62 protein-coding genes (1 of these 62 only partly in view) are annotated in these 55530 nt (G+C 52.0%); 20 read left to right on the plus strand and 42 right to left on the minus strand.

Features of this window, described 5'->3' with window-relative positions:
• Window positions 1-105 precede the first annotated feature (105 nt).
• Together BS640_RS13615 and BS640_RS22135 are read right to left on the minus strand one after the other, a co-directional pair.
• Entirely contained in the window at window positions 106-681 is a 576-nt protein-coding gene (locus BS640_RS13615) for a hypothetical protein (protein WP_084912757.1), read from the minus strand.
• A complete protein-coding gene (locus BS640_RS22135) occupies window positions 678-845 on the minus strand; it encodes a hypothetical protein (protein ID WP_169713497.1) in 168 nt (55 codons plus the stop codon). The genes BS640_RS13615 and BS640_RS22135 overlap by 4 nt, the downstream gene beginning before the upstream one ends.
• A 664-nt stretch (window positions 846-1509) precedes the next feature.
• Between BS640_RS22135 and BS640_RS13625 the strand changes: the two genes are divergently transcribed.
• Window positions 1510-2274, plus strand: a complete 765-nt coding sequence (locus tag BS640_RS13625) for a KilA-N domain-containing protein (protein WP_084912759.1) — start codon at window positions 1510-1512, stop codon at window positions 2272-2274.
• A gap of 298 nt (window positions 2275-2572) precedes the next feature.
• On the opposite strand, the gene BS640_RS13630 is transcribed toward BS640_RS13625, so the two are convergent.
• The 11 genes from BS640_RS13630 to BS640_RS13680 form a co-directional block, all read right to left on the minus strand.
• The gene (locus BS640_RS13630) at window positions 2573-2902 is read right to left on the minus strand and encodes a hypothetical protein (RefSeq protein ID WP_084912760.1); all 330 of its coding nucleotides are present in this window, start codon (window positions 2900-2902) and stop codon (window positions 2573-2575) included.
• Between the two features lie 328 nt (window positions 2903-3230).
• Window positions 3231-5999, minus strand: a complete 2769-nt coding sequence (locus BS640_RS13635; protein ID WP_084912761.1) for a TOPRIM and DUF927 domain-containing protein — start codon at window positions 5997-5999, stop codon at window positions 3231-3233.
• Window positions 5986-6300 (minus strand): DUF4222 domain-containing protein, encoded by a 315-nt coding sequence (locus tag BS640_RS13640; protein ID WP_084912762.1) that lies wholly within the window; start codon window positions 6298-6300, stop codon window positions 5986-5988. Before BS640_RS13640 ends, BS640_RS13635 begins: the two co-directional genes overlap by 14 nt.
• A 5-nt stretch (window positions 6301-6305) precedes the next feature.
• Complete coding sequence (locus tag BS640_RS13645) at window positions 6306-6506, minus strand: hypothetical protein (RefSeq protein WP_084912763.1); 201 nt, start codon at window positions 6504-6506, stop codon at window positions 6306-6308.
• A complete protein-coding gene (locus tag BS640_RS22375) occupies window positions 6499-7311 on the minus strand; it encodes a host cell division inhibitor Icd-like protein (protein WP_420916431.1) in 813 nt (270 codons plus the stop codon). Before BS640_RS22375 ends, BS640_RS13645 begins: the two co-directional genes overlap by 8 nt.
• On the minus strand, window positions 7311-7901 hold the full coding sequence (locus BS640_RS13655; protein ID WP_084912764.1) for a BRO-N domain-containing protein: 591 nt from the start codon (window positions 7899-7901) through the stop codon (window positions 7311-7313). Before BS640_RS13655 ends, BS640_RS22375 begins: the two co-directional genes overlap by 1 nt.
• A 13-nt stretch (window positions 7902-7914) precedes the next feature.
• Window positions 7915-8334 carry a hypothetical protein gene (locus tag BS640_RS13660; RefSeq protein ID WP_084912765.1) on the minus strand — a complete coding sequence of 140 codons (420 nt, stop codon included), beginning with the start codon at window positions 8332-8334 and terminating at the stop codon, window positions 7915-7917.
• Window positions 8334-8552: a helix-turn-helix transcriptional regulator gene (locus BS640_RS13665; RefSeq protein WP_084912787.1), complete on the minus strand. Its 219-nt coding sequence runs from the start codon at window positions 8550-8552 to the stop codon at window positions 8334-8336. Before BS640_RS13665 ends, BS640_RS13660 begins: the two co-directional genes overlap by 1 nt.
• 274 nt (window positions 8553-8826) lie before the next feature.
• A complete protein-coding gene (locus BS640_RS13670; RefSeq protein ID WP_084912766.1) occupies window positions 8827-9480 on the minus strand; it encodes a hypothetical protein in 654 nt (217 codons plus the stop codon).
• A 2-nt stretch (window positions 9481-9482) separates the two neighbouring features.
• Window positions 9483-10745, minus strand: a complete 1263-nt coding sequence (locus BS640_RS13675) for a tyrosine-type recombinase/integrase (RefSeq protein ID WP_084912767.1) — start codon at window positions 10743-10745, stop codon at window positions 9483-9485.
• Between the two features lie 188 nt (window positions 10746-10933).
• Window positions 10934-11797, minus strand: a complete 864-nt coding sequence (locus BS640_RS13680; protein WP_017493291.1) for a YicC/YloC family endoribonuclease — start codon at window positions 11795-11797, stop codon at window positions 10934-10936.
• A 127-nt stretch (window positions 11798-11924) separates the two neighbouring features.
• Between BS640_RS13680 and rph the strand changes: the two genes are divergently transcribed.
• Together rph and pyrE are read left to right on the plus strand one after the other, a co-directional pair.
• On the plus strand, window positions 11925-12641 hold the full coding sequence (gene rph / locus BS640_RS13685; protein WP_017493292.1) for a ribonuclease PH: 717 nt from the start codon (window positions 11925-11927) through the stop codon (window positions 12639-12641).
• Between the two features lie 90 nt (window positions 12642-12731).
• Window positions 12732-13373 carry an orotate phosphoribosyltransferase gene (gene pyrE / locus BS640_RS13690; protein WP_017493293.1) on the plus strand — a complete coding sequence of 214 codons (642 nt, stop codon included), beginning with the start codon at window positions 12732-12734 and terminating at the stop codon, window positions 13371-13373.
• 70 nt (window positions 13374-13443) lie between these two features.
• On the opposite strand, the gene slmA is transcribed toward pyrE, so the two are convergent.
• From slmA to coaBC, 3 genes are all read right to left on the minus strand, one after another.
• Window positions 13444-14040: a nucleoid occlusion factor SlmA gene (gene slmA / locus BS640_RS13695; RefSeq protein ID WP_017493294.1), complete on the minus strand. Its 597-nt coding sequence runs from the start codon at window positions 14038-14040 to the stop codon at window positions 13444-13446.
• Window positions 14041-14270: 230 nt separating this feature from the next.
• Entirely contained in the window at window positions 14271-14729 is a 459-nt protein-coding gene (gene dut / locus BS640_RS13700; protein WP_038328240.1) for a dUTP diphosphatase, read from the minus strand.
• Window positions 14707-15921: a bifunctional phosphopantothenoylcysteine decarboxylase/phosphopantothenate--cysteine ligase CoaBC gene (gene coaBC / locus BS640_RS13705; RefSeq protein ID WP_084912768.1), complete on the minus strand. Its 1215-nt coding sequence runs from the start codon at window positions 15919-15921 to the stop codon at window positions 14707-14709. The genes dut and coaBC overlap by 23 nt, the downstream gene beginning before the upstream one ends.
• Window positions 15922-16106: 185 nt before the next feature.
• Here coaBC and radC point away from each other — a divergent pair, with 185 nt between their 5' ends.
• From radC to mutM, 4 genes are all read left to right on the plus strand, one after another.
• Window positions 16107-16787 carry a RadC family protein gene (radC, locus tag BS640_RS13710; RefSeq protein WP_084912769.1) on the plus strand — a complete coding sequence of 227 codons (681 nt, stop codon included), beginning with the start codon at window positions 16107-16109 and terminating at the stop codon, window positions 16785-16787.
• Between the two features lie 301 nt (window positions 16788-17088).
• Window positions 17089-17325: a 50S ribosomal protein L28 gene (gene rpmB, locus BS640_RS13715; RefSeq protein WP_005164747.1), complete on the plus strand. Its 237-nt coding sequence runs from the start codon at window positions 17089-17091 to the stop codon at window positions 17323-17325.
• Between the two features lie 16 nt (window positions 17326-17341).
• Window positions 17342-17509 carry a 50S ribosomal protein L33 gene (gene rpmG, locus BS640_RS13720; protein ID WP_004392084.1) on the plus strand — a complete coding sequence of 56 codons (168 nt, stop codon included), beginning with the start codon at window positions 17342-17344 and terminating at the stop codon, window positions 17507-17509.
• Between the two features lie 325 nt (window positions 17510-17834).
• Window positions 17835-18644, plus strand: coding sequence for a bifunctional DNA-formamidopyrimidine glycosylase/DNA-(apurinic or apyrimidinic site) lyase (gene mutM / locus BS640_RS13725; protein ID WP_084912770.1), 810 nt, complete (start codon window positions 17835-17837; stop codon window positions 18642-18644).
• Here mutM and coaD read toward each other — a convergent pair.
• The 6 genes from coaD to rfaQ are packed head-to-tail and all read right to left on the minus strand — an operon-like array spanning window position 18641 to window position 24539.
• On the minus strand, window positions 18641-19126 hold the full coding sequence (gene coaD / locus BS640_RS13730; protein ID WP_017493298.1) for a pantetheine-phosphate adenylyltransferase: 486 nt from the start codon (window positions 19124-19126) through the stop codon (window positions 18641-18643). The genes mutM and coaD overlap by 4 nt on opposite strands.
• Window positions 19123-19905: a glycosyltransferase family 2 protein gene (locus tag BS640_RS13735; RefSeq protein ID WP_084912771.1), complete on the minus strand. Its 783-nt coding sequence runs from the start codon at window positions 19903-19905 to the stop codon at window positions 19123-19125. The genes coaD and BS640_RS13735 overlap by 4 nt, the downstream gene beginning before the upstream one ends.
• Before the next feature lie 5 nt (window positions 19906-19910).
• Window positions 19911-21188 (minus strand): lipid IV(A) 3-deoxy-D-manno-octulosonic acid transferase, encoded by a 1278-nt coding sequence (waaA, locus tag BS640_RS13740; protein ID WP_017493300.1) that lies wholly within the window; start codon window positions 21186-21188, stop codon window positions 19911-19913.
• 57 nt (window positions 21189-21245) lie between these two features.
• On the minus strand, window positions 21246-22334 hold the full coding sequence (locus BS640_RS13745; RefSeq protein ID WP_084912772.1) for a glycosyltransferase: 1089 nt from the start codon (window positions 22332-22334) through the stop codon (window positions 21246-21248).
• Between the two features lies 1 nt (window position 22335).
• A complete protein-coding gene (locus BS640_RS13750) occupies window positions 22336-23463 on the minus strand; it encodes a glycosyltransferase family 4 protein (RefSeq protein WP_084912773.1) in 1128 nt (375 codons plus the stop codon).
• The gene (gene rfaQ, locus BS640_RS13755) at window positions 23460-24539 is read right to left on the minus strand and encodes a putative lipopolysaccharide heptosyltransferase III (protein ID WP_084912774.1); all 1080 of its coding nucleotides are present in this window, start codon (window positions 24537-24539) and stop codon (window positions 23460-23462) included. Before rfaQ ends, BS640_RS13750 begins: the two co-directional genes overlap by 4 nt.
• 229 nt (window positions 24540-24768) lie before the next feature.
• Between rfaQ and BS640_RS13760 the strand changes: the two genes are divergently transcribed.
• Entirely contained in the window at window positions 24769-25725 is a 957-nt protein-coding gene (locus BS640_RS13760) for a polysaccharide deacetylase family protein (RefSeq protein WP_017493305.1), read from the plus strand.
• Window positions 25726-25729: 4 nt separating this feature from the next.
• On the plus strand, window positions 25730-26824 hold the full coding sequence (locus BS640_RS13765; RefSeq protein ID WP_084912775.1) for a glycosyltransferase family 9 protein: 1095 nt from the start codon (window positions 25730-25732) through the stop codon (window positions 26822-26824).
• Window positions 26825-26894: 70 nt separating this feature from the next.
• On the opposite strand, the gene BS640_RS13770 is transcribed toward BS640_RS13765, so the two are convergent.
• Genes BS640_RS13770 through rfaD form a run of 4 tightly spaced genes read right to left on the minus strand, consistent with a single transcriptional unit; the run spans window position 26895 to window position 30766 of the window.
• Entirely contained in the window at window positions 26895-27797 is a 903-nt protein-coding gene (locus BS640_RS13770) for a hypothetical protein (protein ID WP_017491024.1), read from the minus strand.
• Complete coding sequence (rfaC, locus tag BS640_RS13775) at window positions 27781-28767, minus strand: lipopolysaccharide heptosyltransferase RfaC (protein WP_017491025.1); 987 nt, start codon at window positions 28765-28767, stop codon at window positions 27781-27783. The genes BS640_RS13770 and rfaC overlap by 17 nt, the downstream gene beginning before the upstream one ends.
• On the minus strand, window positions 28755-29816 hold the full coding sequence (gene rfaF / locus BS640_RS13780; protein WP_084912776.1) for an ADP-heptose--LPS heptosyltransferase RfaF: 1062 nt from the start codon (window positions 29814-29816) through the stop codon (window positions 28755-28757). The genes rfaC and rfaF overlap by 13 nt, the downstream gene beginning before the upstream one ends.
• A 23-nt stretch (window positions 29817-29839) precedes the next feature.
• Window positions 29840-30766 (minus strand): ADP-glyceromanno-heptose 6-epimerase, encoded by a 927-nt coding sequence (rfaD, locus tag BS640_RS13785; RefSeq protein WP_017491027.1) that lies wholly within the window; start codon window positions 30764-30766, stop codon window positions 29840-29842.
• 241 nt (window positions 30767-31007) lie between these two features.
• Here rfaD and BS640_RS13790 point away from each other — a divergent pair, with 241 nt between their 5' ends.
• Window positions 31008-32201 carry a glycine C-acetyltransferase gene (locus tag BS640_RS13790; RefSeq protein WP_017491028.1) on the plus strand — a complete coding sequence of 398 codons (1194 nt, stop codon included), beginning with the start codon at window positions 31008-31010 and terminating at the stop codon, window positions 32199-32201.
• Window positions 32202-32274: 73 nt separating this feature from the next.
• A complete protein-coding gene (tdh, locus tag BS640_RS13795) occupies window positions 32275-33297 on the plus strand; it encodes an L-threonine 3-dehydrogenase (protein ID WP_017491029.1) in 1023 nt (340 codons plus the stop codon).
• On the opposite strand, the gene BS640_RS13800 is transcribed toward tdh, so the two are convergent.
• Together BS640_RS13800 and envC are read right to left on the minus strand one after the other, a co-directional pair.
• Window positions 33281-34234, minus strand: a complete 954-nt coding sequence (locus BS640_RS13800) for a divergent polysaccharide deacetylase family protein (RefSeq protein ID WP_084912777.1) — start codon at window positions 34232-34234, stop codon at window positions 33281-33283. The two genes, tdh and BS640_RS13800, sit on opposite strands and share 17 nt — an antisense overlap.
• 2 nt (window positions 34235-34236) lie before the next feature.
• Window positions 34237-35499 (minus strand): murein hydrolase activator EnvC, encoded by a 1263-nt coding sequence (envC, locus tag BS640_RS13805; protein ID WP_084912778.1) that lies wholly within the window; start codon window positions 35497-35499, stop codon window positions 34237-34239.
• A gap of 326 nt (window positions 35500-35825) precedes the next feature.
• Here envC and BS640_RS13810 point away from each other — a divergent pair, with 326 nt between their 5' ends.
• From BS640_RS13810 to cysE, 5 genes are all read left to right on the plus strand, one after another.
• On the plus strand, window positions 35826-36257 hold the full coding sequence (locus tag BS640_RS13810) for a rhodanese-like domain-containing protein (protein ID WP_017491032.1): 432 nt from the start codon (window positions 35826-35828) through the stop codon (window positions 36255-36257).
• A gap of 41 nt (window positions 36258-36298) precedes the next feature.
• On the plus strand, window positions 36299-36547 hold the full coding sequence (gene grxC, locus BS640_RS13815) for a glutaredoxin 3 (RefSeq protein ID WP_017491033.1): 249 nt from the start codon (window positions 36299-36301) through the stop codon (window positions 36545-36547).
• 71 nt (window positions 36548-36618) lie between these two features.
• On the plus strand, window positions 36619-37089 hold the full coding sequence (gene secB, locus BS640_RS13820) for a protein-export chaperone SecB (RefSeq protein WP_017491034.1): 471 nt from the start codon (window positions 36619-36621) through the stop codon (window positions 37087-37089).
• Window positions 37089-38108, plus strand: a complete 1020-nt coding sequence (gene gpsA, locus BS640_RS13825) for an NAD(P)H-dependent glycerol-3-phosphate dehydrogenase (RefSeq protein ID WP_084912779.1) — start codon at window positions 37089-37091, stop codon at window positions 38106-38108. The genes secB and gpsA overlap by 1 nt, the downstream gene beginning before the upstream one ends.
• An 89-nt stretch (window positions 38109-38197) precedes the next feature.
• Window positions 38198-39016 (plus strand): serine O-acetyltransferase, encoded by an 819-nt coding sequence (cysE, locus tag BS640_RS13830; RefSeq protein ID WP_017491036.1) that lies wholly within the window; start codon window positions 38198-38200, stop codon window positions 39014-39016.
• Between the two features lie 54 nt (window positions 39017-39070).
• Here cysE and trmL read toward each other — a convergent pair whose 3' ends face one another.
• The 3 genes from trmL to cpxR are packed head-to-tail and all read right to left on the minus strand — an operon-like array spanning window position 39071 to window position 41675.
• Window positions 39071-39559 carry a tRNA (uridine(34)/cytosine(34)/5-carboxymethylaminomethyluridine(34)-2'-O)-methyltransferase TrmL gene (trmL, locus tag BS640_RS13835; protein ID WP_017491037.1) on the minus strand — a complete coding sequence of 163 codons (489 nt, stop codon included), beginning with the start codon at window positions 39557-39559 and terminating at the stop codon, window positions 39071-39073.
• Window positions 39560-39606: 47 nt separating this feature from the next.
• Window positions 39607-40977 carry an envelope stress sensor histidine kinase CpxA gene (gene cpxA, locus BS640_RS13840; RefSeq protein ID WP_017491038.1) on the minus strand — a complete coding sequence of 457 codons (1371 nt, stop codon included), beginning with the start codon at window positions 40975-40977 and terminating at the stop codon, window positions 39607-39609.
• A complete protein-coding gene (gene cpxR, locus BS640_RS13845) occupies window positions 40974-41675 on the minus strand; it encodes an envelope stress response regulator transcription factor CpxR (RefSeq protein WP_017491039.1) in 702 nt (233 codons plus the stop codon). The genes cpxA and cpxR overlap by 4 nt, the downstream gene beginning before the upstream one ends.
• Before the next feature lie 150 nt (window positions 41676-41825).
• On the opposite strand from cpxR, the gene cpxP reads away from it, so the two are divergent.
• The 3 genes from cpxP (at window position 41826) to BS640_RS13860 (ending at window position 44921) form a co-directional block, all read left to right on the plus strand.
• Complete coding sequence (gene cpxP / locus BS640_RS13850) at window positions 41826-42317, plus strand: cell-envelope stress modulator CpxP (protein ID WP_026110414.1); 492 nt, start codon at window positions 41826-41828, stop codon at window positions 42315-42317.
• Window positions 42318-42786: 469 nt separating this feature from the next.
• Complete coding sequence (pfkA, locus tag BS640_RS13855) at window positions 42787-43749, plus strand: 6-phosphofructokinase (RefSeq protein ID WP_017491041.1); 963 nt, start codon at window positions 42787-42789, stop codon at window positions 43747-43749.
• Between the two features lie 182 nt (window positions 43750-43931).
• On the plus strand, window positions 43932-44921 hold the full coding sequence (locus BS640_RS13860; protein WP_017491042.1) for a sulfate ABC transporter substrate-binding protein: 990 nt from the start codon (window positions 43932-43934) through the stop codon (window positions 44919-44921).
• 84 nt (window positions 44922-45005) lie between these two features.
• Here BS640_RS13860 and tpiA read toward each other — a convergent pair whose 3' ends face one another.
• The 6 genes from tpiA to BS640_RS13890 form a co-directional block, all read right to left on the minus strand.
• A complete protein-coding gene (tpiA, locus tag BS640_RS13865) occupies window positions 45006-45770 on the minus strand; it encodes a triose-phosphate isomerase (RefSeq protein ID WP_084912780.1) in 765 nt (254 codons plus the stop codon).
• Between the two features lie 142 nt (window positions 45771-45912).
• The gene (locus BS640_RS13870) at window positions 45913-46515 is read right to left on the minus strand and encodes a DUF1454 family protein (protein WP_017491044.1); all 603 of its coding nucleotides are present in this window, start codon (window positions 46513-46515) and stop codon (window positions 45913-45915) included.
• A gap of 26 nt (window positions 46516-46541) precedes the next feature.
• Window positions 46542-47288, minus strand: a complete 747-nt coding sequence (fpr, locus tag BS640_RS13875) for a ferredoxin--NADP(+) reductase (RefSeq protein ID WP_017491045.1) — start codon at window positions 47286-47288, stop codon at window positions 46542-46544.
• 117 nt (window positions 47289-47405) lie between these two features.
• Window positions 47406-48416: a class II fructose-bisphosphatase gene (gene glpX / locus BS640_RS13880; protein ID WP_017491046.1), complete on the minus strand. Its 1011-nt coding sequence runs from the start codon at window positions 48414-48416 to the stop codon at window positions 47406-47408.
• A 136-nt stretch (window positions 48417-48552) separates the two neighbouring features.
• The gene (gene glpK / locus BS640_RS13885; protein ID WP_017491047.1) at window positions 48553-50073 is read right to left on the minus strand and encodes a glycerol kinase GlpK; all 1521 of its coding nucleotides are present in this window, start codon (window positions 50071-50073) and stop codon (window positions 48553-48555) included.
• A gap of 41 nt (window positions 50074-50114) precedes the next feature.
• Window positions 50115-50960: an MIP/aquaporin family protein gene (locus BS640_RS13890; RefSeq protein ID WP_017491048.1), complete on the minus strand. Its 846-nt coding sequence runs from the start codon at window positions 50958-50960 to the stop codon at window positions 50115-50117.
• A gap of 485 nt (window positions 50961-51445) precedes the next feature.
• Between BS640_RS13890 and zapB the strand changes: the two genes are divergently transcribed.
• Window positions 51446-51685: a cell division protein ZapB gene (zapB, locus tag BS640_RS13895; RefSeq protein WP_017491049.1), complete on the plus strand. Its 240-nt coding sequence runs from the start codon at window positions 51446-51448 to the stop codon at window positions 51683-51685.
• A 194-nt stretch (window positions 51686-51879) separates the two neighbouring features.
• On the opposite strand, the gene rraA is transcribed toward zapB, so the two are convergent.
• From rraA to cytR, 5 genes are all read right to left on the minus strand, one after another.
• Window positions 51880-52365, minus strand: a complete 486-nt coding sequence (rraA, locus tag BS640_RS13900; protein WP_026110416.1) for a ribonuclease E activity regulator RraA — start codon at window positions 52363-52365, stop codon at window positions 51880-51882.
• Between the two features lie 178 nt (window positions 52366-52543).
• Window positions 52544-53875, minus strand: a complete 1332-nt coding sequence (gene hslU / locus BS640_RS13905; protein WP_017491051.1) for an HslU--HslV peptidase ATPase subunit — start codon at window positions 53873-53875, stop codon at window positions 52544-52546.
• Window positions 53876-53894: 19 nt separating this feature from the next.
• Window positions 53895-54425, minus strand: a complete 531-nt coding sequence (hslV, locus tag BS640_RS13910) for an ATP-dependent protease subunit HslV (protein WP_026110417.1) — start codon at window positions 54423-54425, stop codon at window positions 53895-53897.
• A 115-nt stretch (window positions 54426-54540) separates the two neighbouring features.
• On the minus strand, window positions 54541-55425 hold the full coding sequence (gene ftsN / locus BS640_RS13915; protein ID WP_084912781.1) for a cell division protein FtsN: 885 nt from the start codon (window positions 55423-55425) through the stop codon (window positions 54541-54543).
• Between the two features lie 73 nt (window positions 55426-55498).
• Window positions 55499-55530 carry the end of a DNA-binding transcriptional regulator CytR gene (gene cytR, locus BS640_RS13920; protein ID WP_017491054.1) on the minus strand. It continues 997 nt past the right edge of the window, so only the last 32 of its 1029 coding nucleotides appear in the window; the start codon falls outside the window, past its right edge; the stop codon is at window positions 55499-55501.

Consider the following 55530-nt stretch of genomic DNA (forward strand, 5'->3'; position numbering starts at 1 on the left):
AGAAAGGGTAATTCTGAGAGTGAAGGTTCCGACATTACTAACTGACGGTTGTATCTAATCTCGGGGGCAGGTCAGCTAGGCTAATAAGTGCCGCAAGCATCTTTCTCACGCTTCCAGCTCCTTTAAAATATTAAAACCTTGGTTCATTGAAGGAAACATACCTAGAAGGCTGCGGATTTTATTGTACGGGATGTAGTTAAAATTCTCAGTCAGCTTAGCCAGGGCGATAATCTCCCACCAGTATCGCTTAACCAGCTCCAGTGATAAGGAATAAGCACGGCCATAGAGCGCCTGGCATTCATCCTCTATGGCGCCAGATTGTCGGTGTTCATCCAAAAGCTTTTGGATATCCACAGCATCACCCCGGCCACTCTTTTTGAGTAAAATCTTAGGATCCTCATCACTGTAGAGGTGCTCAGCCATAACGCCAGCAAAGAGGATTATCATATCTACAAGAATATAAGTTCGCGCGTTGTAGGTATCATGAAAGCAGACAGCGCGGCAATCATCTGAAATTTTACCGCTGCTGCCTTTTGCAATACGAAACTCATCAGCCAGTGAGATTTCAATATTAATAGCGCCATTTAGCCAGGCCGCAACCGCATGTCCCGCCTCATGAACAGCCATGCTACGCTTCCATAAGGGTTTTCTGCTGAACTCAATAATCACGGCCTCACTCATCGTTTCATGCCCTCCAGAGCCTTGTCCATCAGCTGGCGGGCTATGACGTGAATTGATGGCGCCACACCGAGCTGTGAATGGGCGCGTTCCTGCTCCTGAATCTGCCGGATGGCGTCGATCTGGTGCTTACTGAGTAATACTGGTTTTACTGTCGATTGCCGCATTTCGTTACCCTCATGTTTTTATATACAGCAGTCATTGTAATTGCAAATATCGCAACAATGATGATCATTATTGCAAAAAAAGGGATAAATGATTTTATGGTGAGGATCGAATTTACTGATTGTCAGTTAAGGATGTTGCGTCTGCTAGTAGAGATCTCACTGCGTGCAATGATTATGCCCGTTAGGCAGAACATACGACTCCTGCCTATAGATAGCATATGGGCATTTTGAAGATGAATTTAGAACGTGAGGCCAGCCAGGATTAAATGCTGAATCCAGCTCATCTAATGGCACCGTCACGCATCTCCAGGGAACACCAGCCTAAATAATTTACATAACAGCCTCATGTCCCTGAATGTTTCTCATGTGCTCATAGAGCTTTAGATAAAACACTGAGAATTTATCAGGATGGCTGATGTAACTTAGCCAGGTTAGGATGATTCTCATGTGAATGGCTGTGTTGCGGCCACAATGCGTTTAAAAAATTAGAACCAACCCAGGATGGGATGTCTTCCAAGGATGCGCAACTGATAGAACATATTTTTTTGGTGAGGAATGAAGAGACGTTTGACTGGCGTTCATATGCAATCAGTCTGTTTAGTTTTTTAAAGTAATGAGTTAGTTGCCAGCAGATTAAGATAATTTCACAGCAGAAGGATCGGACATGACACAGTTTCAACTTGCTTTGATCGCTAGAGAGATTGATGGCGAGGTAATTCATCTTCGCACCAAAGATGGGTATATAAACGCGACAGCTATGTGCAAATCTGCTAACAAACTTTTAGCAGATTACACAAGACTTAAAAGTACCCAAGATTTTTTTGATGAATTATCAAGCGATATGGGAATTCCCATATCGGAACTAATTCAATCATTTAAAGGAGGCAGAGCGGAGAATCAGGGTACTTGGGTACACCCTGATATTGCAATTAATCTTGCCCAATGGCTATCTCCTAAATTTGCAGTTCAGGTTTCTCGCTGGGTTCGAGAGTGGATGACAGGAGAAAAAACTCCTGCTGAACTGCCTATCCATTTGAAAAGGTATATGGTGAATAGAGGTCGGGTACCTCACACACATTTCTCCATGCTCAATGAGTTAACTTTCAATCTCGTTGCCCCATTAGAGCAGGCTGGATACACTCTTCCCGAAAAGATGGTTCCCGATATTTCTCAGGGTCGAGTATTTTCTAAGTGGTTAAGAGATAACAGAAATGTGGAACCAAAAAACTTCCCAACTTATGATCACGAATACCCCGATGGTAGAACATTTCCGGTTAGGCTCTACCCAAATGAATATTTAGCTGATTTCAAAGCCCATTTCAATGAAGTTTGGCTTCCTGAATATGCGCCAAAATATTTTGCCGAACGTGATAAGAAAGCATTGAGTTTAATCGAAAGAATTATGCTTCCTAATCTCGATACTGATTGAGTCAACCACTAATCCTTATAACGACATATTCTCGACAGACATTGCCGGTGACTACACCGGCTTTTTTCCAGAAACTTACTGAGCTAACTCACCATTCCCCAACTAGAACAACAGTCATCTTTGAATGTTGATTAAAATTAGCAATCTGTTGGTTCAGTTTTGAAAATAAAATACATATAAATCAATAAACCTTTATCACTGAACCAACACTTAAACTACGTGCGTATAAAATATACCTTAATCTGGCTGGCCATCCTCAGGTAGAAAGTTCAACACGTACATGCGGATCTGTCTGCCCTCAATGACTCTTAAGCAACATTTTTACTACCTGAACAATAGAGTAAATCATCAATAACTCTGTCGATACAAGCGCGTAAATGATATAGCCCCACTTAGCCCATTTGGATTCAAAGTACACATTTGCATAACTGTGAATACGGGATATAACAAAAACAATCACAGCGAGCATCGAGGGAGTAACAAAGAGCGTGAGACCCAACAACCCCACCGTGGGGCCGCTTTGAACAATGTATGCTAGTGGAATGGCAAACAGAAAGGTTAAAGCGGCGTTGCCTAATAGCATGTCTTTAATTGAGTTTTCTATGAGCTTTTGTGCATCTTCTATCATTGAGTTCAGATCCATCGGTTAGAAATTTGCTTATATATAAGAAAAAGTAGGTCGGTTCGGTCGGGTCAGTCGGTTCAATTTTTTAATACTTTGATATTAATAGGTATTGATTGTCATTTTGAACCGACTTAGGGGTCGGTTCATCACTATGTTAAGTCGGTTCACTCCACCAGCTAGGAAAGGGATTTTTAAACAACGTTGGTTCAATCGGATTAAAGTCGGTTCAGGGTCGGTTCAATCTTAATAAATAAACACATACAAATCATGGAACTAAAAAATTGAACCGACTGACCCGACCGAACCGACCTACTTTTTCTCACATGAGAAATTAATCCTCACCGTCCTCGGGTAACATCAATACCACAAAGCGCGGCTGCTTCCCGTCTATGCGCAATGTTTTTCGTGTCACACCTTTGGCCGGCTTATCTAGCATCCCGGCATCAGCCAACACTTGCGCGAAAGCTGCCGCATTGGCACCTGTGGCAATTTCGTCGTTAAAGACTGCAGGGAAGGTGTGGAAGACCAACGTTTCACCGTCAGGTTTTTTTACCCGGTATCCGGCCAGGTCTTTTATAGGGAGATCACGCGGGTCGGCATTAGGGTGTGGCAAATAACGGCTGTACCCAAAACGCTGCAGGAATGATTCTGTCTGCTCTACCCACGCTTTCGACTCCCTGTTCCCCATGCCGAACTCATTTACCCATGCGTTAAAACTATGCTGGAGTGCGTCACGGCATTCCTGAGCATCCCAACCGGTAAGCTGCAGGGAAAGAATTAGCGCCCCTTCCAGCACGGCAAACCTCGAAGCGACGCGGCGCACTTGTTCGCTGGCCTCCTCGGGCAGCAGTCCCAGCCAGCGCCGTTCGGCAACCCGTACCGCTTCGGCTGAGGCCTCTTTCTGGCTGGCGAGTTGTTTAATCCATTCACGCCCCACGGCGCCATAATTCGATTTACTGGCATCCCGCATGGCATCTGCGTGAGATTTACCGTCTGGCAATCCGTGGAACACCATCGCTTTGCTGATCGGGACATTCAGCAATCGCACCAGTTGACCGGCATTCACTTTGCCCCCATCTGCCCGGATATAGCTTTCCATATCAATTTCACCGGTGCTGAATGCCATAGCCCGCCAGCGCTTTACATCACGGTTGCCGCCTTCTTTGGCTCCCTGGATCTTACCCACGCCATTGAACAGGGCATAGGCAGCATCTGCGACCGCGCGGCGATTGCTTCCCTGTCCTATTTCATCCAGAGGCATAAAACCATCATTGTGCGCCGCTGCCTCGTTCACTAACCCTAGCGCGGTTGAGTACCAGGTAAGTTTCAGTGCGTCAGGCTCACCGTAAACGGTACTGGCGGCATTACCGGTAGTCGTTTTACCTGCGGATGAACCACCAAACAAATGAACGCCGAAACCCTCAGCACCTGCAATACCGATCAACGGGGCGGCAAGCGCACAGGCAATGCCCAGCATCATTGATGGGTTGCCCTGCGCCAGCCTGGCAACGCTCTCACGCCAGCTATCAGCGGTTCCCTTCACGGTGTACCCTTTAGCCGCAGCGGAACGCCCATTGAAAAGGACGGGTGTAAGCGGCTCTCCGATAACCTCACCGTCAGACATGATATAAGCCCCGCACTGCCAGCCTGTTGCGCCAGCAATGGCCCACATCTCACGATTACCGCTAAGTTGCAGGTGATCGGCCAGAATCGCCCTTAGGCTGCTTTTTGCCGTGATAGACAGACCACCGGCACGAAGTTTTGCCCAGCCTTCACGCTCGCCTATATCGCGCATGGGTACCGCCTCAATACGGTTACGCTGATTGCCCTCCGGTTTCCAGCTCAGGACCAAATAACGCTCGCTGTCGTCTTCACCAATACCGACCACCGCCAGCGGAGAACTGAGCCAGCTTTCGTTATTGATGACATCGCCGGTTTCTTTATCAACCTTAGGTGATACCCAAAACACGCCGTCCTTACGGCTTTCCACTCGGGGCTTGAGGAGGTCATCTTTTTGCCCAGGCTTTTTACCGCCGTCGATGGCCTGTAGCTGTGGTTTCACGTTTGTACCCTGTGGTTGATATATCGAATCATGGAATGCCCGTGCCGCGGCTTGTACGCCGTTGTGCTGCCGGTAATCGTCCCAATCGGCTTTATGCTCTGTCGGTGGCAGCGATACGCCGCCAGCCACGGATAAAGCCGCTTTCTCAGCTTGAATGCGGCCGGTGTTAACTTTTGGCTTCCCGCGCTTATCCAACTCTCCTGGATAATGCCAATCATTGTCTGCCGCGATGATGATCCCCACATCGGGATGGCGGCGACGCATCAGCTCGGCCACGGGTAACTGATTACCGGCATCAATGGCGGCCACGGTGAGCGCATCGGGACGCATCAGGCTCAAGGTGAGGGCCGTTGCCAGCCCTTCGGTGATAATGATGCCCTGCGGGTGCTCAGGCGCGTTTACGGCGTGGTATGCCCCGTGCTTGGCTGAACCGAATACCAGATTTTTCACACCATTGGCGGTGATGGTCTGCGCGGCGGCAATGGTGCCGGACTCATTGACCAACGTCAGCAGCAGAGCACCGTCATCCATAATGGGGAACGGGAAGCCCGTCAGCCCTTTAGCGGTGAGGTATGCGCTTTCACCTGGCTGAGCCTGCACGGCCAATGCCTGATACTTGTGCTGAAAAGTTTGCCGGCGGCGTGCATCATCGGCTACGGATTGCTGGTGGCGCTCCTGCTCCCGCTGCTGGCGTTCGGTCACCAATTGCTCTCGCCGTTGGCTGGCTGCTTCGGGATTAATTTCAATTGCCCGGTAATCAATACCCATCACGCCCGCCAGTATCTGCGCCGCTTCGGTGGTATCGCAGTGATTCACCTTTTTCACCAGGTCAAGGCCGTCACCGGCACCACATTGGTTGCAGAAGTGGCTACCGCGTCCGTTGTCGTCGAATCGAAAGCGGTCATTGCCGCCGCATGCCGGGCAGGCCGCATGCTGCCGCGCAGACTTGGGCACGGTAATGCCCGCCAGTGACAGCACGTCAGGCCAGCGCCCGGCGGCGGCAACGGTAACTTCGCGGATGAGGTCAATATTTCGCACTTTTGTTACCCTCTTGCTTCGCCTGGATGAGTGCCTTTAATTTCTTCACTTTCTCCAATGGATTATTTTCCTGACACCAGGCCGTCATAGCGCCCGGTTTAACTGGAAAATAGGCACGATAGAAATTCTCCACCGGCGAAATGCAGGGATGTTCATAACCCTCACGGGTATAAGTCACCCGCCCGGGTGTCACACTGGAAATAATGATTTTCACGCCTGCGCTGGTTTGCCAAATATCGCCGGGGCGGATCTCAGGTCGAGCAGATCCCCCAGATATCAGCCTGGTATTTAATGGTTTCATTATTTTTATTCCTTGCAGTTGGCTTCTACACGATATCCGGCACGCTGGAGTAACTGCGTGAAAAGCTCGACGGAACCCACCATTTCATCTTCAAGCACAGGCTTGTTTGCAACTACATGGCCACCTTCTAAGTAAAGCAAAATCCGTCCGGAAAAATCAGATGAAAGGGGTAAATCAACGTTAATCATCGGGATCGAGTTATTCATGTGCACTCCCACTAACAGGCAAACGTGCGGCAAGAGACAAGATAAAGTGAGCGCACAAAATCAGGCGGGCTTCATGCTCGGTACTGGCCTCTACTGTGAGGCGGCAGGGAGTTGCCCGGCGATTAGCTCGATCCAGTGCTAAAAAGCGGTACTGAAATTTGGGGCGAGTTTGGGTATGCTGTGAGTCAGCCATAACTGTTACCTCATATAACGGTTTGGTAAGAGGCCCGGTTAGTGTTGACGCACTGCCGGGCTTCGCTATTTTGTGGATTACCTGTTCTTTACCTGTGGACAAGGTGAACACCACCAATGTATAACATGGTGAACACCACCTCAAGGCTTTTACGAATAATTTTCCTGTGTATACTGAACACCACCTAAAGACAGGAGCATCAGTAATGGCAACAGGTAGGAAAAACAATCGTTCACTACAAGTTTCAGTCAGACTTCCTTTGACTGACTTAGAAGAGATCGAAAAATTAAAAGACGAAGGCGAAAGCACGGCAGGTTTTTTGATAGCGGCTGCTAAAAGTGAAATCAAGCGCCGCCAGCGGCGTACAGCAAAAATAGAAGTAAATACAGACTGACTTGTATCTTCACCTCTGCTTGGAGCCGTGCCAGATACACGGCCCTGTTTTATGGCCTGGAAAAATTTACCGCCTCGCGTTGTAATGTCAGAAAAACCTTCCAGTCCTCGCACCCAGGCACCAAAATTAAATTCCATGTCAGATTTTGACCGGTTCTGAATGTTAAGTATTGTTAAGTTTCCAGCCAACAAAAAGGCTGCTTTCTGGGCGGCATTCATTAGTGAACCTCCAGCAATCTTGGCTGATACTTGCGCCAGAGTTCGGCCTCTTCTGCTGTAAGTCGGGCTTTTTCGGTCTTACAAGATTGAAGATCTGAACCGCGCTTACTGGCCTTGTGGATATAGGCTGCTTTGCGTTTGCTATGGTCATTCAGAAAGGCGAACGGCACGCCATATGCGCCAGTCTTACGAATAGATGGGATCACGTCGCGGAATACCCAGTTAGTGAACCGGTGAGCGAATGTGCCGGGCGTTGTGGCTTTACGGCTGCGTGCAATGAGTTTGTAAAATCCTGACTCTGCTACAACACCGTGATTTGGGTTGCCACGATTACCGTAGGTTAAAGCTACGGTATTCTTTTCGTCACCATCGAGGGATTTTAAGGCGTCGCGTGAGTTGGTAATTCCCAATGCCTCGCAAATGTCTTTAGCAACGAACCACGGCTCACCGTAAACATTCACGATGCGGACAGATTGACCTTCGAATTTAATCACCGAAATATCACCTTCATCAGCGTTGAAAATACCGTTCGGGCTGGTGGATGGCTGAGGGGTGGCCTCAGAAGTTAATCTGCTTTTTTCGATTTTCATTTGTTAGGCTCCGTTAGGCGGCGGTAAAGGCGTCTGGGTAGAGTGAGAGGATGTCGCTGATTTCAGCTTGTGATAGCCCACGATAGCCACCAGTAGCAGCGTTGCGGCTGACCAATTGGATTACTAGCATCACATCAGCACTGCAGGAGAAGCGATAGCGAAGATGTGAGCCGATGCCGTCTGTGTTCTTCTCGTCAATACGCTCAAGCTGAATATCAAGGCGGCGTTCCAGCTCGGTAGCGTAGTTACGCCCAGACGATAAGCGGCAATAGCGGAGAATGTCGTTTTCAGTCCAGCCCTCAACTCCAGTGCGCATCATGAAGCAGCGTGCGCGGTGCTTCTTTGGCGCTGGCTTGGTAATGGGAATTGCGGCATTAGCTTTGGTGCTAACCTGTTCGATAATGCCTGCCTCGCTGTGAGTATTTTTAGGCATTACAAAGTCTCTCCGCGACACTCCACCAGCCAGTGATTAATCTCTATCGCATCAAACGCCGAAACACGTTCTGATAACTTGATTGGCCGCGGGAGTGTGCCATTTTTAACCTTGCGCCATATAGTCGATTCGCTGATACCTAACAGCAAGGCCAAATTTTTTGGCCGGATCATGCCTGTGGTTGGGAGGGCAGATAGTGAGTGATTTTGTGCTTTCATAGATTGTTTTGCCATGTCGTAAAGTGTTATGGCAATACTAAACTCTTGATATTCATAATTTCTATTAAGAAAAGAATCTATTAAAAGAAATTGATTTTCTATTAAAATAAGCTATTTCCATTGAAAAAATGTAGCTTCCATTCCCATGCTATTTATTGTAATTCATTGTATTTAATGATTTATTTTTTAAGTGATGTACTTATTCGATACTTATTAAGTATCGAATAGATATCAATAAAATCCTTTAGTTACGAAAACCGTCTTCATCAAAAACTCAGTCATCGTTTGAACTTACAGAACTCAGTGCAAATTTAATTTTATTGTAGAATGTTGATTTCTTTATACCTTTATCTGAGATGTTCCAAGTGTTAGCCATCGATTCAAGGTCTGAATAAATTTCACTTATTTTTGGTTTTTTCGGTGACCCGTATTTCTTACTAGGATGTTTTTCAGTCAAAAGCATGATCAACAATGCCAGTGTTTTATCTGTACTTTTTTGCTCGTCGTTAACTCTGTGAGCACCTCTACCGGACTTCCTCGATTTTGACATCTCTTCGACGAGAGACCGGCCACCGAAAGCCAGCATTTTATTTTCCCAGCCATTTGAATTTAGGAGTGCAAGTATTGCTTCATCCACTCGCGCTATAACTTCATCTGGTGTAATGCCCTTACTGAGAAATTGATATGAAGCACCAAAAACATAATCAGCGTCTAACTCTTCTGAAATAGAAATTTTTCTTTCAGACAGGGTGCTGATATTTCTTAAAATTGCCTTCCTTATATCTTGGGCCTCCTCAGAAATTTCAGGCGGTAATTGCTTGGTTTTTGTATTTGGATTAATTCCATAAAGAGCGTTAACAACCTCAGTAATGGTAACGAGCCTTTGAGATGTCAGGCGTTCAAACATGTTTTTTCCAAGCAATTTCATTATTAAACCTGTTTAATTTTTAAAGGAGTAACGTTGTAATCATCACCGCTTTCCAATGCCACCAACAATTCTGCCCATTGTGCAAGAGCCGTTTTGCGCTCATCAAAATACTGGTGACGGTTATAAATCCCCTCAACCCCTCGAATGCGATGGTTTAGGCAACGTTCAGCCACAACCGGATCAATGCCTATAGCTGCTAGGTGCGTGCGAGCAGTGCGCCGAAAATCGTGAATGGTAAAATTTGGCACATCCGGTAGCTCGGCTCGAACTTTAGCCAGGGCCACTGGTAAAGTGCTTTCCTGAATGTGTGGGATCATTCTGTTTTGCATCTTCCTGGCTGGTAGTACCCATTTGCTGTTGCAAGAGAATGTGTGTAGCTCTCTCAGCCATCCAACTGCTGGTGGGGGTAAGGGAATGTCTATTGCGTCACCGTTTTTGCTGCGTTCCTCGGGTAAGTGCCATATTGCACTGTCCAAGTCGAATTCTTCCCAGCGCGCGGCGCACAATTCCATTTTGCGTACGCAAAGCGTCAGTAGTAATTTAAACGTGATTTCATTCTGCCGGCTAAACCCTTTTGCGGTCTGCATGCCGGCAAACAGGCGGATTAGCTCATCGCGAGTTAACCACCGGTCACGGCTCACCTCTTTGCCACCAGCATCGGACACCTCAAACGCCGAGCACGGATTAATTTCTAACGCATGCCGTTTGATACCGTAATCGAATATGCGTCGCGTCCAGCGGAGAACGTCAGTTGCTATGGTAGGCGCTCCGCGGTCAACGATAGCTTTGAGCATGTCGTCAATATGGCGCGGCTTCACGTCCTCAACTTTCATATTACCGACATGCGGGTTTATGTCTTTGTCGATGCGACGGCGCAATATATCCGGGTGTTTCCAGCGTGGCAGGATCTGGCGCTCAAAGTATTCAGAGGCCAGCTCTGAAACACGCATGGCATTTTTCTCAGCCTCTATCTTCGCTAAGGCTTCGGCCTTCCGCTCCTGTTTCTCCCCGGCTACGTCATATCCCAGTGAAACACGTGCTGATAGCTCTTTGGCCATTTCACGGGCTTTGGACAGTGATATCTCAGAGTATGAACCCATGAGCATGGCGCGGGACTTCCCCGAGAACTTATAGCGAAAACGCCATGTAGGTGATCTGTCTGCTTCTCTGTGTCGCAGGTACAGCCCATTGCCATCTGCCCGGCCTTCGAAACGCTCCCCGGCCTTTATCCACGCCCGGATCTGCATGTCTGTAAGTTTTGCCATAACGACTACCTAAACATTGAATAGGGGGGTGTACCCAAAGTGATGTACCTAAAACGCTTTGGGTACACCTTTGTGTACATCATAATCATGCGCTTTAATGCGTCTTTATGATAGCTCCTGATAATAAAAAAGCCCGCCATATGGCGAGCTTATTGGTTTTTTGCGTCTTTGTGATAGTTCCTGAATGTTTACTCGATATTCTGAATCTGTTCTCGCATCTGCTCGATAAGCACCTTCAGCTCGATGGCTGAGGTGGTCACGTCAGAATTAATAGATTTGGACGCCAAGGTATTCGACTCGCGGTTGAACTCCTGCATCATGAAGTCTAGACGGCGGCCAACGGCTTCCTCTTTCTTGAGGATTTTATGCGTTTCTTTAACGTGAGCCTCGAGACGATCGAGCTCTTCGGCAACGTCAACACGCTGCGCCATCAGCACCAGTTCCTGCTCCAGACGGTTGTTTTCAAGCTGAACCTGCGCGTCTTCCAGTTTGCTGACCAGACGTTCGCGCTGCCACAGTAAGACGTTTGGCATCTGGGCGCGGACCTTCACCACTTCGGCACTCACGCCATCAAGGCGTTGCTCAATCAGGGTCTTCAGTGACGCACCTTCGCTTTCACGGGCCAGAATAAAGTCGTCCAGCGCGCGGTCCAGCGCAACCAGCAGCTCATTGCTGATAGCATCCAAATCTTGCTCTTCGGCAACCATCACGCCCGGCCAGCGGAGCACGTCCAGCGGATTAATCTCGCCTTCATCGCTCTGCATCTTGACCCATTGCGCGGCTTCAACCAGCTGTTTAGCCAGCTTTTCGTTGAGCTGCAGGGTGCCCTGCGCGCTAGGGTCGAGGTCGAAACGAAGGTTGCATTCCACCTTGCCACGCGTCAGACGGGCGCGAACGCGTTCACGAATAACCGGCTCCAGACTGCGAAACTGCTCGGGCAGACGGATATAGGTTTCAAGATAACGCTGGTTAACGGAGCGAAGTTCCCACGCTGCGCTTCCCCAGTTACCCTTGATTTCACGTCGGGCATAAGCGGTCATACTACGGATCATGTCTGTGTACCTGTTAATGTAAAGATGCAAGGATTATAGCCTCGCTGCACCCGTCATGATAGGCATTACCTCACGAAGCCCGTATAATGCGCAGCCATCTATGATTTGCGAGCCGGAGAATTACCCCATGCGTCCAGCAGGCCGAAATGCACAACAAGTGCGCCCACTTACCCTGACCAGAAACTACACAAAACACGCTGAAGGTTCTGTTTTGGTTGAATTTGGTGACACCAAAGTCCTTTGCACCGCGACTGTTGAAGAAGGGGTTCCTCGCTTTCTGAAAGGTCAGGGACAAGGTTGGATCACCGCCGAATACGGCATGCTTCCGCGTTCTACCCACAGCCGTAACCCGCGTGAAGCGGCGAAAGGCAAACAGGGTGGCCGTACTCTGGAGATTCAACGTCTGATTGCCCGCTCTCTGCGTGCGGCGGTTGATCTGAAAAAACTCGGTGAGTTCACCATCACGCTGGACTGCGACGTCCTGCAGGCTGACGGGGGTACGCGTACTGCTTCAATCTCAGGTGCCTGTGTTGCACTGGCCGATGCCTTAAACGCACTGGTCGCCGCGGGCAAACTCAAAGCTAACCCGATGAAAGGTTTAGTGGCTGCGGTTTCCGTTGGTATCGTAAACGGTGAAGCGCTGTGCGACCTGGAATACGTTGAAGACTCCGCCGCTGAAACCGATATGAACGTGGTGATGATGGAAGACGGTCGTATGATCGAAGTCCAGGGCACCGCAGAAGGCGAGCCGTTCAGCCACGAAGAGTTGCTGAGCTTGCTGACCCTCGCTCGAGGGGGTATCGATACTATCTTCCAGGCGCAGAAGGCGGTTCTGGGAGAGTAATTATTTAAGGCGACTTTATTTTTAAGTCGCCTTTTTTGTATATGGCCCTCAGGCCAGTAAGAAGATTAAAGAACACGAGGAAAAGCACCTATGAAAGCCTACCAGCGCGAGTTTATTGAGTTTGCACTGAACAAGCAGGTTTTGAAATTCGGCGAATTTACCCTGAAGTCTGGCCGTATCAGCCCCTACTTTTTTAACGCAGGCCTGTTTAACACCGGTCGCGACCTGGCTTTGCTCGGCCGTTTCTACGCCGAAGCCCTGATTGATTCAGGCATCGACTTCGATCTGGTGTTTGGCCCGGCTTATAAAGGCATTCCTATCGCGACCACCACCGTTGTGGCGTTGGCCGAGCAGCATGAGCGCGACGTGCCTTACTGCTTTAACCGCAAGGAAGCAAAAGACCACGGCGAAGGCGGCACGTTGGTAGGCAGCCCGTTGCAGGGTAAAGTCATGTTGGTAGATGACGTGATAACCGCCGGTACGGCAATCCGTGAATCGATGGAAATTATCAACGCGAACAATGCATCTCTGGCCGGTGTGCTTATTTCTCTGGACCGTCAGGAACGCGGCCGTGCCGATATTTCGGCTATTCAGGAAGTTGAACGCGACTACGGCTGCAAAGTGATTTCTATCATCACGCTGGCTGATCTGATTGATTATCTGGAAGAGAAGGCGGAGATGGCTGACCATCTGGCAGCGGTTCGCGCTTATCGCCAGCAGTACGGCATCTAATTGCGTCTGAAAAGGATGCAAAAGAAAAGGGCCAATGGCCCTTTTTTGCTTTATGTCTGTGACGTTGAGGCTATACCAGCTGCGCGGCAATCAGCGGCCAGCGGGTGTCGAAGTCCTGCGTCGGGCGATATTTGAATTCCGAACGGACAAAACGCGACAGCAGCCCTTCACAAAATGCCAACAGCTGGCTGGCGAGCAGCGTTTCGTCGGTGCTGAATCCGCTACCTTCGCGCATTTTCTTTTCGCGTAAGACCTGACGTAGCTGAACTTCAATACGCTCAAAAAGCTGATTAATGCGTCCCTGCAAGCGGTCTTGTTCAAACATTAACGCATGCCCGGTCATAATACGGGTCAGGCCCGGATTACGTTCAGCAAAACCCAGTATCAGCAGAAGAATGAGACGAAGCCTATTTAGGGTCTCTTTCTCATCCTGCAGGATAAGGTTGATTCGGGTGATCAAACTGTCTTCAATAAACTCGATCAGACTGTCAAACATCCGCGTTTTGCTAGGAAAATGGCGATAAAGTGCAGCCTCGGAAACGCCGACGTTGGCGGCAAGCTTGGCCGTAGTAATACGCTGGCTGCCATCGCTGGACTGAAGCATTTGTGCTAACGCCTGCAAAATCTCCTCGCGCCGGTTCCTTTTAGTATTTTCTTTTTCTGCCATGTCTGAATAGACCCTTGCTAAAAACGGCTCAAATATATTAAAAACCGAACAATTGCCGCGTAATCGAGAAATTTCGCGGCTTATTGAACCTTGGTCTTTCGCGCAGCAACGGGCGATGCCCTGCTATTCAAAAGCGGTGGGGTATCATTGAGTTTTTATTGTATCGGTTTGATATAAATAAGGATCTGTTCAATATCCTGCGGCCCTGCACCGCGATGTTGAACAGATTCTTACTGGCGTCCTGAGTGACCAAAGCCACCTTCGCCGCGTTCGCTGCTGGTAAAGTCTTCAACCAGATTAAATTCAGCCTGCACAACAGGAACGAATACCATCTGGGCAATGCGCTCGCCTGGCTCAATGGTAAAAGTGGTTTGACCGCGGTTCCAGACTGACACCATCAGTTGCCCCTGATAATCGGAGTCGATGAGGCCAACCAGGTTACCCAATACCACACCGTGCTTATGGCCCAGACCAGAGCGTGGGAGGATAACTGCAGCCAGATTGGCATCGCCGATGTGAATGGCAAGGCCGGTAGGCAGCAGGGTGGTTTCGCCCGGACGCAGTTCAACTGCGGTATCCAATACGGCGCGTAAATCTAAGCCTGCAGAACCCGGTGTGGCATAAGTCGGTAAAGGAAATTCCTTACCAATGCGCGAATCAAGAATCTTAATGTCGATTTTTTTCATCATAACGGCTGACAATCTCGTTTAGTAAAGCCTGGCCAAGCTGCTGTTTATCGCTGAGAGGTAAACGCAGATTTCCATTTTGCCAAAAAAGATGCAAAGCATTGGTATTGCTATTAAAACCATGCCCGGCAAGTGATACATCATTTGCGCAAATCAGGTCGAGATTCTTCCTGATTCGTTTCTGTTGGGCGTATTCTTCCACATTCTGGGTTTCGGCGGCAAACCCAACAACATACGGCCGATGTTCTTTCATGGCTGCAACCCCGGCGACAATATCAGGGTTCTTGATCATTTTCAGAGTGATTTCATCACCCTGTTTTTTAATTTTTTCATCGGCAATCGCCATAGCACGATAGTCTGCCACCGCCGCGCAGGAGATAAAAATATGCTGTGAGGCGACGCTATTGTTGACCGCAGCCTGCATTTCGAGCGCCGTGGTGACGTCGGTTCTTTCAACGTTTGCGGGCGTTGGGAGCGTGACTGGACCGCTAATGAGCGTCACCTGAGCACCACGCTTGGCGGCGGCCTCTGCGATGGCAAAACCCATTTTCCCAGAGCTGTGGTTGCTAATATAGCGGACTGGGTCCAGCGCTTCCCGGGTGGGACCTGCGGTGACCATAATCTTAAGATGCTGCAGGTCATGGCGTGGCGCAAAATGCTCACCTGCCATCGCGACAATCACCATGGGATCGAGCATGCGGCCCGGGCCTACGTCACCGCAGGCCTGGCTGCCTTCATCGGGACCCCAGACAAGCGTGCCACGTGCCACAAGCTGTTGCAGGTTTTCCTGCGTGATGGCCGCGCGATACATTTGCTGGTTCATTGCTGGAACCACTGCGACCGGCGCAGCCGTGGCCAGGCAAATCGTGGTCAGCAGGTCGTTCGCCATGCCAGCGTTAACGCGCGCCAGCAGATCGGCCGTTGCGGGAGCAATAATGACGAGGTCGGCCCATTTGCCCAGTTCGATATGCCCCATCGCGGCTTCTGCCGCGGGGTCGAGCAGGGAGTCCGACACGGGATAACCTGAAACGGCCTGAAGGCTAAGTGGCGTAATGAACGCTTTGGCGGCTTCTGTCATGACCACGCGCACTTCTGCCCCACGGTCACGTAAGCGCCGTACCAGCTCGGGTGCCTTGTAGGCGGCGATACCACCGCTGACGCCAAGCACAATATGTTTGCCGGAAAGTCCCGTCATCGTGATTGTCCGATTGTAAGTCCAAAGAGGCGGTATTTTAGCATAATGCGCATTCATGACAGCTATACGCTTTCGTTATTAGCGATGCCTTTGCTGAGTTTTGCGAGACGTATCCCAGGGCTAAATCGCAGAGAGTCCTGTGTTTATCGAGCTGTGCAACAATCCTGACTCACAAGGAGTGGAGGATGAAAAGGCACAATAAAATCTGGAGCAGTGGGACGGGGCCGAGAGAAAAACTGATCGAGTTTGGCGCCTCCAGCCTGTCTGACTGCGAGCTGCTGGCGATATTTTTGCACACCGGCGTACAGGGTATGAACGTAATGGCACTGGCCGAAAGCCTGGTAGAGCACTTTGGGTCGATTTATGAGATTTTAAGGGCGGACTACGCGTCGATTGTCGGGCTTCACGGCATGGGTGCAGCAAAATATGCCCAGCTTTCTGCCGTGACCGAGCTGACTCAGCGCCGTTATGCGGGACAGCTGGCATGTGAAAATGTGCTGCTTAACCCCGCTATAACCCGCCAATATTTGCAGAATATGCTGTCGCATCGTGAAAGAGAGGTCTTTTTGGTACTTTTTCTCGACAATCAACACCGTGTTATTCGCCATGAGGAGATGTTTGCTGGTACCATTAGCAGCGTCGAAATTCATCCGCGTGAAATTGTGCGCGAAGCGATGAAGGTTAATGCGACTGCGCTAATTCTGGCGCATAATCATCCATCCGGCAAAGCGGAACCCAGTTTTGCGGATAGAAGGGTAACCGAACAGATAATAAAAACGTGCCAACTGCTGGACATTCGCGTACTCGATCACTTCGTGGTTGGGGGGGGTGAAACGGTCTCTTTTGCCGAGCGCGGTTGGCTTTAGACGTATTTTTTGAAGATCCTTAGGGATCTTTAGCTGTTCGGGACTTGAGCACTTACGCTCTAGAGCGTATACTACGCCACCTTTGAGAATCTTGGGTTTGGCGTTAAGAGCCTATCTCAGCAGGTTTCAATACCCGAAAGCATCTTGAATGCAGAAGGTTATGCCTGATGATTTATGGTTTTTACCCGACGACAGTGAGTCGGTTCTCAGTGGAGTTTGCTGAGATGGGCTCTCAAAGCCTGACGAGGCGGCCATACCCTATACGAAGCTCGAGCTGATTTGATTTTTGGAGAATAGACACATGTCCCGAGTCTGCCAAGTTACTGGCAAGCGCCCGGTGAGCGGTAACAACCGTTCCCACGCAATGAACGCGACCAAACGCCGTTTTCTGCCAAACCTGCATTCCCATCGTTTTTGGGTTGAAGGTGAGAAGCGCTTTGTAACTCTGCGTGTATCTGCTAAAGGTATGCGCGTGATTGATAAGAAGGGTATCGAAACGGTCCTGGCCGAAATTCGTGCCCGTGGTGAGAAGTATTAAGGAAAGGAACTGAAACATGGCTAAAGGTGTTCGCGAGAAGATCAAGCTGGTTTCTTCTGCTGGTACTGGTCACTTCTATACCACCACGAAGAACAAGCGTACTAAGCCGGAAAAATTGGAACTGAAGAAATTCGATCCAGTTGTCCGCCAGCACGTGATCTACAAAGAAGCTAAAATTAAATAATTTTAGTGGATTAATAAAAACCCGGCCCCGGCCGGGTTTTTTTATACCTGCGATTCCCCCTTCGTCATTGACGCTGTAGCTTCGTTGGCTACATTCATTCACCCCAGCCACTTACCTGTGTAAGCTCCCGGGGACTCGTTCATTTTCCGCCTGGCTACAACTCCAATTACCTTGGGGAAAGCTTTTGTGTTTGAAGCATTAGCTGCGCTATTAAGCCCATCCTTAGGCTTCCCCCCTTTTGGGCCGCTGCAAGCAGCGTTCAAATTTGCTCCCGGCAGATTTGTGGCTACACTACACCGCACATTAACGGTCTCAGGAATTATTCATGCCAGAACTGCCAGAAGTTGAAACCAGCCGCCGGGGTATTGAGCCTTATCTGGTGGGTCATACCATTTTGCACGCCGTGGTGCGTAACGCCAGGCTGCGCTGGCCGGTCTCTCAGGAGATTATGGCGCTTAGCGATCAGGTGGTTATCAGCGTTCAGCGCCGCGCCAAGTATCTTCTGGTCGAATTGAAAAGCGGGTGGATTATCATTCACCTCGGCATGTCGGGCAGTCTGCGGGTATTGACAGAGGAAACCGAGCCAGCCAAGCACGATCACGTAGATTTGGTGATGGATACCGGCTATGTGCTGCGCTATACCGACCCGCGTCGTTTTGGTGCCTGGCTGTGGTGTCAGGACCTTGAAGGCAGCAGCGTCTTGTCTCATCTGGGGCCTGAGCCGCTCAGCGAAGCATTCAACGCCGACTATCTCCGTGAAAAATCCCTCAAGAAGAAGTCGCCTATCAAGCCGTGGCTGATGGACAACAAGCTGGTGGTGGGGGTGGGAAATATCTATGCCAGCGAATCGCTGTTTGTTGCCGGAATATCCCCGGACAGGCCAGCTAACTCGCTCTCACTGGAAGAGTATGGCCTGCTGGTATCAACGATTAAAGCCGTACTGCTGCGTTCAATCGAGCAGGGCGGGACCACGCTGAGAGACTTCTTGCAGTCTGACGGAAAGCCGGGTTATTTCGCTCAGGAGCTGCAGGTTTATGGTCGCGCCGGTGAGGCTTGTCGCGTGTGCGGTACGCCGATACAAAGCAGCAAACACGCGCAGCGCAGCACCTTCTTCTGCCCTCGATGTCAGCGTTAATCTGCTGCTATCTTCTCGAGCAATGCCTGAGTGATAGGCTCAGGCAGGAAAGGCGTGATGTCCCCTCCATGTCGCGCCACCTCTTTCACCAGAGAGGACGAAATAAACGACCACTCTTTTGAAGGCATAAGAAACACGCTTTCCAGCGTCGGCATCAGATGGCGATTCATGCTGGCAAGCTGCATCTCATATTCAAAATCTGACACTGCGCGCAGCCCACGTACTAACACGTTGGCGTTGTTTTCCTTGGCAAAGTTAGCCATCAGCGAGCTAAAGCCGATGACCTCGACGTTGGCGAGGTGAGAGGTTGCCTGACTGGCCAGCGCCACGCGCTCTTCCAGCGTGAACAGCGTCTTCTTGTGCGGACTGGCCGCAATTGCCAGAATCACCTTCTCAAACATCAAGGATGCGCGGGTTACCAAATCCAGATGGCCATTGGTCAGCGGGTCAAACGTCCCCGGATAGATTGCCTTGGTGCTCATAATGGCTCGCTTTTTTGCAGTTGATGGCTGAACGCCCAAAGGGCGGCATACTTGTTAAAAGTATACTGTGCATTCACGCTGGCGAGAATCAGCCCTTGTTTACCGTCGAGGAAACCGGCGCGCAGGATCCAAGTTTTGAAGAAAGCTCCCAAAGTATGGCTGATGATTGAGAAGTAGCTACAGCGTTTACCCTGCTCGAAGCGCTGCTTTGCCCAGGCTTCGGCATAGTTCATCTGTTTGCGCTGAAAGGCAAAGAAGTCGCGACAGGTGAGGTGCAGCAGATCGCCCTTGAGGTCAACAATCTCTGCCCCTTGGAAGTTTAACGATTCATGAACCAAATCATCGTTATAGCGATACTTATCGGCCTTATACAGGCGATTGACGCGGTCGGGATACCAGCCGCTATGACGCATAAAGCGTCCTAAAAACAGGTTACGACGGCCAAGGCGGTAAACTTTATTGGCATCCGGCTGTTGCAAACAGGCTTCGATAGACTGACGCAGTTCGGGAGAGACCCGCTCATCGGCATCGATCATCAAAATATAGTCACCGGTGGCATGGTCCTGCGCGATTTGACGCTGCTTGCCGAATCCTTGCCAGTCTTTATTTTCAAACACCTTGGCGCCAAGATGACGAGCCAGCGACGGAGTGTCGTCGCTGCTGCCTGAATCGAGAAGGACTATCTCATCTGCCCAACTGACTGACTTCAGGCAGTCCTCCAGCAGCGAAGCTTCATTTTTGGCGATCAGCACCACTGACAGACGTTTTTGGGCAGACATGGGATTTAGTGACTCCGAGGGGGAAGATAGGGCTCCATCAGCTGCAGCAGGCGCTGAAGCGCACCCTGATTTTGACGCAGTACCTCTACCGCGTGGCGACCATAATAAAGACGATAGTCTTCATCGGTCAGCAGCGTTGAAATTTCTTTAACCAATGAGGCGCTATCGTTAACGGTAATCAAACCGTCGGCCTGCGCGAGCTTGGCGCAAATATCTTTGAAGTTGAAGGTATGCGGACCCATCAGGACCGGTATAGCGTGTGCCGCCGCCTCAAGCGGGTTATGGCCGCCACGCTCTACCAGACTACCGCCCACGAAGGCGATGTCGGCAATTCCGTACAGCAGCATTAGCTCACCCATAGTGTCGCCAATCACAACCTGCGTTTGCGCGGAAGGGACTTCGCCACTGCTGCGTTGAATAAAGCTCATACCCGCCTTCTGGGTTAATTCACAGGCCACCGGGAAACGTTCAGGATGGCGTGGTACCAGAATCATCAGCAAATTAGGGAAGGTTTTCAGCAGTTCACGGTGAGCTGCGAGCAGAATCGCTTCTTCACCATCGTGGGTGCTGGTGGCTATCCATACCTGACGACGAGATGCCCATTGGCTGCGCAGCGTCAGTGCGCGAGCGGCCAACTCTGGGGTCACCGAAATATCGAATTTCAGGCTACCGGTCACTGCGAGATGAGAGCGCTTGAGGCCAAGAGAAATAAAGCGCTCTCCGTCTTCGGCATTCTGTGCGGCAATTAGGGTGATTTTGCTCATCACCTTTTTGATAAATTTGCCTAACTTACCGTAGCCTTTTGCAGAGCGTGCCGAAAGGCGCGCATTGGCGATAACCAGGGGAATGTCGCGTTCATGCAGGGCTGAAATCAGGTTCGGCCACAGCTCGGTTTCCATGATGATGACCAGCTTCGGACGAACCTGATCGAGAAAGCGCTCGATGGAACCGGGCAAATCATAAGGCAGATAAACGTGGCTGACGTCCTTGCCAAATGCAGACACAGCACGCTCTGAGCCGGTAGGCGTCATGGTGGTGACCGTGATCGGCAGGGAGGGATAGCGATGGCGTAGTGCCCTGACTAAAGGGACTGCCGCGAGCGTTTCACCCACGGAAACGGAGTGCAACATAATGCCGTCCGCCACGACCTTACCTTTGCAAAATCCATAGCGCTCAGCCCATCTCTTACGATAGAGCGGTGCTTTCCGACCACGCATCCAGAGACGAACCCAGATAATTGGCTGGATGAGGTAAAGAAGAACGGTATACAGCGTTTGTAACATAATATCCGTAAAATCTAAGGGTAAAGGCAGAATTCTAAGTTTTAAACCAGCCTAAAGCTATTGTTTATTCGCTAACTCAGCATATTGCTCGCAGATAGGCTGAATGCCGTAATGTGTCAGCTTCTGCGGGTCGATATAAGGCGGATTGGTGTAAATATCTTTAATCTTTTCAGCCAGTGATGCGACGCTTAAGTCTGCGAGCCCGCGAGCGAGTTCACCGCTAAGAATTTCTGCGGGTCCGCCCGGGCAGCGGGTGCTAACCACCGGCGTATCGAGCAGCAGAGCCTCAACCAGCACGTTGCCAAACCCCTCGCTATCTGAGCTTAAAATCAGCTGTTGGGCATGGCGAATATAGGGATAGGGATTGGACTGGAAGCCCTTGAAAATAACCCGTTCGGCGACGCCAAGCCGTTTTGCCAGCGATTTAAGCTTTTCCGTTTGCTCTGGCTTGCCCTGACCCAGCAGGACCAGTGGAGCCTGGACCCCACTTTCTGTGTAAGCCTCAATTAACCTGTCGTGACGCTTGTTTTCATGAAAGCGCCCCACGTGAATCAGGTATGGCTCTCCTGCCAGCTCGCAAGGTTGTTCAGCCGCGGCATGAATCGCTTTAATATCAAAGGGGTTGTAAATCACCTCAAGACGCGATGGGCTGAGGCTAAACTGCTGCCGAATGTCGTCTGCAACCGCATGCGAGACGGCAACGATATTGCGACGCTGGTAGACCGCTTTAATCTTGCGCTGTTTCATCCAGCGATCGAAGCCGGTGCGATGCCCAAGGTAGGAGGTCGAAAACATACCGTGCAGACAGAACCAGACTTTGGTGGCATCTAGCACGTTACTTTTAGCCACGATACGGTCGGTTTTATGCAGGTTCGACAGTACCAAATCAAAATCACCGGCCTTACGCAGTGCGTCGTCCAGCTGACCCGCGCGACGTGAGAGCTCGGTCAACTTGCGCCACGGCTTACGGTTCTGGTCTTTAATGACTACATACACCAGGCCTTCCGGCAGCGGATACTGGCAGACGTCGCGCAGTGAAAATAATGACACTTGATGCCCCTGACGCAGCATACCTTCAGCCAGCGTCAGCACGACCTTTTCGGCCCCGCCGCCCGGAAGTCCGTCGATAATAAACAGAATGCGCATATCAGCCTACCAGCTCTTGGTACAGTGAGATAAGTTGGGACGAAAGCCGCTGTGGCGTACAGTCGAGGATCCGCTCGCGCGCTTTCTCGCCTTCGCTGGAGCCCAGCGCATGTTTTGGCAGCGCCATTACCGCCTGTTGCAGCGCCGTTACGTCGAGCGCATCACACACGTAGCCGTTCACGCCCTGAACAATAAACTCTGAGCCGCCGCAGGTCGGTGTGGTGATGATTGGCAGCCCACACGCCATGGCCTCTAGAATCACGTTAGGGAAGGGGTCGTAGAGCGTTGGCAGCAGCAGACCGTCGGCCATTTGATAGAAGGCCAGCGTTGAGGTTTGCATGCCGAAGAAATGTACCCGATTTGCGTAGCCTAAAGTTGCACAAAGCGCTCTGTATCGTTTTTCGTCTTTATCTTTACCCACCACCAACAGATGGCGATCGGTATTGGCGATGGCTTTTATTGCCGCATCCAGGCCCTTACGCTCAAAGCCTGAACCGACATAAATCAGGCAGGTTGCATCGGCAGGCACTTGATATTGCGCACGCAGGGTGAAGCGTTCTGCCTCGGTTGGCGGCAAAAATCGCTGTGCGTCGATAGCGTTGTAGATGACGCGAATCTTGTCGGCAGGCACGCCAAACTCGTTGATGATTTCCTGCTTGACCATCTCGGCGTTGCAAATCACCGCCTTTAGCTCGGGAGCGGAGTACATCTGCTGCTCGGCCTGCATGACATAACGATGGTAACGGTCGCCGAAAAGTTGTCTGGCTTTCCAGGTCGGCAGGACGCGCGCACGTTGCTCGAGCCAGCGGCGGTGAACGCCGTCACCGGCGCGATACAAGTCACAGCCCGGAATGCGCTCATGGCTCTGTACTAAATCGAAATCTTCTTTTTGCCACAGGCTGCGGGCCGCGTTGGCAAAACCGCGTTCGCGGCTGATACGCCCGAGTTTCCACGGATCGCAGATGTGCACCTTCCAACCCGGTTTGACCTCACCCTGCCATTGGCGGGTAATGACGTTTAGCTCAAGATCCTGATTTTCGAGGGCTTCAAGCGCGCGGGATACGAAGCGTTCCGCGCCACCGTCTGGGCGGTATTTTTGGCGCACTAGCGCCAGTCTAAAATGCTTCACGGGAGTAACCTTTCTGCCGCATCGATAACTGCCTGAGTGGGAATGGCATCAAGGTAGCGTTCGGATGTATGGGTGTCGATATCGTCGGGATCGGGCAAGGGGCCGAAATCACCGGCCCAAATGACTTCGCCCTGAGCCTGCCACGGTTTCCAGAAGGTCAGCTTTGACGGCCCAAACAGCGCAATCAGCGGCGTTTGCAGTGCGGCCGCCATGTGCATTGGCACGGAATCGACACCGATAAACAGGGCGGCTTTATCGATAAGCGCAGCCAGTTGACGCAGGGTCAATTTTCCGGCCAGTGAGGTGACGTTAGCCTCAGGGCAGAGTGTGAGAATGTTGGCGACCATCTCAAGCTCGCGTTTGTCCGGCCCGGCAGTGACAACAATCGGAAAACCTTTGGCCGAGAGGGCGCTGAAGGTGGCGGCCATCTTCTCTTCGGTCCAGCATTTGAAAAACCAGCGAGAGGTCGGCTGAACCACAATAAATGGAATCTTGATTCCATTGTCATGCAGAAGAGCGTTAACGGCCTGTTCATCCTGTTCTGAATAGCTCATGGTGGCCTGACTTACCGGCGAGACGATATTCAAGGGTTCGAGAATAGACAAGTTTTGCTCGACGGTATGCTGCTTACCGTGATTTGAGGTACTGACCAGCTGGGTATGGCAGAATGGCCAGACTTTACCGCGACGCTTAGGGAAAGCAAATCCCAGACGCACAGGCGCGCCCGTTAGACGTGTCACGATGGCGCTGCGCCACTGGTCGGCAAGGTTGACCACCAGGTCATATTTGCGCTTCATCAGTTGGCGGGCCAGTTTGACCTCATGGCCCATATGCGCACGCGCACCCTGTTTTTTCCATTGCCTGTCGATGGTAAATAGCTGATTTAATGCCGGATGGCTTGCCAGCATATCGCGCGTTTCGAGATACACCAGCATATCGATTTCGGCATCGGGATAGTGCTGATGAAGCGTATTGATAACCGGCGTGGTCAGCAACATATCGCCGTGATGACGCAGTTTGATAATAAGGATACGCCGTGGCGAGTTGAGAATTTTGGTTGCTGAGGCCTGAGTCATCTTTATTCGCTATTCAAGAATTTAAGGAGTGATTCTAAAGGAGCCTGAAGAATGTGGCTACTCTTCCAGACCGTTCTTGCTATAGGTCGAAAAATATCAAAGAATAGACAACAAATTTGGCTCATGGTTGTCCAAAAATGAGTTTATTAAAGTTTTCTTGATGAGTGGGTACGCGCCCGCTGTCTTTTTATTCGAGAAAGCTTCATTGAGTTTTTATTGAGCATTTTCTATGACTAAGCCAGCATTTATCATCACTATCGATACTGAAGGCGACAACCTTTGGCAAAATCACGACAGTATCTCTACGGAGAACACTCGTTATTTGCCACGTTTTCAGGCGCTTTGTGAAAAATATGGTTTCAAACCCGTCTATCTCACCAACTATGAGATGGCCAAGGACGCGCAATACGTTGAATTCGCTACCGACGTTATCCGCCGTGGTACCGGCGAGGTGGGGATGCATCTGCATGCCTGGTATAGCCCGCCACATGAGCCGCTAACCTCTGACGATTGGCGCCACAAGCCCTATCTGATTGAGTATCCTCGAGACGTTATTCGCGCCAAGGTTGATCACATGACCAAGCTTCTGGAAGACGCGTTCCAGACCAAAATGCTCAGCCACCGGGCTGGCCGTTGGGCGTTTAATGAATATTATGCTTCACTGCTGGTGGAGTATGGCTATCAGGTTGATTGCTCGGTCACGCCGCACGTCAACTGGTCGTTCTCGCCGGGTAATCCTGCGGGTCAGGGCGGAACCGACTATCGCCACTTCCCGAGCGAGGCCTATTTCCTCGATCCGGAAGACATCAGTCGTGCCGGAAAGTCGCCGCTGCTCGAAGTCCCGATGAGCATTCATCTCAAGCACTCCCCGCTGATGAACACTCTGAAGCAAAGTTATGACGCACTGCGTGGAAAGAAGCGTTCGCCTTCGGCGCTGTGGCTGCGCCCTTCGGGCGGGAATCTCGAGAAGATGAAGCAGGTTGCCACGCGCAGTTTGGCCCAGGGCCATGACTACGTCGAGTTCATGCTGCACTCTTCGGAGTTTATGCCTGGCGGCAGCCCGACGTTTAAGAACGAGCAGGATATCGAAGTACTTTACCGTGACCTGGAGCAGCTGTTTAGCTGGCTGAGCGAACGTACGGTAGGATTAACATTGGCTGAATATTATCAGCAGAGAGTGAATTAAGAAGATGGCAAAGAAGTTAAAAACAGCCTTATCGAACAAGTTTCTGCAGTTTTACACCCTCTTCGGCGGTCGTCTAAAACCGCGCGACTCGTTTGATCCGACGCGCATCTTCACCAGCATCGTCATCTATTCGACTACGGCGCTCGGAGACCTGATGTTTAACACCCCGGCGATTCGGGCGATTAAAAACCGTTATCCTAATGCCTTTATTACGCTGGTTTCGAGCCATAAAAATAAAGGTCTGGTTGCCAATAGTCCCTATTTCGACGACGTGGTGTATTGGGACGAAAAGGTACGTGATATTAAAAGTGTCATCAAAGCATTGCGTAAGAATCAGCCCGAGCTGGCTGTCATTCTTCACTCCAAACCGCCATACGACGTGATGAGTGCGGTGATGTCCGGCTGTGAGTACATCGTTAAAGATCTTTACGGAGAGCGTCCGACCGGCGTCGAGCAGTGGTTAACCCATTATATGGACAACTTTGAAGGGCATCTCATTCAACGCAAGCTTAATCTGGTGAAATTCCTGGGTTGTGATAACACCAATATCGACATGATGATCCCTGTCGATTTCCCTAAAATCGAAAAAGAGTTGGGAAAAATCATTATCGGTTTCCAGATGGGCGCATCAAGACCGGTCCGCTGCTGGCCAGTGCCAAAATTTGTCGAGCTGGCAAGGTCACTGATGGCTCTCGGTCCTGAGTACGAGGTTGCGTTGATTGGTACCCAGCTAGAGAAGCCTCTGGAAGAAGAGTTCTTCAGCCTGCTGACGGAAGAGGAAAAACAGCGCGTGGTGAGTTACATCGCCAAGACCAGCCTGCCTCAGCTGATGAGCGTCATGAAAAATATGGATGTGATGGTTACGGGTGATACAGGACCTCAGCATTTAGCCGTGGCGCTGAAAGTGAAAACGGTAAGCCTGTTCGTAACCGAAGTGCCACAATACTGTGGGCCTTATCAGGACCCTGAAATTCATCCGGTTATCTGGATGCCGGTCGATCTGGAGAAGATGGATAAGGCCGTCAGCGAACAGCCGCTGTCAATCATCAGCTGCGATGAGGTGTTGCAGCACGTCAAAACCTTGTTGAAAATTAACTGATCCTGTCTGCGGGGAATGTTTTCCCCGCCCCTTTGGCATTTTGCCAAGGCCCGCCTGAAAGAACGTTCTGTTAATAGAAAACCTGATGGTAATCCGCTTTCTCAAAGATTTGGCTGGGGATGGCGCTTTGCAACGACAGGTTAACGACCCTAATATTCTTCTTTTTCAGCTGATTACTGGCATGAGTAAACGCTGGGACGATAAGATCTTCGAAGCTTTCTGCCAGGAAGCTCGGCAGCTTATTGCTCTCTGATTCGTAGAATCTTGGTTTATTAAAGTTGTTCATGTCGAGGCCGATGATATACAGCTCGCTGAACCCTAAAAATGCGGCAATTTGTAACGCCCAATAGGCAACTGTGCCGGCATCGAACACGCCGTGGCGGATGTCAGTGGTGAATCCGATATCAGGACGATTATCGGCAAACGAAGCGCAGCGTACGTTGGCGTAGCAGTGGCCCAGTTCGGTTGCAGGTATCTTGGGCTGGAAGATTTTAAACGCTGCGTCTTCAATCAGCGCCAGCGAGCATTTGATTCTTGCCAGCGAGACGCGATCAACGATGCGGGCGATGCCGTGGGCGGTGGTAAACAGAGTGAGCTTCGGGTCAGAGACTATCTCGGCGACCATCTCGGGACGCTGGTCTAAAAACCCCATATCGACAATGACATAGAATTTGAAGTCGACCGACTTATTCAGTGACCAGGCACCGTTTAACCCCATCGACGGCAGCGACGGTGGGGTTTTGAAGCGGATATCTTTCACCGACGGACCCGTCGCCGCGAGCATGACCGGACCACTGAAGGCCCCTGCTAACGATGCAAGGCTGACGATAGGGATAGCCTGTCCCCGAAAATTCAGGCTGATGATTTCTCCGCTGGGCGCGCGGGAAATCCTCATATAAGGCCAGAGATTTTCATTATGTCGATATGGGCGTTTATGCGTATAGCGATAAATCTGTTTAAAGAAGGAACCCACGACGAATACGCTCCTTATCCAGAAGTTCTTTGACCTGCACAGCGCTAATATCTGACATCGCGTTACCTTGTGTCGGACGACAGGTTGTCTGATTCTGCCCGTAGCCTCCAATCAGGCCGGGATCCGTCGGACCGTACAGTGTAATGTTGGGTCGGTCCAATGCGGCGGTCAAATGGCTGAGGCCTGTATCGACCGAGACCACCGCCTGTGCGCCTGCAAGAATACCTGCAACCTTTTCCAGACTCAACTTAGGCAGAACCTCAACGTGGTCGAAGCCTTCGGCAAGGCGCTGCGCGCGATGATATTCGTGATCTGCACCCCAGGGAAGCTTGATCCGCAGTGGCGTATCCGCCAAAAGCCCAATCAGCTCACGCCAGTTTTCTTCCGGCCAGTGTTTGTCGGCTCGCGTCGTGGCATGCAGAAAAACAAGATACTTGTCGGCATCTTCGGGCGGATTGCTGAGGAACCGCGATGCGATGGCGTAATCGCCCTGCGTGGTCGGTTTCTCGTAGCCTAGACTCTTGGCAAACAGCTCACGAATACGCTCTACCGCGTGCTGCTTTTTGTTAATCGCGTGCTTCTTGTCATAGAACCAGCAGGCGAACGGCTCGCGTGCGCTCTTGCCGTCCATGCCATGCTTCTCGCCCTTGGCAACGCGAGTCACCAGCGCCGCACTCTTCACCAGACCCTGTGCGTCGATAATCACGTCATAAGTTCTGGATTGCAGGACTCGTTTGAAATCGCAGCGTTGTTGGCGGGTATCGGAGCCAAACCAGTTTTTGCGCCAGCGACGAATGGCCACTGGGATCACCCGATCAACGGCGGGATGCCAGCTTGGGATCTGCGAAAAGCCTTCTTCTACTACCCAGTCAAACTTGATGCCCGGCAACGCCCGCATTGCATCGGTCAGCGCAGGAAGTGTGTGTAAAACGTCACCCATAGAAGACGTTTTAACGATTAAAACCTGCATTCCAGCTCCTTGTTCGCTGCCAGGAGTTGCTGTAGCTCACTGAATACCTGCGTGGGTTGAATATCGATCAGGCTCTGATGGTAGCCTTCGGCTGCATCGCCTTTGCGGACTTTGTGGTAACCGGTGATCAAACGAATAACGCGCGCCTGTTCACTCAGCGGCGGCGTGAAATCAGGACTGCTTGGGCCGTAGAGCGCCACCAGTGGCTTATTCAACGCGGCGGCGACGTGCATCAATCCAGAATCGTTGGTCACGATGGCCCGACAGGCGGCAATCAGCACCAGGGCCTGGTCGAGCGAGGTTTTTCCGGCGATGTTCAGACAGAAATCGCGCGCAGCCGGTGATAGCGCCTCGCGAATATCTTCTCCTGCAGCATGATCTTTGGCCGAGCCAAACAGTGCGATTTGATAGCCTGCATCAATCAGTAACGCCGCAAGCGCGGCGTAGTGATAGTGCGGCCAGCGCTTTGCCGGGCCGAACTCGGCACCCGGGCAAAAGCCAATCAGCGGACGTTCGCCAGTCAGAGCAAAAGAGTCGCTGACGGTGGTGATTTCAGTTTGATTAACCGCCAGCTGCGGCCAGAGGATCGGCTGCGGCAGGTCGGCGGCCGATTTAATGCGCGTGGCCTCATAGCCCAGCGCCGCATAGCGCTGGACCATCAGCGGGAAGGCTGCTTTATCGAGCTTGCGAATATCGTTCAGCAGCCCGTAGCGCATTTCTCCCCGCCAGCCGGTACGTTTAGGAATCGAGGCGAAAAAGGGCACCAGAGCCGACTTGAATGAGTTGGGCAAAACAAACGCCTGTTGATAGGCGTCTTTGCGCAGCGCAACGCCCAAACGGCGGCGTTCACCCAGCTCGAGCGCACCGTGACCCAACGGCATCGCCAGGGCCTGATTGACCTCCGGCATCCTGTCGAGCAGAGGACGGCACCACGCAGGGGCCATCACGTCGATTTCTGCAGCAGGATTATTGGCTTTGATTGTACGGTACAAACTCTGCGACATCATCATGTCGCCAACCCAAGAGGGCCCAATGACCAGCGTTTTCATCTCGCTAACTTATTCCTTTAAACTTAACGATTGAGCCAGGCCATGTACTCAGAGACGCCTTCTGCAACGGTTTTGAACGGCTTGTCGTAGCCCGCGCCGCGCAGTGCAGTCATGTCTGCCTGAGTAAAGGACTGGTAGCGACCTTTCAGTTTTTCAGGGAACGGGATGGTCTCGATAGCGCCTTTCTTGTGGAAGGCGACAACGGCGTCGGCCACTTCCTGGAAGGATTCTGAACGGCCGGTTCCACAGTTGAAGATGCCTGATTTACCGTTCTGCCAGAACCACAGGTTCACTGCGGCCACGTCGCCAACGTAAATGAAGTCACGTTTGAAGTCTTCGCTACCGGCAAACAGTTTTGGATTCTCACCGGCCAGAATCTGGTTGTTCAGGTGGAATGCCACGCTTGCCATGCTGCCTTTATGGCCTTCACGCGGTCCGTAGACGTTGAAATAGCGGAAACCAGTGATCTGGGACTCGGCGTGCGGCAGAATTTCACGCACGTACTGGTCGAACAGGAATTTCGAGTAACCGTAGACGTTCAGCGGCTGCTCGTACTTTCTGTCTTCTACGAAGCTGGTGTTCTGGCTGCCGTAGGTGGCGGCTGATGAGGCATACAGGAACGGGATGCTGCGATCCAGACAGTAGTGCAGGATGTCTTTGGAATACTGATAGTTGTTGTCCATCATGTATTTGCCATCCCACTCGGTGGTGGAAGAACATGCACCCTGGTGGAATACTGCATCAATGTCGCCTAAATCATCACCGGCAACGATGCTGGCGATGAAGTCTTCTTTATCTACGTAATCCGCGATATCCAGGTCGACGAGATTGACAAACTTGGTGCCATCTTTGAGGTTATCAACCACTAAAATATCGCGATATCCCATATCATTGAGCGACTTGATAATGTTGCTGCCGATAAAACCGGCACCGCCAGTGACGATAATCATGGGAATCACCTTAATATTAATTAGCGACCGCGCACGATGCCCGGTCATTCAGTTGTGCATATCATACCACTTCATCAGCGCAGTCACATTGGTAAGCTATCTGATTAGTCTCAGAATGCAAAAGCCTATGTCTTCCCGTGACATATGCTACAGAATTAACATTTCCCTGCCCGATCCCTCGTTATTATGTCGCTCAGTTAGTAGTCTCTCTGTTGAATACGTTATTTCAGGAGATAATCTCATGTCGGCTTTATTCTATCGTCGGTTGGAAGACGAGCTCGCTCAGGCACGTTCGGAAGGACTCTTTAAACAGGAACGTATCCTTACCTCGGCGCAACAGGCGCGGGTCACCCTCGCTGACGGCAGCCAGGCACTCAATTTTTGCGCCAACAACTATCTGGGTTTGGCAAATCATCCACAGGTCATCAACGCAGCCAAGCAGGGCATGGACCAGCATGGTTTCGGCATGGCTTCTGTGCGTTTTATCTGTGGTACTCAAAACATTCACAAAGATCTCGAAAACAGACTGGCCGAATTTTTAGGCATGGAGGACGCTATCCTCTATTCCTCTTGTTTTGATGCCAACGGCGGCCTGTTCGAAACGCTGCTCGGCGCAGAGGACGCCATCATTTCTGATGCGCTTAATCATGCCTCAATCATTGACGGCGTTCGCCTGTGCAAGGCGCAGCGGTATCGCTATGCCAATAATGACATGGCCGAGTTGAGAACGTGCCTCGAGCAGGCGAAGTCCGCCGGCGCACGTCACATTCTGGTCGCGACCGACGGCGTATTTTCTATGGATGGCGTTATTGCCAATCTGCGTGGCATCTGTGACCTCGCCGAGGAATTTGATGCGCTAGTGATGGTAGATGATTCCCACGCGGTAGGGTTTGTCGGTAAAGAAGGGCGCGGTAGCCATGAATATTGCGAGGTGATGGGGCGGGTTGACATCATCACCGGCACGCTCGGGAAGGCGATGGGAGGGGCGTCCGGCGGGTATACGGCGGCCCGCAAAGAGGTGGTCGAATGGCTGCGTCAGCGTTCGAGGCCGTATCTGTTTTCCAACTCGTTGGCACCTTCGATTGTCTGCGCGTCGCTGGCGGTGCTGGACCTGCTTGAGCACGGCGGCGAACTGCGTCAACGGTTGTGGGACAACGCCAGACTGTTCCGCCACAAGATGGCCGAGGCCGGATTCCAGCTTGCCGGTGCCGACCACGCAATCATCCCTGTGATGCTGGGCGATGCTCAGTTGGCACAGAAGTTTGCCAGCAGCTTGCAGCAGAAGGGCATTTTCGCCACCGGTTTCTTCTTCCCCGTTGTGCCACGCGGTCAGGCGCGTATCCGCACACAGATGTCAGCCGCTCACAGCACCGAGGATATTGAACAGGCCATCGCCGCCTTTATCAGCACTGGTAAGGAGTTGGGGGTTCTGTAATGAATGCGAGAAGTGAGCAAGATTCGTTTTGAATGATTAATAACAGTTGGCGCGAATAACTAAGGAATTTTTTATGAAAGCATTGGCCAAGCTTTTTCCTAAACAGGGTATCTGGATGACCGAAGCACCGGTCCCGGAGTTGGGTCACAACGATATCATGATAAAGATCCGCAAAACGGCAATCTGCGGTACGGACGTACACATTTATAACTGGGATGAATGGTCACAGAAGACCATCCCAGTGCCCATGGTGGTCGGCCATGAGTATGTGGGCGAGGTGGTGGCCATCGGGCAGGAGGTCAAAGGTTTCAATATTGGCGATCGCGTATCGGGTGAGGGGCATATCACCTGCGGACATTGCCGAAACTGTCGCGGCGGACGTACTCATCTTTGCCGCAATACCCAGGGCGTAGGCGTCAATCGCGCCGGCGCTTTCGCCGAGTATCTGGTTATTCCTGCCTTTAACGGCTTCAAAATCCCTGACAACATTTCCGACGATTTAGCGGCCATCTTTGATCCATTCGGCAATGCGGTGCACACCGCGCTGTCGTTTGATCTGGTCGGCGAAGACGTTCTGGTGTGCGGCGCGGGGCCTATCGGCATCATGGCGGCGGCGATTTGCCGTCACGTCGGTGCACGTCATGTGGTGATTACCGACATGAACGAGTATCGCCTCGACCTTGCGCGCAAGATGGGCGTCACGCGCGCAGTCAACGTCAGCAAGGAGAATTTGACCACCGTGATGGCCGAATTGGGGATGACGGAGGGCTTTGACGTTGGGCTAGAGATGTCGGGCGCGCCGCCGGCGTTTCGCACCATGCTTAACGCCATGAACCACGGGGGGCGCATCGCGCTGCTAGGCATTCCGCCGTCGGATATGTCGATCGACTGGAATCAGGTTATTTTCAAAGGATTGTTCATCAAGGGGATTTACGGGCGTGAAATGTTTGAAACCTGGTACAAGATGGCGGCGCTGGTGCAATCAGGATTGGATCTTACCCCGCTGATCACTCACCATTTTGATATCGATGAGTTTCAGCAGGGTTTCGATGCCATGCGTTCTGGTCAATCGGGCAAAGTTATTTTGAACTGGTAGGGGACTTGCCCCAATCGGTCCATTGACGCTCGATAAAGCTGACCACTGGCGAGTTTTTAATACTGTCGCCCAGCACGCTAAACAGTGCTCCGGCGTAAACCTGTGGCACCGGCTGTGTTACCGGACAGGTTCGAATCCCCTTCGCTTTAGGCGGTTTCGGCTTGGCCGGTTTCGCCGGCGCAGGCATCGGCACTGGCCGTGGGTCACGGCTCACGGTCGCATTAAGCAAGTCACTTGGCCGAACCAACTGGATGTCTGGCGGAAGATGCGCCAGCTCTTGCTGTACCACCGCCACGGTAGTCGGATGCGGATGCCCGATGGCAATGGCGAAACCATTACGGCGCGCTAAGGCAATTGCGCGGTCAAACTGATGGCGAATTTCGGCGTCGTTTTGTACATCATCCAGGAAGACGTTTCGTTTAATAACTTTAACAGAGGTGCCCTGCGCCGCCTGAACCGACTTGGTGCCTGCGATAGTCATGCTATCGAGGAAGAACAGATGATGCGGCGCCATCGCCTGCATGACGTTTTGCATACCACTCAGGCTAGAGGTCATCTTGCTGCCCTGATGATTATTGATGCCCACGGCATAAGGAATGCTGGCAATCGCCTGGTCAACGATACGTTTGACCTCTTGGCTGCTCATGTCGGGGGTCAGGGTATTCTTTTCTAGAGGTTGTTTGCTGATAGGCTGCATCGGGAGATGGATCAGGATTTCGCGGCCCTGCTGGTGGGCCTTCTCCATCATCTGCTGCGAGTCGGGCGCGTTCGGAAAAATGGCCACCGATACGTTAATCGGCATTTTCAGCACCTGATTCTCGTTTTTCGCCTGGTAACCAAAGTCGTCAAACAGAATGGCCAGTTTGGCTGCCTGAACATTCAGCGTAAATACCAACGCGCCGCATAACGTCGCTAAACGTCTCTTTTTATATCGCAATGTTATCTTCCCAACCACGGCAGTGGGTTAACGGCCTGACCCTGACGACGAATTTCGAAGTAAAGGGAAGGCTGACCTTGACCGCCACTGGTGCCCACTTGTGCAATCGGCTGACCGGCTTTCACCTGATCACCCACGTTCACCAGTGCGCTCTGGTTATATCCATACAGGCTCATGTCTCCTCGGCCGTGGTCTACCACGACAACCAGACCATAACCCTGCAACCAGTCTGCCAGTAGCACGCGTCCATCGGCGATGGCTCTTACATCGCTGCCCTCGCGAGCGGCAATAACAATACCTTTGTAACGCAGTTCCCCCTGTAGCTGTTCGCCAAACTGATGCAGCGTGCTACCGCGTACCGGCCAGAGGTCTTGTCCCGCAGGGCGACCCAGGCCGCCTGTGCGTGACACCAGCGATTGCTCGCTCTGCGTTGGCTTATAGGTGGAACCCTTCGATTTAGCCTGCTGTTCTTTCGCCCGAACGGCGGCGGCTTCACGCGCTTCCTGCTCGGCGCGGGCGCGAGCGGCGCGTTCTGCGGCGGCAATTTTATCCTGCAGGCGGGTCTGGTTAGCCCGCAGAACGACCAGGCTTTGCTCGTCTTTCTGTAATGACGACTCGAGCGAGGTAAGCGTTTTCTGCCTCGCTACACGCGCCTGTTCGAGTTTCTGCTGCTGAGTTTGCTGATCTGAAAGCGCCGATTTCTGCTGTACCTGTTTGGATTGCAGCGTGATGCGCTGGGAGGCGAGGTCACTGCGCGTCTTTTTCAGATCGTCGATATTCTTTTGTCGCGCCTGATTGAAGTAGCTGAAGTAGGCCAGCATACGTTCGCTGCGTTGGCTCTCTTCGCCGCCAAAGATCAGCTGAAGTCCGCTTTGTTTGCCGAGGCGGAAGGCCGCGTCGAGCTGTTTCGCGAGCAAGGCTTCCTGCGTCTTCTGCTGTTTTTGGAGTTTGTCGATTGAGGCATTCAGGCTGGCAATGTCTTTATTGAGGCCTGAAAGGGTCAGCTGAGTGTCGCGCAGCTTGCGGCTGGCGGCAGCGATGATCTTTTCCTGAGACTGGAGCTGGTCGAGCAGAGATCCACGTTGCAGCTTTTGAGCCTTAACGCTTTTTTCTTTTTCAGCAATGCTTTGCTGAATGTTCTTGAGTTGGTCCTTGTTGTCATCGGCCAGGCTGAACCGTGGCTGAACCAGTATCGCGCCGCAGACTAGCAGTGCTGAACCGGTAAGAACTTTTCTCATCAAACTGAAATAGATAGATTTGCTCAAACTTTTTTCCGCTTGTCGACCCAAGATGAGAGACAATTTGATCCCTGTTGGCTTTATCGTAACACTAATCAACAACATGATGCGAAAACAAAAAACTTCGCCAGCATCATTCAAGATAGTGCGTTATAGGCTGCCTGTCAGTGAATAAACATTGGTTTAATGAAACGCAATGTTTGGAAATATTTTCTCTGGACCCCCCTTGATTTTTTCGGGATGTGCCGCAGTTTATGGTAATTGGCGGCGCATTCGGGCTGTAATTGCGCAAGACGCAGGGTATACTCGTGAGCCTTGAATTTCCCCTTAACTAACGGGAGTTGTTACACCCCATGCAAGATATTATGCCATTCGTTAGCGCGCACCCGGTTCTGAGCCTGGCGTGGGTTGCACTGCTGATTGCGGTGATTTTCACGACTGTTCGAGCTCGTTTCTCAAAAGTTAAAGAAATCACTCGCGGTGAAGCAACACGTCTGATCAATAAAGAAGAAGCTGTGGTTGTCGATGTTCGTGCTCGCGAAGAGTTCCGTAAAGGTCACATTTCGACTTCAGTGAATCTGCTCAGCGCAGATATCAAAAGCAACAACCTGGGCGAGCTTGCCAAGAACAAGGCACTGCCGGTGATTGTTGTTTGTGCTAACGGCCAGACTTCCCGTTTAGCCGCAGAGGGCCTGGTAAACGCCGGTTTTGAACGCGTTTACAGCCTTAAAGAAGGTATCGCAGGCTGGAGCGGCGAGAACCTGCCACTGGCACGCGGCAAGTAAAGAATATTCCCTATCTTCACTCCATGATTCCGAGGTGCAATATGGCTAAGATTGAAATTTTCACCAAAGCGACTTGTCCTTATTGCCATCGTGCTAAAGCCTTGCTCAACAGCAAGGGCGCAGCCTTTGACGAAATTGCTATCGATGGTGACGCCGAAAAGCGTGAGGTGATGATCGCGCGCAGCGGCCGTACGACGGTTCCTCAGGTATTCATCGACGGTCAGCACATCGGTGGATGCGATGATTTACATGCACTTGATGCCCGCGGTGGTCTTGATCCTCTGATTTAACGAGGGAAGCGCAACTGCGCGCAAGGGCGGGTGTTTTGAAGGCTTATTATTAACTTAAGGGTACTACTTTCATGTCAGAACAGAACAACACCGAGATGACTTTCCAGATCCAACGTATTTATACCAAAGACATCTCTTTTGAAGCTCCAAATGCACCACAAGTTTTCCAGAAAGAGTGGGAGCCAGAGATTAAACTGGATCTGGATACTGCTTCTAGCCAACTGGCTGAAGGCGTATTCGAAGTTGTCCTGCGTGTGACCGTGACCGCTTCTGTAGCGGAAGAAACTGCATTCCTGTGTGAAGTTCAGCAGGGCGGTATCTTCTCTATCGAAGGCATTGATGGTACTCAAATGGCACATTGCCTGGGCGCATACTGTCCGAACATCCTGTTCCCTTATGCGCGTGAGTGCATCACCAGCCTGGTTTCACGCGGTACTTTCCCGCAACTTAATCTGGCACCGGTAAACTTTGACGCCCTGTTCATGAATTATCTGCAACAGCAGGCGGAAAGCGAAGGTGCACAGCCACATCAGGATGCCTGATGAAAACTGTCAATGCTTCAATGACCGTTATCGGTGCCGGCTCGTACGGCACCGCTTTAGCCATTACCCTCGCCAGAAATGGCCACCCGGTTGTGCTGTGGGGGCATAACGCTGCTCACATCCAGGCACTCCAGGCCGCGCGCTGTAACCAGGCATTTCTGCCTGACGTCACCTTCCCCGATACGCTTATCCTCGAAACCGACCTCTCGAACGCGATTGCCGCGAGTCGTGACGTGCTGGTTGTGGTGCCGAGCCACGTTTTCGGTGATGTGCTACGCCAAATCAAGCCGTTCTTACGCGCCGATGCTCGCATCGTCTGGGCGACCAAAGGCCTTGAGGCCGAAACCGGTCGCCTGTTGCAGGACGTGGCCCGTGAAGAGCTGGGTGATGACATCCCGCTGGCCGTCGTTTCAGGTCCAACTTTCGCAAAAGAGCTTGCCGCTGGCATGCCGACGGCGATTGCGCTGGCCTCGACCAATGCTCAGTTTGGTGAGGACCTTCAGCAACTGCTGCACTGTGGCAAAAGCTTCCGTGTCTACAGCAACCCCGATTTTATCGGTGTTCAGCTCGGCGGTGCGGTGAAAAACGTGATTGCTATCGGCGCAGGCATGTCTGATGGTATCGGGTTTGGTGCCAATGCGCGTACCGCACTTATTACTCGTGGACTGGCCGAAATGAGCCGTTTGGGCTCGGCGTTAGGGGCTTCCCCGTCGACGTTTATGGGCATGGCAGGATTGGGCGATTTGGTGTTAACCTGCACAGATAATCAATCTCGCAACCGTCGTTTCGGTATTATGCTGGGGCAAGGTCTCGACGTTCAGAGCGCTCAGGACAAGATTGGTCAGGTGGTTGAAGGTTACCGCAATACCAAGGAAGTTCGCGCTTTGGCGCAGCGTTTTAACGTTGAAATGCCTATTACCGAACAAATCTTTCAGGTGCTGTATAACGGTAAAGACGCGCGTGAAGCCGCAACCGACCTATTGGCTCGCGCCAGTAAAGACGAGTCGGGCAGCCGCTAAACCGCAAGTTTTAATCCACCGGCGGAACAAGCCGGTGGATTGCTATTCTCTGTTGCAGGCCTTAATTTAATTTGCTGTAAGGAATGATGATGTCGTCAGAAGAACTGGAACTAGTCTGGAATAGCATTAAATCAGAAGCGCGTGCGCTGGCTGAGTGTGAACCTATGCTGGCAAGCTTTTTCCATGCGACATTACTCAAACACGAGAATCTTGGCAGCGCGCTGAGTTACATTCTGGCCAACAAGCTCGGTAGCCCAATCATGCCGGCTATCGCTATCCGTGAAGTGGTTGAAGAAGCCTACCGCAACGACGAGCAGATGACCCTGTCCGCTGCCCGCGATATCCTCGCCGTACACTCGCGTGACGCGGCCGTAGACAAGTATTCAACCCCGTTGCTGTACCTGAAAGGCTTCCATGCATTGCAGGCCTACCGCATTGGTAACTGGCTGTGGAAACAGGACCGCCAGGCGCTGGCAATTTACTTCCAGAATCAGATCTCCGTGACTTTCGGCGTAGACATCCACCCTGCGGCACGCATCGGCTGCGGTATCATGCTCGACCACGCAACCGGTATCGTCATTGGTGAAACCGCCGTAGTGGAAAATGACGTATCTATCCTGCAATCGGTTACGCTGGGCGGTACCGGCAAGACGGTTGGCGATCGCCATCCTAAAATTCGCGAAGGGGTGATGATTGGCGCGGGGGCAAAAATTCTCGGCAATATCGAGGTCGGTGCCGGTGCCAAGATTGGCGCTAACTCGGTCGTATTGCAGTCAGTTCCGGCGCACGTTACCGCTGCAGGCGTTCCGGCCAGAATCGTGGGTCGTCCAGAGAGCGAAAAGCCTTCGATGGATATGAACCAATACTTCAACGGGACTCAAGGTTTCGAGTTCGGCGACGGTATCTGATACGATTTCAACGGCATGCGTTCGCGTGCCGTCTCAACACCGTTCACAAGCGGATCAGGCGTCTTTAGGCAGTTCTTTGATGACCGCGCCCGGATACCCTAGCTGACGCCACGCCTCATACACCACCACTGAAACCGCATTCGACAGGTTCATACTGCGACTGTCCGGCTGCATCGGAATTCGGATTTTTTGCTGCGGCGGAAGACTATCCAGAATCGTCGCCGGCAGGCCACGGCTTTCGGGGCCAAACAGCAGATAGTCATTGTCCTGATAAGATACGGCGCTGTGCGCTGGCGTACCTTTGGTTGTCAGGGCGAACAGTCGGCCGGGATTTTCGCTGGCGAGAAAAGCCTCATAGTTATCATGATGCTTGATGTCGGTGAATTCGTGATAGTCCAGACCGGCGCGACGAAGACGCTTGTCGTCCCAGGCAAAGCCCATGGGTTTAATCAGGTGTAACTGACAGCCGGTGTTGGCACAGAGCCTAATGATGTTGCCGGTGTTAGGTGGGATTTCTGGTTCAAATAAAACGATATTAAGCATGCGAACTGCGCCCCTCTGTCTCTTGAGGGACGCAGAATAGCAGAATCTTAGCGTTGCTGCAGCGGCAGCCAGATAATCAGACGTAGACCTCCCAGTGGGCTGTCTTCGGCTCTTACCCAGCCACGGTGCTGCTGAACCGCCGTTTCGACGATGGCGAGGCCGAGCCCTGTTCCGCCAGATTCACGGTCACGGGCTTCGTCGGTACGGTAGAAAGGACGGAAAATCTGTTCGCGATCCTCCTCACTCACGCCCGGACCGTCGTCATCGACCATAATCGTGATCCCATCACCGTCGGCAGTAAAGTTTACCGCGATGTGATGGTGCGAATAGCGCAGCGCGTTGCGCACGATATTCTCCAACGCACTGTCGAGTGCATTAGGATTCCCTACCAGTTTCCACGGGCCCGGAGGGGCGGTAACTTCGAGGGTTTTGCCTACCTGCTCGGCTTCGAACTGAGCGTTATCGATAACATCGGCCCACAGCTCGTTGGCCTTTAGGAGTTCGCGGGTCAGCTCATTTTTGTGCTGGCTGCGCGACAGCACCAGCAGGTCGTTAATCATACCGTCCAGACGCTGGGCCTCCATCTCGATACGCTGCAACTCTTTGCCTTCGCCGTGGCGGCGACGCATCAGGGCCGTGGCAAGCTGCAAGCGCGTCAGCGGCGTGCGCAGCTCGTGGGAAATGTCGGAAATCAGCCGCTGCTGCGCCGTCACCATCCTCTCTAGTGCACTCACCATCTGGTTAAAGCTGGCGCCGGTGGCGAGAAACTCCTGCGGACCTGCCTCAAGTTCAGGGTGCTGCTTGAGGTTGCCGCGCGCTACGTCGTCCGCCGCGTTTTTCAGTTTACGTGCGGGCTTGGCGAGGCTCCAGGCCAACCAAAGCAGAAGAGGGGAACTTATTAACATGGTGACTATCAGCAGCAGCAGCGGCCGGTCAAACATCAGGTTGATGAAGTCGGACTGCGCACTGCCCGCAGGACGAATCAGATAAAGCTGGTAGTTGTCTTCCCCGTCGCGTACGGCGAACGGCCCAACCATCTCGACGCGGCCATATTTCTTTTTCTTCGGCCTGTCCGAGTTGTCGGACTGGCCGATAAAGTTACGTACGATCTGCATTTCATTACGCTGTGCGCCGATCACCCGACCTTCACTGGTGACCAGCAACAGGCGTTGACCCGGTGGTGCCCATTTATCGATGGCGCGAAAAAGCCTGCGCCACCACATCAGGTCGTTGGCCGGATCGCCTGCAAGTTCCGCTTCGACGTGTTGTTCAATCATCAGCCCCTGACGCTGCTCACTGTCGAGCAGCGGGGTCAGTTGACGTGAGTCGAGCTTCGGAACCATCAAAACCAACATAAGAACCAGCGCGAGCGTGAACCAGAAAATGGCAAAAATACGCGCGGTAAGGCTGTTGATCATGTAGCGGATACCATCAGATAGCCGCGTCCACGCAGGGTTTTAAACCACGGATGACCGTCCTGACGGTCTGGCAGTTTGCGGCGCAGGTTGGAAATGTGCATGTCAATGGCGCGGTCAAAAGGCGTGAGGCGTTTGCCCAGCACTTCTTGGCTGAGATGTTCGCGTGAGACCACCTGACCCAGATGTTTGGCCAGCAGGTACAGCAGGGTAAACTCGGTGCCGGTGAGGTCGAGTGGCTGCCCGCCGAAGCTGGCTTCCTGACGGCCCGGATTGAGCTGCAATCCGTCGACTTCGAGCGTTGGGGAGCTATTGGTTTCGCCCGCCTGCTGTTGTTCGCTCCAGTTGGAACGGCGCAGCATGGCGCGTATGCGTGCAACCAGCTCGCGATCGTTAAACGGCTTAGGCAAGTAGTCGTCTGCGCCTAGTTCAAGGCCCAGCACCTTATCCAGCTCGCTTCCGCGCGCTGTCAGCATAATAACCGGCGTCTGATGGCGCTGGCGCAATTCTTTCAAGGTTTCGATGCCGTTTTTCTTCGGCATCATGACGTCCAGCAGCAGCAAGCCGATGCTGCTGTCCAGTTTTTCGAGCGCCTGTTCGCCATCGTAGGCGACCACAACGCTAAATCCTTCAATCTCGAGCAGCTCTTTCAAAAGAGAAGTCAGTTCACGGTCATCATCAACTAACAAAATTTTATTCATTGTGTTTACCTCTAGACGCAAAATACGTCATCAATTGCCGCTATTCCATGACTTTACGTAGTTTTACAAGCACTGACGCTAGTTTGCAGCTCCAGGGTTAGACTGCTTTTCAATCATTCGCGTGAAGCGAAAAAATATTAGGAGTTCGTGATGTGTAAGGTAGCTGCAATGATTATGGCCTCAATGCTGACACTTAGTTCAAGTGTTGCGTTGGCAGAAAGCGCTAAATCTATGCCTGCAGATACTTTAGCTCATGATGGCAATATGTTGGATAGGCGTAATACGATGTTCGATGGAATTAATTTAACCGAACAGCAACGCCAACAAATGCGTGATCTGATGCATCAGGCACGAAAAGACTCACCGCAGATTAACTTAAAGCAAATGGAAACCATGCACGAGCTGGTGACCGCACGCAGTTTCGATCAGGCAGCCGTCCGAGCACAGGCTGAGAAAATAGCGCAGGAACAGGTAGACCGCCAGGTTGAAATGGCGCGTATTCGTAACCTGATGTTTAACCTGCTAACGCCCGCACAGAAAGAAGTATTAAATCAGAAACACGAGCAGCGTATGGAGCAACTCGCCGCGCAGGTGTCTGGCGTACAACCGACTTCACCCCTGAAGACAATGAGTACCGAGTAAACGCCCGCCAGGGCGAGTAGTCAGAGTAAATAGCATCTTTTCCTTGCCATAGACACCATCCCTGTCTTTCCCCGCCTTTTGGCGGGGCTTTTTTTTGTCCAGAGATAACCTCTGGTTGGGAATAAATGTTGCGTATTTGTTGCATTATCAGTCAGATGTATTGATGAACAATGCTATCCTTAAGATATAGGGTTCAATGCTCAATAAAACGCGGTCTTTCTCAGATTACGACAATTTCCATCTAAGGTTTGTCACGAGAGGGCTGTATAATCAGAAGCTGTGAGTAAATTGCGTTGAACAAAACGGAATTGCGATCTCAGGTGACCTGAATCAATTTCGTTTAAGCATTTTGTTATATGATTTGAGTATCCAGGCTTATAGCCCGATTTTTCGCCCTGATAGGGCCGGTTTTGCGGCGGGTATGCTCAAGAATTCTTAAGAAATTGCATCTAAAAGTTCAGAGGTAGTCATGATCAAAAAAATCGGTGTACTGACAAGTGGTGGCGACGCCCCCGGCATGAATGCGGCGATACGCGGCGTTGTTCGCGCAGCGCTCACTGAAGGCCTGGAGGTTTTCGGTGTTTACGACGGCTACCTCGGACTTTATGAAGATCGCATGGAGCAGCTTGACCGCTACAGCGTATCGGATGTGATCAATCGCGGCGGCACCTTCCTGGGTTCTGCGCGCTTCCCTGAATTTCGTGATGAAGCCGTACGCGGCAAAGCCATCGAGAACATGAAAAAGCGCGGTATTGATGCGCTGGTTGTTATTGGCGGTGACGGCTCCTACATGGGGGCAAAACGTCTGACCGAAATGGGTTTCCCCTGTATCGGTTTGCCAGGCACTATCGATAATGACGTCGCGGGCACCGACTACACTATCGGTTATTTCACCGCGCTTGAAACCGTGGTTGAGGCCATTGACCGCCTGCGCGATACCTCATCTTCTCACCAGCGTATTTCCATTGTCGAAGTCATGGGGCGTTACTGCGGTGATCTGACCCTGTCTGCGGCCATCGCCGGTGGCTGTGAGTTCATCGTCATTCCTGAAGTCGAATTTAACCGCGACGATCTGGTTGAAGAGATCCGTGCCGGTATCGCCAAAGGCAAGAAACACGCCATTGTCGCCATCACTGAACACATCTGCGACATCGCTGATTTGGCGCGCCACATCGAAACCGAAACCAAACGCGAAACGCGCGCAACTGTGCTGGGCCACATTCAGCGCGGTGGTGCACCTTGCGCCTACGACCGCATTCTGGCATCTCGCATGGGTGCCTATTCCATCGAGCTTCTGTTGCAGGGCTACGGTGGGCGCTGCGTCGGCGTACAAAACGAGAAGCTGGTTCATCATGACATCATCGATGCTATCGAGAACATGAAACGTCCGTTCAAAACCGAGATGTGGGAAACGGCGAAAAAACTCTACTAATCGCCTCGCCACTCGATTAAAGCCTTCATTGTGAAGGCTTTTTTTATGCCCATGGCTTTATATTTCCAAATGGAATAGCAAGAAAGTTTTTATTCTTTAATACATCCGTCTTTCTCTGGCAGGCTTTATCACTCTGATTCAATGAATCTATCCACATAAAAAATATTTGCTGGGAGAAGCGCATGCGTAAATTGGGAGTAGGGTTGGCACTACTGTTGGTGACCGCCGGAGCAATGGCCAAAGATATTCAGATTCTGAACGTGTCCTATGACCCAACGCGTGAGCTTTATCAGGATTACAACAAAGCCTTCAGCAAATATTGGTTGGCTAAAACCGGCGACAACGTGACCGTACGCCAGTCCCACGGCGGTTCAGGCTCACAGGCGACGTCGGTTATTAATGGCATCGATGCCGACGTAGTCACGCTGGCGCTGCAGTCCGACGTTGATGCTATCGCCGATCGTGGTCGTATCGCTAAAAACTGGGAAACTCGCCTGCCGGATAATTCTGCGCCTTACACCTCAACCATCGTGTTTTTGGTTCGCAAGGGTAATCCTAAGGGCATCCACGACTGGAATGATTTGATTAAACCGGGCGTGTCGGTCATTACTCCTAACCCGAAAACATCGGGTGGCGCTCGCTGGAACTACCTGGCGGCCTGGGGTTACGCACTGCATCACAATAACAACGACAAAGCCAAGGCGACCGATTTCCTGCGCGCTCTGTTTAAAAACGTTGAAGTTCAAGATTCCGGCGCACGCGGTGCGACCAATACTTTCGTCGAACGTGGGATCGGTGATGTACTGATTTCATGGGAAAACGATGCGATTCTGGCAGACCAGAAACTGGGGAAAGGCAAGTTCGAGGTTATCTATCCGAGCGAATCTATTCTGGCTGAACCGAGCGTTTCTGTGGTGGATAAAGTGGTCGATAAACGCGGAACTCGCGACGTCGCCGACGCCTATCTGAAATATCTCTATTCCCCGGAAGGGCAGACTATCGCCGCACAGAACTACTATCGTCCGCGCGATCCTGAGGTTGCCAAGAAGTTTGCCTCTCAGTTCCCAGCTATCAAGCTGTATACCGTCGAGCAGGTTGCCGGTGGCTGGACCAACGCACAGAAAGAACAGTTTGCTAACGGTGGCATCTACGACCAGGTTAACAAGCGCTGATTGTCAGGCTGACAATAAAAAACCCCGCAGTGCGGGGTTTTTTTATGCCTCAAACGGACCTCGACGTTAATCGAGATGCGGCAATCAGGCTTTAGCCGCTGCTGCGGCTTTTACTATCACGGCAAAGGCGTCGGCCTTCAGTGACGCGCCGCCGACCAGTGCACCGTCGATGTCTGGCTGGGTGAACAGCTCTGCGGCGTTGCCCGCGTTAACGGAACCGCCGTACTGGATGATCACTTGCTTGGCCACGGCAGCGTCTTGCTTGGCGATGTGGTCGCGAATGAACTTGTGAACTGCCTGAGCCTGCGCCGGGGTCGCTGATTTGCCGGTACCGATAGCCCACACTGGCTCGTAGGCAACAACTGCGCCTTCGAAGGCTTTCGCGCCCAGAGTATTCAGCACGGCGTCGAGTTGTTTCGCACAAACAGCCTCAGTCTGGCCTGCTTCGTTTTCGGCTTCGGTTTCACCGATGCACAGAACCGGGATCAGACCCGCGTCTTTCAGCACGCCGAATTTTTTGGCAATGAACTCGTCGCTTTCTTTATGATAAGTACGACGCTCAGAGTGGCCGATAATGATGTATTTAGCGCCAATATCTTTCAGCATTTCAGCAGAAATTTCACCGGTGAAAGCGCCAGACAGGTTGGTGTCAACGTTCTGGGCACCCAGAGCGATGCGGCTACCGGACAGGGCGTGTTTCGCCTGTGACAGATAGACTTCCGGCGGAGCGATGGCAACGCCACAGCCTTCAACGGTGCTCAACTCGGTACGCAAGGCGGCAATCAGCTCATTAACCATATGAGTGCTGCCGTTCAGTTTCCAGTTACCCATCACTAATGGATGTCGCATTTTATTTACTCCATAAGGGGACGCGAGTGTCGATTGAAATTTCTGCCGAAAGGGCAGATAAACTGCACAACAGTATAGAGAGTATCAATTACAAAGGCTTTGCTTTTCGTCAAATACGCAGGGTATTAACATTTATAAATGACTAGTTAGCCAACGCTAGTTTGACCGGTTCAACCGCGAGGGTCAGCCCTTTCTCTCCGTTGTCTGAAATTACGTAGCGCACCGCGCCGACCTGTTGCTGGTAGAACGCCATCCCCTTGCCTTTATCAATCAGGCTGTTCACTTTTGCAACGCTCTGATCGACCGACAGGGTCGGGTCAAATTCGCGGATAACGTTCGCCATATAGCTGATTGCCGTGGCATGTGCGGCCTTGGCGTCGGGGCCCTGAATCGGCATGTAGGTTATCTGCATACTTTTGATTTTACCGGTGCCTTTCTCGAGCGCAGTCGAGGCATACAGGTCCTCGTTAATCTTGCTGGCTGCACGCGTTAGCAGGGCATTCTCGGGTTGGTCAGCGATGGCGCGAAACTCACCGATTGGCTGCGTCGGATTAGCGATATTATATTTCTCGCGAAAACTCACCAGCGTCATTTCAAACGTCGGCGCGCCCGGCATCAGATAAGGCGCTTTAGGTTGTTCTTCGGCGGCCTGATGATCGGGGGGCGGATCGGCAAAAGCCACCCCGCCACCGAGAGTCAGCATCAGCAGAGCTGACGCCAGGCGCAGGGGGAGGGTTCTTTTCATAACTGTGTTCTTTTATTTTGCATAGTTTACCAGTAGTGCTCGCTGGTCATATGGCCCGGTTTTCTGCGCAAGTGCTTGCGCATCTCACGTGTGTCTTTGAGAACCTGCTGCGTGTCGCGAACCATCTGCGGGTTGCCGCACAGCATAATATGGCTGTCGTTGGCGTCCATCTTCAGACCCACGGCGGCCTCAAGCGTACCGTCTTCAATCAGCGCAGGAACACGGCCTGTTAGCGAGCCTGGGGTTTCTTCGCGGCTGACGACCGTCTGAATGTGCAGCTTGCCGTCATAACGTTGTTGCAGCTGCTGCATGAGCGGCAGATAGCTTAAATCGCGCGAGAAGCGTGCGGCGTGGACCAGCACGATATTTTTGAAACGTTCTAACCCTTTTCCTTCCTGAAGGATAGCCAGATATGGGCCAATGGCCGTACCGGTTGCCAGCATCCACAGGGTGTCGCACTCGGGGATTTCATCAATGACGAAAAAGCCCTGCGACTCTTTAGTTATCATGATTTCAGCGCCAGGCTGCATTTCGTGAATGCGTGGGCTGAGTTTGCCTTCCGGGACATTGACCAGATAAAACTCGAGATTCGGGTTGCTCGGCGCGTTCACAAAAGAGTAGGCGCGCGTCACGCGTTCACCGTCTATTTCCAGCGAGAGTTTGGCGTACTGCCCGGCGGTAAAGTCATTGATAGGCGCATTAACGACGATGCTGAACAGACTGTCCGTCCAGTGCTCCACTCTTGTTACTTTACCCGTTACCCATTCTGCCATCGACTCTCTCTCCACTTGGTAGGATTGAAATTACCGGCTGATCTTATTCCATATTTTGCAGAAGGATTATCGATTAAATGTTATCAGGCCGTGGCGACAACGACCTGATAAGGGCTATCAGAGGATGAATTCGTGCAGTGCCGGGTCTTTACGGTCCAGAGAATGCGTCGAGCGAATACGGCGCACAGTGCGCGATTTACCGCGGATAACCAAGGTCTCGGTGGTCGCCAGATTACCCTGACGGCTGATGCCAGCGAGCAGGTCGCCCTGGGTAATACCGGTGGCAGAAAAAATGACGTTATCGTTGCGAGCCATGTCGCCAAGCAGCAGGACTTTACCCTCCTCGATGCCCATTTGCTGGCAGCGAGACAGCTCGTTTTCGCCCAGACGACGGTTCTCCGGCGTGTCGCCTTTAACGCGATGCCTCGCCAGCAGGCGGCCCTGCATATCGCCGTCCAGCGCACGGATCACCGCCGCTGAAATCACCCCTTCCGGTGCGCCGCCGATGCCGTACATTACGTCGACCTCGCTCTCTGGCAGGCAGGTCAGGATAGTGGCCGCTACGTCGCCGTCCGGGAAGGCAAATACGCGCACGCCAAGCGTGTGCAGCTCGCGGATAATCTCGTCGTGGCGTGGTTTGGCCAGAATGGAAACCGTCAGCTCGGTCAGTGGTTTATTAAGCGCTACAGCAATGTTGCGCAGGTTGTCGGCCAGCGGCAGGTCGAGATCAATGCATCCTCTTGCAGCGGGTCCGACGACCAGCTTTTCCATGTACATATCAGGTGCATTCAGAAACGAGCCTTTGTCACCAACCGCCAGTACGGCCACCGCATTTCCCTGACCCATGGCGGTCATACGCGTGCCTTCAATCGGATCGACGGCGATATCGACGGCATCCCCGTTGCCTGTTCCTACTTTTTCTCCGATATACAGCATCGGCGCTTCATCAATCTCGCCTTCACCGATCACAATTTCACCGGCAATGTCCAGCGTATTCAGCGTGATGCGCATGGCCTGCACGGCGGCGTTGTCAGCAAGATTTTTGTCGCCACGCCCCAGCCATTTGTAACCGGCAAGTGCAGCAGCTTCTGTCACGCGGGAGAACTCGATAGCTAATTCACGTTTCATGGATAAATCCGTTTTAAGAAAAATGAGGGCGGTGAGCAGAGGCTCATCTCAGGCCACAAAGTCTATCATAGCGGGGAGGCAGAAAAGAAAAACTCCCCGGATGGGGAGTTTTTTAGAAACGGAAAGCGGTGAGTATTTATTCGTGATCTTCCCAGGCGCGTACGCGGGCTACGGCCTTCTGCCAGCCTTTGTAGCGATAGTTACGCTCGGTGGTTTCGATACCCGGACGGAACTCTTTCTCGATAACGGCCTTGCTGCGAACTTCATCCAGGTCGCTCCAGAAACCGACGGCCAGGCCTGCCAGGAAAGCCGAACCGAGCGCAGTGACTTCGCGCACTTCAGGGCGTTCAACGCGGGTGCCGAGAATGTCTGACTGGAACTGCATCAGGAAGTTGTTGGCTACCGCACCGCCGTCAACGCGCAGCGACTGTAGACGGGTACCGGAGTCTGCCTGCATCGCGTCAATGACATCACGCGTCTGGAAAGCGATAGACTCAAGCGTTGCGCGAATAATGTGGTTGCTGTTGGCTCCGCGGCTGAGGCCGAAGATAGCGCCACGGGCATACGGGTCCCAGTAAGGCGCACCGAGGCCGGTAAAGGCAGGCACCACGTAAACGCCGTTGGTATCTTTTACCTTCGAGGCAAAGTATTCGGAGTCTGCGGCATCGTTGATCATCTTCAGCTCGTCACGCAGCCACTGGATAGATGCTCCCCCCACGAACACCGCACCTTCTAGCGCATAGTTCACTTCGCCGCGCGGACCACAGGCAATGGTCGTCAGTAGACCATTTTTAGAAACCACAGCTTCGGTACCGGTGTTCATTAATAGGAAACAGCCGGTGCCATAAGTGTTTTTCGCCATCCCAGGCTGTACGCAAAGCTGGCCGTAAAGCGCCGCCTGCTGGTCACCGGCGATCCCGGCGATTGGAATACGTGTCCCGCCTTTACCCCCGATGTTAGTCTGGCCGTAGATTTCTGAGGACGGACGTACTTCCGGCAGCATTTCACGTGGAACATCCAGCGCTTCAAGTAAACGGTCGTCCCACTCCAGGCTGTGAATGTTGAACATCATAGTGCGTGACGCATTGGTGTAGTCGGTGATATGAACCCGTCCCTGCGTCATTTTCCACACCAGCCAGGTATCAACGGTACCGAACAGCAGTTCGCCGCGTTTGGCGCGCTCACGTGAACCTTCCACGTGGTCCAGGATCCATTTCACCTTGGTACCCGAGAAATACGGGTCGACCACAAGGCCGGTATTATGACGGATATACTCTTCCATTCCGTCCTTTTTCAACTGTTCACAAATCTCTGCGGTTCGACGACACTGCCAGACGATTGCGTTATAAATTGGCTTGCCGGTTTCTTTTTCCCAGACGATGGTAGTTTCACGCTGGTTGGTGATACCGATACCGGCGATTTGGTCAGAGTTAATATCAGCCTTTGCCAGAACTTCAACCAGGACAGAGCTTTGTGAAGACCAAATTTCCATCGGGTCATGCTCGACCCAGCCAGCCTTAGGGTAGATCTGGGTGAATTCGCGCTGTGAGACGCTAACGATGTTGGCATCGTGATCGAGCACTACGGCGCGTGAACTGGTGGTACCCTGGTCGAGTGCAACGATATATTTTTTTTCGTGTGTCTTATCTGCTGTCATGATTTATGTCCTGCAAAGTGGGCTATAAACAGTTTAACCTATTAGGCTTTACGCTGAGTCTGCTGTGGCGCGTCGTCTTTAGCGGCGATGGCGACAGTCTGAGGAAGATGATTGCTAATCAGGGCCTTGTAACCAACGGCGCCCAGGCATGCACCAATCAGCGGACCGAAAATAGGCACCAGGAAGTAAGGGATGTCACGCGCACCGGTGAAGGCCACTTTTCCCCAACCTGCGAAATAGGCGAACACTTTTGGACCAAAATCACGCGCCGGGTTAAGGGCGAAGCCGGTCAATGGACCCATTGAGGCACCGATAACGGCAATCAGCAAACCAATCAACAGCGGGGCCAACGCGCCACGCGGCACACCGTTACCGTCATCGGTCAGGGCCAGAATCAGTGACATAAGAACGGCGGTGATAACCACTTCAACCAGGAATGCTTGCAGCACGCTGATATGCGGGTTTGGATAGGTCGAGAAAATCCCGGCCAGATCCAAACTGGCAACGCTGCCGCGAACCATATTGTGGGTCTGTTCAAAATCGATGAAAAGGTTGTAGTAGAGGCCATAAACCAGCGCTGCGGCGCAGAATGCCCCGGCGACCTGAGCGATGATGTACGGCACGACCTTGCGGCCTTCAAAGTTGGCAAACAGGCACAGAGCGATAGTGACGGCTGGATTAAGGTGAGCACCCGAGATGGCGGCAGTCAGGTAAACAGCCATAGAGACCCCAAGGCCCCAGATGATGCTTATCTCCCACTGACCAAACGAAGCGCCTGCCAGTTTCAGTGCCGCGACACAGCCAGCACCAAAAAAGATAATCAGGCCTGTTCCCAGAAACTCGGCGATGCACTGGCCTTTGATTGTGGAACTCATATTTTGGCTCATAATCGAATCCTATAAAGGATAGTTGTTAAGGGTAGGGTTTAAATCACTTTGTTTTATTGTTTAGTGTTATTTAATTTTTACATCTCAGATCGTATGAGTATGTAATGTGAATTTATCGTTAACGAGCATAAACGAGAAATACCGAAATCAAAATGTGTGTGCTGTGTCATAAAAATGAGCGAATACGCGTGTTTTTAAGAAACTGGCTGACCGAAAAAATGAATGCTTTGCGCTAAAACTAGCGAATTTACTGACCGATCGCTGCGTTCTTTCAGCTTTTCCTGATAGTCACGCCATGATAATTGCAACAGACTGCGTGCAGGGCCAGTATGTTGCTAGACAGCGAAGGGATGCCTACATACAATCGGGGTTAATTGAAGCCGCAGTGTTAATTACAGTTGTAGTTAATTGAATTATCGAGCTGCGTCGGGAAGATGCGGCGAGTCTTATAAGATGTACGCCTTGCGAACATAAGGGGAATAAACATGTCATTTGAAGTCTTTGAGAAACTAGAAACTAAAGTTCAGCAAGCGATTGATACCATTACTTTACTGCAGATGGAAATCGAAGAGCTTAAAGAGCAGAACAACAGCCTGTCTCAGCAGGTACAGCAGGCGAACGGTAACCACGAGTCACTGGTTCGTGAAAATGCGCATCTGAAAGAAGAGCAGCACGTTTGGCAAGAGCGTTTGCGCTCACTTCTCGGAAAAATGGAAGAAGTCTAATCCACTGAGTCCTTGAAGCTGCACGCCGTCAGCGGCGTTTATTCACCCGAATCACTGACTTATGTCGGCTCATCGGGAATCGATTCGCTCGCTGCCTTGTTGCGACTCCAATGACTCTGCGGACGTAGTGTTCTACTTTTCCAAAATAAAAAAGACGCATTTTGCGTCTTTTTTGTTGCCTAAAAAGCGAGAGATTACTCGATATCGAGCGGGTCCTCTGACAGCACGATGCCGGTGTTGTCGGCGTACAGGTGGTCACCCGAGAAGAAGGTCACGCCACCAAAGTTTACGCGGATATCGCTTTCGCCAATCCCTTCGCTCGCGGCCCCCGCCGGGATAGCGGCCATTGCCTGAATGCCAATATCCAGCTCTTCGAGGTCATCAACCTGACGCACAGCACCGTAAATCACTATGCCTTCCCACTCGTTTTGCAGCGCCAGGTTTGCCAGTCCTGCATCAAGCAGGGCGCGACGCACCGAACCGCCGCCGTCTACCAGCAGAACACGGCCACGGCCATTTTCTTCAAGCAGATCGTAGAGCAAGCCATTATCTTCAAAGCATTTCACCGTGGTGATTTGCCCACCAAATGAAGTACGTCCACCAAAGTTGGAGAACAGGGGTTCAACGACATTCACTTCTTCATGATAAATGTCGCATAGTTCTGAAGTATCGTATTTCATAGGATTTTTATCTGGTTGCTCGCTGGTGCTTTCAGTATATCCCTTTCTGGCAGATGTTGGCAAAATCATCAATTCTTTACGTTTTGACTTTCCGTATCTACCTCATGCCGAGGGACGTGGGGCAAGAAAAAGGGAGGCCGAAGCCTCCCTGATTTTCTGTATCATGCACATAACACCATTACAGAATAAAGCGGCTCAGGTCTTCGTCGGCGACCAGTGCATCAAGGTGATTGCGCACATAGTCGGCATCGATGATCACCGTCGTGCCGTTGCTTTCGCTGGCATCATAGGAGATGTCTTCCATCAAACGCTCCAGCACGGTATGCAGACGACGAGCACCGATGTTCTCGGTGGTTTCGTTAACCTGCCATGCGGCTTCTGCGATGCGGCGAATACCGTCTTGGGTAAACTCAACGGTCACGCCTTCAGTCTGCATCAGCGCTTTGTACTGATGAGTCAGTGACGCGCTTGGCTCGGTCAGAATACGCTCGAAGTCTTCGGTAGACAGCGCCTGTAGCTCAACGCGGATAGGCAGACGACCCTGAAGTTCCGGGATCAGGTCCGAAGGATTGGCAGTCTGGAACGCGCCGGAAGCGATAAACAGGATGTGGTCAGTTTTGACCATACCGTGTTTCGTCGAAACGGTGCAGCCTTCTACCAGAGGCAGCAGGTCGCGCTGCACGCCTTCGCGAGACACGTCCGGGCCGGAGCTCTGGCCGCGTTTACAGATTTTGTCTATCTCATCGATGAACACGATACCGTGTTGTTCAACGGCTTCAATCGCCTGTTCTTTAAGCTCTTCCGGGTTAACCAGCTTGGCGGCTTCTTCTTCAACCAGCAGCTTGTAGGCTTCCTTGATTTTCAGCTTACGCGCTTTCTGTTTCTGTCCCGCCATGTTCTGAAACATAGACTGCAGCTGGTTGGTCATCTCTTCCATGCCGGGAGGTGCCATGATTTCTACGCCAGCCGGAGTATCGGCGACGTTGATCTCGATTTCTTTATCGTCGAGCTGGCCTTCACGCAGTTTTTTGCGGAAAGACTGGCGTGCGGCAGAAGGCTCTTTGGCCTCATCCGGCTGGCCCCAGTTGTTCTTGGCCGGTGGGATAAGGACGTCGAGGATGCGCTCTTCAGCCATCTCTTCTGCGCGGTAACGGTTCTTCTCGATAGACTGCTGACGCACCATTTTGATGGCAGAATCGGTCAGGTCACGAATGATGGAATCGACTTCTTTACCGACATAGCCCACTTCGGTGAACTTGGTGGCTTCTACCTTGATAAACGGCGCGTTGGCCAGTTTCGCCAGACGGCGAGCAATCTCGGTTTTACCGACACCGGTTGGGCCGATCATCAGAATGTTTTTAGGCGTGACTTCGTGGCGCAGCGCTTCATCGAGCTGCATACGACGCCAGCGGTTACGCAGCGCGATGGCAACAGCGCGTTTCGCATTGTGTTGCCCGATGATGTAGCTGTCTAATTCGCTGACAATCTCGCGTGGGGTCATTTCAGACATAATTTTCGATCCTTACGCTTTAGGATTGCTTAGGCAATTCCAGGAAATTGAGGTTATGGTTGGTGTAAATGCAGATATCACCCGCGATGTTCAGCGATTTTTCAGCAATTTCACGCGCGCTTAACTCGGTGTTTTCCAGCAGCGCAGTGGCCGCTGCCTGGGCGTAGGGACCGCCTGAACCGATAGCGATCAGTCCGTTATCCTGACGAATAACGTCACCGTTGCCGCTAATAAGCAGCGAATCTGTCTCATCTGCCACGACCAGCAACGCTTCCAGACGACGCAGCATGCGGTCGGTGCGCCAGTCTTTTGCCAGCTCAACGGCGGCTTTGGTCAGGTGGCCCTGATGCATCTCGAGTTTGCGCTCAAACAGCTCAAACAGCGTAAACGCATCGGCAGTACCGCCGGCGAAGCCCGCGATCACTTTATCTTTGAAGAAGGTACGTACTTTGACGACGTTACCTTTCATGACGGTGTTACCCATAGTGGCCTGGCCATCACCACCTACTACGACGTGGCCGTTACGGCGCACACATACAATTGTTGTCACGAGCTGTTCCTCGTTGCAGACGGAAGAGATCCCGGCGAAGTTATGCAACCCTGATTAGGTTGCATAAACTTCGCGGGCCATATTGAATGTATAGATTGGGGGGGATTATGGGTTTTCAACCCCCGACGGGGACGGGAATACAGCTCGAAATGCCAGATCCTTTCAAACGCGACAGCGTACCGTCTGCGCCAGAGCGATTGTTGTAGGGTCCAATGACCACACGATTCCAGCCACCGCTTGAGGTGACACGGCTCTCGAAGCCTTCAAACGCCAGCTTGGCTCGCACGGATTCGGCCTGCTCGGTACCGCGGAAGGATCCACACTGCACGATAAAGCGCTGGGCTTTTTCCTGCTCCTTCGGTTTTTCCTTTTCCGGAGTATTCTGAGCGATGTCCTGCTGTTGAGGACGCGCTCGTTCCGGTTTTGCCTGCGTTATCATCGGCTGTTGCTGCACAGGGCGCGGTTTAGGCTGAACCGGGGCCGCCTGTGGCGCTCTCACCGGCTGTTGCATAAACGTCGGCTGGCTGCTCTGCTGCCGTGAAACCGGCGCGGTCCGGGTCGCTTGCGTCGGGTCGTTATACGGCACTTCGTTCAGCTGAGTCGGTGCCTGGCGCATATCTGCCTGCATCTGTTCCAGCAGCTGTTTCTGTTCCGGTGTGAGCTGAGTTTTTGAAGAAACATCGCCACCGGAGGTTGGTTCGGTCGGCGTCTGCACGCCCATCTGACGATTTTCCAACTCCTTGATATAACGCCAGCGTTCCTCCGGTTTAGGGGGAAGGCCATTGCCCGGACGAGGGACGTGCGTTGGCAGAATTTCAGCCTCTTCCATTTTTTTGTGGCTGATAAAATAAAGGCCACCGACAAAGACAACCAGAACGGCAACGGCAACGGCCACCACGGTTTTGGATACCATCGGAGAACTGCTTTTTTTACTACGGCTGGTGGTTTTCTTTCGCCGTGTTCCTGAGCGCCCACGGCTCACATAGTCTTTTTGTGCCACTATCGTTTCGCTGTGTCGTTAGGATTAAAGAAGTACGTCATTTTTTACAGGGTCCTGAAAACTTGACTGTTAACTAGCGCTTAGGCGCGGCAGTACTGCCGCGAA

Source organism: Rouxiella badensis (assembly GCF_002093665.1).
In the GTDB taxonomy this organism is placed as follows: Bacteria; Pseudomonadota; Gammaproteobacteria; order Enterobacterales; family Enterobacteriaceae; genus Rouxiella; species Rouxiella badensis.

What these genes read in the sequence shown, in the direction of transcription:
- mutM (WP_084912770.1), top strand. Translation starts at nt 17,835, where the DNA reads ATGCCAGAACTGCCAGAAGTTGAAACCAGCCGCCGGGGTATTGAGCCT.
- zapB (WP_017491049.1), top strand. Translation starts at nt 51,446, where the DNA reads ATGTCATTTGAAGTCTTTGAGAAACTAGAAACTAAAGTTCAGCAAGCG.
- BS640_RS13790 (WP_017491028.1), top strand. Translation starts at nt 31,008, where the DNA reads ATGTCGGCTTTATTCTATCGTCGGTTGGAAGACGAGCTCGCTCAGGCA.
- rpmB (WP_005164747.1), top strand. Translation starts at nt 17,089, where the DNA reads ATGTCCCGAGTCTGCCAAGTTACTGGCAAGCGCCCGGTGAGCGGTAAC.
- BS640_RS13760 (WP_017493305.1), top strand. Translation starts at nt 24,769, where the DNA reads ATGACTAAGCCAGCATTTATCATCACTATCGATACTGAAGGCGACAAC.
- BS640_RS22375 (WP_420916431.1), bottom strand. Translation starts at nt 7,311, where the DNA reads ATGAATGCCGCCCAGAAAGCAGCCTTTTTGTTGGCTGGAAACTTAACA.
- radC (WP_084912769.1), top strand. Translation starts at nt 16,107, where the DNA reads ATGAAAAGGCACAATAAAATCTGGAGCAGTGGGACGGGGCCGAGAGAA.
- secB (WP_017491034.1), top strand. Translation starts at nt 36,619, where the DNA reads ATGTCAGAACAGAACAACACCGAGATGACTTTCCAGATCCAACGTATT.
- rfaC (WP_017491025.1), bottom strand. Translation starts at nt 28,767, where the DNA reads ATGCAGGTTTTAATCGTTAAAACGTCTTCTATGGGTGACGTTTTACAC.
- BS640_RS13890 (WP_017491048.1), bottom strand. Translation starts at nt 50,960, where the DNA reads ATGAGCCAAAATATGAGTTCCACAATCAAAGGCCAGTGCATCGCCGAG.
- BS640_RS13670 (WP_084912766.1), bottom strand. Translation starts at nt 9,480, where the DNA reads ATGAAATTGCTTGGAAAAAACATGTTTGAACGCCTGACATCTCAAAGG.
- cysE (WP_017491036.1), top strand. Translation starts at nt 38,198, where the DNA reads ATGTCGTCAGAAGAACTGGAACTAGTCTGGAATAGCATTAAATCAGAA.
- BS640_RS13675 (WP_084912767.1), bottom strand. Translation starts at nt 10,745, where the DNA reads ATGGCAAAACTTACAGACATGCAGATCCGGGCGTGGATAAAGGCCGGG.
- rfaF (WP_084912776.1), bottom strand. Translation starts at nt 29,816, where the DNA reads ATGAAAACGCTGGTCATTGGGCCCTCTTGGGTTGGCGACATGATGATG.
- cpxP (WP_026110414.1), top strand. Translation starts at nt 41,826, where the DNA reads ATGTGTAAGGTAGCTGCAATGATTATGGCCTCAATGCTGACACTTAGT.
- BS640_RS13625 (WP_084912759.1), top strand. Translation starts at nt 1,510, where the DNA reads ATGACACAGTTTCAACTTGCTTTGATCGCTAGAGAGATTGATGGCGAG.
- pfkA (WP_017491041.1), top strand. Translation starts at nt 42,787, where the DNA reads ATGATCAAAAAAATCGGTGTACTGACAAGTGGTGGCGACGCCCCCGGC.
- slmA (WP_017493294.1), bottom strand. Translation starts at nt 14,040, where the DNA reads ATGGCAGAAAAAGAAAATACTAAAAGGAACCGGCGCGAGGAGATTTTG.
- glpK (WP_017491047.1), bottom strand. Translation starts at nt 50,073, where the DNA reads ATGACAGCAGATAAGACACACGAAAAAAAATATATCGTTGCACTCGAC.
- BS640_RS13870 (WP_017491044.1), bottom strand. Translation starts at nt 46,515, where the DNA reads ATGAAAAGAACCCTCCCCCTGCGCCTGGCGTCAGCTCTGCTGATGCTG.
- trmL (WP_017491037.1), bottom strand. Translation starts at nt 39,559, where the DNA reads ATGCTTAATATCGTTTTATTTGAACCAGAAATCCCACCTAACACCGGC.
- rpmG (WP_004392084.1), top strand. Translation starts at nt 17,342, where the DNA reads ATGGCTAAAGGTGTTCGCGAGAAGATCAAGCTGGTTTCTTCTGCTGGT.
- dut (WP_038328240.1), bottom strand. Translation starts at nt 14,729, where the DNA reads ATGATGAAAAAAATCGACATTAAGATTCTTGATTCGCGCATTGGTAAG.
- BS640_RS13655 (WP_084912764.1), bottom strand. Translation starts at nt 7,901, where the DNA reads ATGAAAATCGAAAAAAGCAGATTAACTTCTGAGGCCACCCCTCAGCCA.
- rraA (WP_026110416.1), bottom strand. Translation starts at nt 52,365, where the DNA reads ATGAAATACGATACTTCAGAACTATGCGACATTTATCATGAAGAAGTG.
- pyrE (WP_017493293.1), top strand. Translation starts at nt 12,732, where the DNA reads ATGAAAGCCTACCAGCGCGAGTTTATTGAGTTTGCACTGAACAAGCAG.
- BS640_RS13615 (WP_084912757.1), bottom strand. Translation starts at nt 681, where the DNA reads ATGAGTGAGGCCGTGATTATTGAGTTCAGCAGAAAACCCTTATGGAAG.
- BS640_RS13665 (WP_084912787.1), bottom strand. Translation starts at nt 8,552, where the DNA reads ATGAAAGCACAAAATCACTCACTATCTGCCCTCCCAACCACAGGCATG.
- BS640_RS13660 (WP_084912765.1), bottom strand. Translation starts at nt 8,334, where the DNA reads ATGCCTAAAAATACTCACAGCGAGGCAGGCATTATCGAACAGGTTAGC.
- hslU (WP_017491051.1), bottom strand. Translation starts at nt 53,875, where the DNA reads ATGTCTGAAATGACCCCACGCGAGATTGTCAGCGAATTAGACAGCTAC.
- rfaD (WP_017491027.1), bottom strand. Translation starts at nt 30,766, where the DNA reads ATGATTATCGTCACTGGCGGTGCCGGTTTTATCGGCAGCAACATTATC.
- BS640_RS13680 (WP_017493291.1), bottom strand. Translation starts at nt 11,797, where the DNA reads ATGATCCGTAGTATGACCGCTTATGCCCGACGTGAAATCAAGGGTAAC.
- BS640_RS13745 (WP_084912772.1), bottom strand. Translation starts at nt 22,334, where the DNA reads ATGCGCATTCTGTTTATTATCGACGGACTTCCGGGCGGCGGGGCCGAA.
- gpsA (WP_084912779.1), top strand. Translation starts at nt 37,089, where the DNA reads ATGAAAACTGTCAATGCTTCAATGACCGTTATCGGTGCCGGCTCGTAC.
- BS640_RS13735 (WP_084912771.1), bottom strand. Translation starts at nt 19,905, where the DNA reads ATGTCTGCCCAAAAACGTCTGTCAGTGGTGCTGATCGCCAAAAATGAA.
- rph (WP_017493292.1), top strand. Translation starts at nt 11,925, where the DNA reads ATGCGTCCAGCAGGCCGAAATGCACAACAAGTGCGCCCACTTACCCTG.
- grxC (WP_017491033.1), top strand. Translation starts at nt 36,299, where the DNA reads ATGGCTAAGATTGAAATTTTCACCAAAGCGACTTGTCCTTATTGCCAT.
- tpiA (WP_084912780.1), bottom strand. Translation starts at nt 45,770, where the DNA reads ATGCGACATCCATTAGTGATGGGTAACTGGAAACTGAACGGCAGCACT.
- coaD (WP_017493298.1), bottom strand. Translation starts at nt 19,126, where the DNA reads ATGAGCACCAAGGCAATCTATCCGGGGACGTTTGACCCGCTGACCAAT.
- cpxR (WP_017491039.1), bottom strand. Translation starts at nt 41,675, where the DNA reads ATGAATAAAATTTTGTTAGTTGATGATGACCGTGAACTGACTTCTCTT.
- BS640_RS13860 (WP_017491042.1), top strand. Translation starts at nt 43,932, where the DNA reads ATGCGTAAATTGGGAGTAGGGTTGGCACTACTGTTGGTGACCGCCGGA.
- BS640_RS13645 (WP_084912763.1), bottom strand. Translation starts at nt 6,506, where the DNA reads ATGAATAACTCGATCCCGATGATTAACGTTGATTTACCCCTTTCATCT.
- glpX (WP_017491046.1), bottom strand. Translation starts at nt 48,416, where the DNA reads ATGAAACGTGAATTAGCTATCGAGTTCTCCCGCGTGACAGAAGCTGCT.
- rfaQ (WP_084912774.1), bottom strand. Translation starts at nt 24,539, where the DNA reads ATGACTCAGGCCTCAGCAACCAAAATTCTCAACTCGCCACGGCGTATC.
- BS640_RS22135 (WP_169713497.1), bottom strand. Translation starts at nt 845, where the DNA reads ATGCGGCAATCGACAGTAAAACCAGTATTACTCAGTAAGCACCAGATC.
- tdh (WP_017491029.1), top strand. Translation starts at nt 32,275, where the DNA reads ATGAAAGCATTGGCCAAGCTTTTTCCTAAACAGGGTATCTGGATGACC.
- BS640_RS13630 (WP_084912760.1), bottom strand. Translation starts at nt 2,902, where the DNA reads ATGATAGAAGATGCACAAAAGCTCATAGAAAACTCAATTAAAGACATG.
- waaA (WP_017493300.1), bottom strand. Translation starts at nt 21,188, where the DNA reads ATGTTACAAACGCTGTATACCGTTCTTCTTTACCTCATCCAGCCAATT.
- cpxA (WP_017491038.1), bottom strand. Translation starts at nt 40,977, where the DNA reads ATGATCAACAGCCTTACCGCGCGTATTTTTGCCATTTTCTGGTTCACG.
- BS640_RS13765 (WP_084912775.1), top strand. Translation starts at nt 25,730, where the DNA reads ATGGCAAAGAAGTTAAAAACAGCCTTATCGAACAAGTTTCTGCAGTTT.
- BS640_RS13810 (WP_017491032.1), top strand. Translation starts at nt 35,826, where the DNA reads ATGCAAGATATTATGCCATTCGTTAGCGCGCACCCGGTTCTGAGCCTG.
- coaBC (WP_084912768.1), bottom strand. Translation starts at nt 15,921, where the DNA reads ATGACGGGACTTTCCGGCAAACATATTGTGCTTGGCGTCAGCGGTGGT.
- BS640_RS13640 (WP_084912762.1), bottom strand. Translation starts at nt 6,300, where the DNA reads ATGAAACCATTAAATACCAGGCTGATATCTGGGGGATCTGCTCGACCT.
- fpr (WP_017491045.1), bottom strand. Translation starts at nt 47,288, where the DNA reads ATGGCAGAATGGGTAACGGGTAAAGTAACAAGAGTGGAGCACTGGACG.